The organism is uncultured Wocania sp., assembly GCF_964021735.1.
Classification (GTDB): domain Bacteria; phylum Bacteroidota; class Bacteroidia; order Flavobacteriales; family Flavobacteriaceae; genus Wocania_A.
The window spans coordinates 1-40,538 of record NZ_CAXIBN010000007.1; the positions used below are offsets into that span (position 1 = coordinate 1).

The 40,538-nt window shown below is 32.4% G+C and carries 30 protein-coding genes and 1 tRNA gene; 23 read left to right on the top strand and 8 right to left on the bottom strand.

What is annotated here, in order from left to right; genetic code table 11:
- From rpmF to AADI82_RS01455, 7 genes are all read left to right on the top strand, one after another.
- Nucleotides 1-181 (top strand): 50S ribosomal protein L32 (gene rpmF, locus AADI82_RS01425; protein ID WP_341214685.1); only part of this gene is annotated, 181 nt, incomplete at its 5' end.
- 181 nt (nucleotides 182-362) lie between these two features.
- Nucleotides 363-1,358 carry a beta-ketoacyl-ACP synthase III gene (locus AADI82_RS01430; protein ID WP_341214686.1) on the top strand — a complete coding sequence of 332 codons (996 nt, stop codon included), beginning with the start codon at nucleotides 363-365 and terminating at the stop codon, nucleotides 1,356-1,358.
- 28 nt (nucleotides 1,359-1,386) lie between these two features.
- Entirely contained in the window at nucleotides 1,387-1,866 is a 480-nt protein-coding gene (gene accB, locus AADI82_RS01435; protein ID WP_341214687.1) for an acetyl-CoA carboxylase biotin carboxyl carrier protein, read from the top strand.
- 75 nt (nucleotides 1,867-1,941) lie between these two features.
- Nucleotides 1,942-3,294 (top strand): acetyl-CoA carboxylase biotin carboxylase subunit, encoded by a 1,353-nt coding sequence (gene accC, locus AADI82_RS01440; protein WP_341214688.1) that lies wholly within the window; start codon nucleotides 1,942-1,944, stop codon nucleotides 3,292-3,294.
- 77 nt (nucleotides 3,295-3,371) lie between these two features.
- Nucleotides 3,372-4,889 carry an arylsulfatase gene (locus AADI82_RS01445; RefSeq protein ID WP_341214689.1) on the top strand — a complete coding sequence of 506 codons (1,518 nt, stop codon included), beginning with the start codon at nucleotides 3,372-3,374 and terminating at the stop codon, nucleotides 4,887-4,889.
- A 15-nt stretch (nucleotides 4,890-4,904) separates the two neighbouring features.
- Nucleotides 4,905-6,017 carry an FAD-dependent oxidoreductase gene (locus tag AADI82_RS01450; RefSeq protein ID WP_341214690.1) on the top strand — a complete coding sequence of 371 codons (1,113 nt, stop codon included), beginning with the start codon at nucleotides 4,905-4,907 and terminating at the stop codon, nucleotides 6,015-6,017.
- A 141-nt stretch (nucleotides 6,018-6,158) separates the two neighbouring features.
- Entirely contained in the window at nucleotides 6,159-6,608 is a 450-nt protein-coding gene (locus tag AADI82_RS01455; RefSeq protein WP_341214691.1) for a 3-oxoacyl-ACP synthase, read from the top strand.
- On the opposite strand, the gene AADI82_RS01460 is transcribed toward AADI82_RS01455, so the two are convergent.
- Nucleotides 6,603-7,514, bottom strand: coding sequence for an ABC transporter ATP-binding protein (locus tag AADI82_RS01460; RefSeq protein WP_341214692.1), 912 nt, complete (start codon nucleotides 7,512-7,514; stop codon nucleotides 6,603-6,605). The two genes, AADI82_RS01455 and AADI82_RS01460, sit on opposite strands and share 6 nt — an antisense overlap.
- A 98-nt stretch (nucleotides 7,515-7,612) precedes the next feature.
- Nucleotides 7,613-9,772, bottom strand: a complete 2,160-nt coding sequence (locus tag AADI82_RS01465; RefSeq protein WP_341214693.1) for a prolyl oligopeptidase family serine peptidase — start codon at nucleotides 9,770-9,772, stop codon at nucleotides 7,613-7,615.
- Nucleotides 9,773-9,953: 181 nt separating this feature from the next.
- On the opposite strand from AADI82_RS01465, the gene AADI82_RS01470 reads away from it, so the two are divergent.
- Nucleotides 9,954-10,910, top strand: coding sequence for a M20/M25/M40 family metallo-hydrolase (locus AADI82_RS01470; protein WP_341214694.1), 957 nt, complete (start codon nucleotides 9,954-9,956; stop codon nucleotides 10,908-10,910).
- A gap of 50 nt (nucleotides 10,911-10,960) precedes the next feature.
- On the opposite strand, the gene AADI82_RS01475 is transcribed toward AADI82_RS01470, so the two are convergent.
- Nucleotides 10,961-11,034 (bottom strand) — tRNA-Ile (locus tag AADI82_RS01475).
- A 49-nt stretch (nucleotides 11,035-11,083) separates the two neighbouring features.
- Nucleotides 11,084-11,488, bottom strand: a complete 405-nt coding sequence (gene mce / locus AADI82_RS01480) for a methylmalonyl-CoA epimerase (RefSeq protein WP_341214695.1) — start codon at nucleotides 11,486-11,488, stop codon at nucleotides 11,084-11,086.
- Nucleotides 11,489-11,687: 199 nt separating this feature from the next.
- Here mce and rbfA point away from each other — a divergent pair, with 199 nt between their 5' ends.
- Nucleotides 11,688-12,086 (top strand): 30S ribosome-binding factor RbfA, encoded by a 399-nt coding sequence (gene rbfA, locus AADI82_RS01485; protein ID WP_341214696.1) that lies wholly within the window; start codon nucleotides 11,688-11,690, stop codon nucleotides 12,084-12,086.
- A 60-nt stretch (nucleotides 12,087-12,146) separates the two neighbouring features.
- Nucleotides 12,147-13,349, top strand: a complete 1,203-nt coding sequence (locus AADI82_RS01490; protein WP_341214697.1) for an ABC transporter permease — start codon at nucleotides 12,147-12,149, stop codon at nucleotides 13,347-13,349.
- A gap of 45 nt (nucleotides 13,350-13,394) precedes the next feature.
- On the opposite strand, the gene dusB is transcribed toward AADI82_RS01490, so the two are convergent.
- Entirely contained in the window at nucleotides 13,395-14,390 is a 996-nt protein-coding gene (dusB, locus tag AADI82_RS01495; protein ID WP_341214698.1) for a tRNA dihydrouridine synthase DusB, read from the bottom strand.
- A 137-nt stretch (nucleotides 14,391-14,527) separates the two neighbouring features.
- Here dusB and lepA point away from each other — a divergent pair, with 137 nt between their 5' ends.
- From lepA to AADI82_RS01520, 5 genes are all read left to right on the top strand, one after another.
- Entirely contained in the window at nucleotides 14,528-16,324 is a 1,797-nt protein-coding gene (lepA, locus tag AADI82_RS01500) for a translation elongation factor 4 (protein WP_034042465.1), read from the top strand.
- Nucleotides 16,325-16,522: 198 nt separating this feature from the next.
- On the top strand, nucleotides 16,523-17,929 hold the full coding sequence (locus AADI82_RS01505; RefSeq protein WP_341214699.1) for a glycogen/starch synthase: 1,407 nt from the start codon (nucleotides 16,523-16,525) through the stop codon (nucleotides 17,927-17,929).
- A gap of 6 nt (nucleotides 17,930-17,935) precedes the next feature.
- Nucleotides 17,936-19,198 carry a glucose-1-phosphate adenylyltransferase gene (locus tag AADI82_RS01510; protein WP_341214700.1) on the top strand — a complete coding sequence of 421 codons (1,263 nt, stop codon included), beginning with the start codon at nucleotides 17,936-17,938 and terminating at the stop codon, nucleotides 19,196-19,198.
- Nucleotides 19,199-19,201: 3 nt separating this feature from the next.
- Entirely contained in the window at nucleotides 19,202-21,109 is a 1,908-nt protein-coding gene (gene glgB / locus AADI82_RS01515; protein WP_341214701.1) for a 1,4-alpha-glucan branching protein GlgB, read from the top strand.
- Nucleotides 21,110-21,249: 140 nt separating this feature from the next.
- On the top strand, nucleotides 21,250-23,649 hold the full coding sequence (locus tag AADI82_RS01520; RefSeq protein ID WP_341214702.1) for a glycoside hydrolase family 31 protein: 2,400 nt from the start codon (nucleotides 21,250-21,252) through the stop codon (nucleotides 23,647-23,649).
- 58 nt (nucleotides 23,650-23,707) lie between these two features.
- Here the strand turns inward: AADI82_RS01520 and AADI82_RS01525 are convergent, their stop codons facing one another.
- Nucleotides 23,708-25,543: a sodium:proton antiporter gene (locus tag AADI82_RS01525; protein WP_341214703.1), complete on the bottom strand. Its 1,836-nt coding sequence runs from the start codon at nucleotides 25,541-25,543 to the stop codon at nucleotides 23,708-23,710.
- A gap of 96 nt (nucleotides 25,544-25,639) precedes the next feature.
- Here AADI82_RS01525 and AADI82_RS01530 point away from each other — a divergent pair, with 96 nt between their 5' ends.
- The 6 genes from AADI82_RS01530 (at nucleotide 25,640) to AADI82_RS01555 (ending at nucleotide 35,141) form a co-directional block, all read left to right on the top strand.
- The gene (locus AADI82_RS01530) at nucleotides 25,640-26,488 is read left to right on the top strand and encodes a universal stress protein (protein WP_341214704.1); all 849 of its coding nucleotides are present in this window, start codon (nucleotides 25,640-25,642) and stop codon (nucleotides 26,486-26,488) included.
- Nucleotides 26,485-28,686 (top strand): SulP family inorganic anion transporter, encoded by a 2,202-nt coding sequence (locus AADI82_RS01535; RefSeq protein WP_341214705.1) that lies wholly within the window; start codon nucleotides 26,485-26,487, stop codon nucleotides 28,684-28,686. Before AADI82_RS01530 ends, AADI82_RS01535 begins: the two co-directional genes overlap by 4 nt.
- A gap of 111 nt (nucleotides 28,687-28,797) precedes the next feature.
- On the top strand, nucleotides 28,798-29,658 hold the full coding sequence (locus AADI82_RS01540) for an MBL fold metallo-hydrolase (protein ID WP_341214706.1): 861 nt from the start codon (nucleotides 28,798-28,800) through the stop codon (nucleotides 29,656-29,658).
- Nucleotides 29,659-29,675: 17 nt separating this feature from the next.
- A complete protein-coding gene (locus AADI82_RS01545; protein ID WP_341214707.1) occupies nucleotides 29,676-31,283 on the top strand; it encodes a S8 family peptidase in 1,608 nt (535 codons plus the stop codon).
- A 90-nt stretch (nucleotides 31,284-31,373) separates the two neighbouring features.
- Nucleotides 31,374-33,188 (top strand): M1 family metallopeptidase, encoded by a 1,815-nt coding sequence (locus tag AADI82_RS01550; protein ID WP_341214708.1) that lies wholly within the window; start codon nucleotides 31,374-31,376, stop codon nucleotides 33,186-33,188.
- A gap of 237 nt (nucleotides 33,189-33,425) precedes the next feature.
- Nucleotides 33,426-35,141: a right-handed parallel beta-helix repeat-containing protein gene (locus AADI82_RS01555; RefSeq protein ID WP_341214709.1), complete on the top strand. Its 1,716-nt coding sequence runs from the start codon at nucleotides 33,426-33,428 to the stop codon at nucleotides 35,139-35,141.
- A gap of 153 nt (nucleotides 35,142-35,294) precedes the next feature.
- On the opposite strand, the gene AADI82_RS01560 is transcribed toward AADI82_RS01555, so the two are convergent.
- Nucleotides 35,295-36,488, bottom strand: a complete 1,194-nt coding sequence (locus AADI82_RS01560; protein WP_341214710.1) for a succinylglutamate desuccinylase/aspartoacylase family protein — start codon at nucleotides 36,486-36,488, stop codon at nucleotides 35,295-35,297.
- Complete coding sequence (locus tag AADI82_RS01565; RefSeq protein ID WP_341214711.1) at nucleotides 36,485-38,341, bottom strand: CBS domain-containing protein; 1,857 nt, start codon at nucleotides 38,339-38,341, stop codon at nucleotides 36,485-36,487. Before AADI82_RS01565 ends, AADI82_RS01560 begins: the two co-directional genes overlap by 4 nt.
- A gap of 141 nt (nucleotides 38,342-38,482) precedes the next feature.
- Here AADI82_RS01565 and rnpA point away from each other — a divergent pair, with 141 nt between their 5' ends.
- On the top strand, nucleotides 38,483-38,857 hold the full coding sequence (rnpA, locus tag AADI82_RS01570; RefSeq protein WP_341214712.1) for a ribonuclease P protein component: 375 nt from the start codon (nucleotides 38,483-38,485) through the stop codon (nucleotides 38,855-38,857).
- Nucleotides 38,858-38,871: 14 nt separating this feature from the next.
- On the top strand, nucleotides 38,872-40,506 hold the full coding sequence (locus AADI82_RS01575; protein ID WP_341214713.1) for a S41 family peptidase: 1,635 nt from the start codon (nucleotides 38,872-38,874) through the stop codon (nucleotides 40,504-40,506).
- The last annotated feature ends 32 nt before the right edge of the window (nucleotides 40,507-40,538 follow it).

Consider the following 40,538-nt stretch of genomic DNA (forward strand, 5'->3'; position numbering starts at 1 on the left):
CTCGAAAACAAGAAGAGATAAAAGAAGAACACATTACAAAGCAACTGCGCCACAGATTGCTACATGCCCAACAACAGGTGAAGCTCATTTATATCACAGAGCGCATTGGCACGAAGGAAAATTATACTACAGAGGTCAAGTTTTAATTGACAACTCAGAAGAAGTAGAAAACGTAGCATAAAAACTATGTACGCATATTATAAAACGCTCACATGTGAGCGTTTTTTTTATGATATGTATTTTCTTAAAGACAAAAACAAATTATTTGTGTGTTATTTAGCTAAAATTTAGTAGTTTTCACGAAATTTTGAACGTTTTTGTCCAATTTTTAATGTTTTTTTGGTCGAATTAACTATAAAGTTATGAGTAAAACCTCAGCGGCAATTACAGCTGTAGGCGCATATGTGCCGGAATACGTATTAACCAATCAAATTCTTGAGACTATGGTTGATACTAATGATGAATGGATAACTACCAGAACAGGAATAAAAGAACGTCGCATTCTTAAAGGCGAAGGCAAAGGGACCTCTTTTTTAGCTATTAATGCAGCTAGAGACCTTATTAAAAAGAGAGGTATAGACCCTAAAGATATAGAACTTGTTATTGTAGCCACTGCAACTCCAGATATGAAAGCAGCTTCAACTGCAGCTTTTACAGCTTCAGAAATTGGAGCAACTAATGCATTTACATTTGATATGGATGCTGCATGTTCAAGTTTCTTATTTGGAATGTCTGTAGCTGCCAGTTATATAGAATCTGGCCGATATAAAAATGTTTTACTTATTGGAGCAGATAAAATGTCTTCTATCATTAATTATAAAGATAGAGCAACCTGTATTATATTTGGAGATGGAGCAGGAGCAGTTTTGTTTGAACCAACACAAGAAAACCTTGGGTTACAAGATGAATATTTAAGAAGCGATGGTACAGGACGAGAATTTTTGCAGGCCACTTATGGCGGCTCATCGTACCCAATAACACCTGAAGTTTTAGAAAACGGTGGGCATTGTGCTTTTCAAGAAGGAAGAACTGTATTTAAAAATGCGGTATTTAATATGGCAGATGCTACTGTAAAAATTTTAGAACGAAATAATTTAAGTAAAGATGATGTTGACTGGTTAGTAGCGCACCAAGCTAATAAACGTATTATTGATGCTACTGCCAATAGAATAGAATTGGAACAAGAAAAGGTAATGATGAATATACATAAGTACGGTAATACAACATCAGCGACATTACCTTTACTTTTAAACGATTACGAATCGCAACTAAGAAAAGGAGATAATTTAATATTTGCCGCTTTTGGAGGCGGATTTAATTGGGGCTCAATTTATTTAAAATGGGCATATAATTCATAAAACTAACCACTAACTAATAAGCAAAATTATGGATATTAAAGAAATTCAAAATTTAATTAAGTTTGTAGCCAAGTCTGGTGCTAGCGAGGTTAAATTAGAAATGGATGATATAAAAATCACCATCAAAACAGGATCAGAATCAGAGACTACCATTGTGCATCAAGCACCTGCTGTTCAAATCCCACAAGCAGCAGCTCCAGCAGTAACAGAAGCAAGTACTCCAGCAGCTTCTCAACCATCCGTATCAGCAGCTTCAGAAGACTCAAAATATATCACTATAAAATCACCAATAATAGGAACATTTTATAGAAAACCATCACCAGATAAACCTTTATTTGTTGAAGTTGGACAAACCATAGCCGAAGGAGATGTATTGTGCGTTATTGAAGCTATGAAACTTTTCAATGAAATTGAATCTGAAGTTTCAGGAAAAATAGTTAAGGTATTAGTTGATGATTCTTCACCTGTAGAATTCGATCAACCTTTATTTTTAGTAGATCCGTCATAACCAAATTTAAAATTCCAAGAAACAAATCCCAATTTGTTGGAATTTGGAATTTGATATTTTAAATATTTAAAAGTTATGTTTAAAAAAATACTGATTGCCAATAGAGGAGAAATAGCATTACGTGTTATTAGAACCTGTAAAGAAATGGGCATTAAAACCGTAGCGGTATATTCTACTGCTGATGCTGAGAGTTTACATGTAAAATTTGCTGATGAAGCGGTTTGCATTGGTCCACCAGCTAGTAGCGAGTCTTATTTAAAAATGTCTAATATAATAGCTGCAGCAGAAATTACTAATGCTGATGCCATTCACCCAGGATACGGATTTTTATCAGAAAATGCTAAGTTTTCAAAAATTTGTGAAGAGCACGATATTAAATTTATTGGTGCTTCGCCAGAAATGATTGATAGAATGGGAGACAAAGCCAACGCAAAAGCAACTATGTTGGCTGCAGGCGTACCTTGCGTACCAGGAAGCGAAGGGGTTATAAAAGATTTTGAAGACTGTAAAAAAGTAGCTAAAGAAACGGGCTACCCAGTTATGCTTAAGGCATCTGCTGGCGGTGGCGGAAAAGGCATGCGTGCTGTTTGGAAACCAGAAGACCTTCAAAATGCATGGGAATCTGCTCGAACAGAATCTAAAGCAGCCTTTGGAAATGACGATATGTACATGGAAAAGCTTATAGAAGAGCCAAGACATATTGAAATTCAAGTAGTTGGAGATTCAACAGGAAGAGCATGTCATTTATCTGAAAGAGATTGTTCAATTCAGCGTCGTCATCAAAAATTAACAGAAGAAGTTCCATCACCATTCATGACGACTGCGCTTCGTAAAAAAATGGGAGAAGCAGCTGTAAAAGCTTCAGAATATATTAAATACGAAGGTGCAGGAACCGTAGAGTTTTTGGTCGATAAGCACCGTAATTTCTACTTTATGGAAATGAATACACGTATTCAGGTAGAACACCCAATTACAGAACAAGTAATTGATTTCGATTTAATACGAGAACAAATTCTTGTAGCCGCAAAAGTGCCAATTTCGGGTAAAAATTATACACCAAAATTACACTCTATAGAATGTAGAATAAACGCCGAAGATCCTTTTAACGATTTTAGACCATCACCAGGACGCATTACTACTTTACATGCTCCAGGAGGTCACGGTATACGTTTAGATACGCATGTTTATGCAGGCTATTCTATTCCCCCAAACTACGATTCTATGATTGCAAAGTTAATAACTACGGCGCAAACCAGAGAAGAAGCCATTAATAAAATGAAGCGTGCTTTAGATGAGTTTGTAATAGAAGGGATTAAAACCACCATTCCATTCCACAGACAACTTATGGATCATCCAGATTATTTAGCAGGAAATTATACCACTAAGTTTATGGAAGATTTCGTAATGGAAAAGCAAATAGAAGAATAAAAAGTAAAACTCCGGAAGTAATTTCGGAGTTTTTTTATCTTTGATTTTAATCAAAAACTTACAAAATTTAATGTATTATGAAGATATACAGTTATATTTTAAGCTTGTTTTTTTTAATTATTTCTGTAAGTTGTAAAAAAGAGGCGAAAGAATCTATAGTAAACAAAAAACAAGACCATCCAAATATTGTTATCATTTACGCAGACGATTTAGGTTTCGGAGATGTAAGTTCTTATGGTTCTACAGAGTTACTAACCCCAAATATTGACCGAATAGCAAATGAAGGCATCCGGTTTACAAACGGATATGCAACTTCACCTACTTGCACACCAAGCAGATACTCGTTATTATCTGGCACATATCCTTTTAGAACAAAAAAAGCGCAAGTTTTACCAGGAAATGCACCTTTACTTTTCGAATTAGGAAAACAAACCTTGCCTTCAATGTTACAACAAGCGGGCTATAAAACAGGAGTTGTAGGGAAATGGCATTTAGGATTAGGAGATGCTAATATGGATTGGAATAAAAAGATTGCACCAGGTCCATTAGAAATTGGCTTTGACTATGCATATATTATGGCATCTACTAATGATAGAGTGCCGAGTGTATATGTAGAAAACCATAAGGTTGTTGGTTTAACTGCCGAGGACCCTATTTATGTAAGTTATCAAAAGAACTTTGAAGGAGAGCCTACTGGAAAAGAACACCCAGAATTATTAAAAGTACATCCAAGTCATGGTCACGATATGAGTATTCATAATGGTATATCAAGAATTGGTTATATGAAAGGCGGAAAGTCAGCATTATTTATTGATGAAAATATGGGCGATGATTTTTTAAAAGAATCTATTAAATACATTAATAAAAACAAAAACAACCCCTTTTTCTTGTTCTATTCACTGCACCAACCACATGTACCTAGAGTACCCAACCCTCGTTTTGTTGGAGCTTCTGGGTTAGGACCAAGAGGTGATGTAATTATTGAGGCAGATTGGGCTGTTGGTCAATTTTTAGACGAATTAGATAAATTAGGGCTTTCTGAAAACACAATCGTTATATTTTCAAGCGATAATGGTCCTGTTTTAGACGATGGTTATAAAGACGATGCTGTTACTAAAATAGGAAAACATACTCCAAGAGGAGGACTTCGAGGGGGGAAATACAGTCTTTTTGATGCCGGAACCCATGTGCCATTTATGATTAGATGGAAAGGCACAATAAAACCAGGAGTATCAGATGCATTAGTTTCGCAGATGGATTTTACAGCATCATTTGCAGCCTTAACAGGACAAAATAATACAACACCAGACAGTAAAAATATAATAGATGCATTTTTAGGAAAATCTTCAAAAGGCAGGCAAGATATTATTTTAGGACAGGCAGATATAAAAGCATATAGAAATGAAGATTGGGTTTTAATACCACCGCATAAAGGCACAAAGTATTATAGTTGGGTAGATATTGAAACAGGTAGAGATAATCTTTATCAATTATATAATTTAAAAGAAGACAGAGCGCAACAGCATAATTTAGCACATTTGTATCCTAAAAAAGTTAAAGCATTAAAACTTGCTTTAGAACAAGAGATGCAATAATAAACATAAAACCTAGTGAATTTATCTTATTGGGAAATTAAATCATGGCTTACCAATATAGACTATACTATTGTTGGTAGCGGTATTGTAGGATTAAGTTGTGCGTTACAACTAAAGCAGCGTTTTCCAAAAGCCAATATTCTTGTTTTAGAGAAAGGCATATTACCTCAAGGAGCCAGTACAAAAAATGCAGGATTCACTTGTTTTGGAAGTTTAAGTGAAATTATAGACGATTTAAATACACACTCTGAGCAAGAAGTAATAGACCTTGTAAAAAAACGAGTTAGTGGTTTAAAGCTTTTGCGACACACTCTAGGTGATACAAATATTAATTATCAGCAATTTGGTGGTTATGAGTTGTTTACAGAAGCAGATTCTAAATTATTTCAAGACTGTATTTCAAAAAAAAAAGCGATAAATAAGTTATTAAAACCCGTTTTTAATAATGATGTTTTTAGTTTAAAACAGAATGTTTTCAATTTTAAAAACATAAAAGAGCAATATATTTTCAATCAATTTGAAGGTCAGATAGATACTGGTAAAATGATGGAATCGTTGCTTCAAAAGGCATTGTTAAAAGGTATTAAAATATTAAACAATATTACAGTTAAAGAATATTCAGAAGACACGAATTCAGTAAAAATAAAAACGAATCTATTTGAATTTTCAACATCTAAATTACTAATTGCAACAAACGGTTTTGCTTCGCAGCTTTTAGATGAACATGTAAAACCGGCACGAGCACAAGTATTAATAACAAAACCAATAAAAAATTTACAGATTAAAGGCACATTTCATTTAGATAAAGGCTATTATTATTTTAGAAATATTGATGATAGAATTTTATTTGGAGGCGGGCGAAACCTTGATTTTAAAGCAGAAGAAACCACAGAATTAAAACAAACCGAACTGATTCAAAATAAATTAGAAGCACTATTAAAAACCACAATTTTACCAGAAATATCTTTTGAGGTTGATTATAGATGGAGCGGCATTATGGGTGTTGGTAATCAAAAAAAAGCTATTGTAAAACAACTTAGCAATCATATGTTTTGTGGCGTAAGACTTGGCGGTATGGGTGTAGCTATTGGTAGTTTAATTGGAAAAGAATTAGCGGATTTAATTTAATCTAAAGAATTCCTCGTCAACTTGCTACGGGGTCATTCATTGTCATTACGAGAGTGAAACGACGTGGTAATCTTTTAAATACGACTTAAAATATAAGATTGCCACGACTTAAAAAAGTCTCGCAATGAACTAAAAATAATTATGACTATCAAACAACAATTATACAATCAGTGTTTTGAGTTTGTAGAAAACAGATTTTTGATTGTCCAAAAAACTATAAACGAAATACAAGAATCTTTACTTTCTGAAACAAAAAGTACCGCAGGTGACAAGCACGAAATAGGACGCGCTATGTTGCAATTAGAAAGAGAAAAAGCAGGAAATCAACTCTCTGAAATTGTAAAGGTTAAAGAAGCACTTTCAAAAATTGATACTTCAAAATCTTTAAAAAGTATTGGTTTAGGAAGCGTGGTTTACACAAGACAAGCTAATTATTATATTGCCGTAAGCGCAGGACAATTAAAAGTTGAAAATAATTTATTTTATGCTATTTCTGCAAGCACACCAATTGGACAATTATTAATAGGAAAAACTGCTGGAGATACAATTATTTTTAGAGAAAGCAGTTTTAAGATAATAGAGGTTTTATAATACTTTCTCCAGAAATACTTCTTTATTTTTATCATATAGAGATTCACTTTCAAAAAACACTTTTTCTCCATCCAAATCGGTTTCAATTAAATAATGATGACCTTTAAAATAACTTTGTTTTACGGTAGCTTTTAAATGAGATTTATCAACTACTTTGAGTTGATTCGCATAAATGATTTCACCATCAATCATATTGAATTCCCCAAAAAAAGAAGCAATTAATTTATTTTGAGGATTTTTGTATAAATGCTGAGGTGTATTGTTAGCAATAATTTTAGTCTCATGTAAAACAATCATACGGTCTGAAAAAGGTAATACATCATCTTTGTCATGAGTTGCTACTATGCATGCTATGTTTCGTTCTTTTAGATATCTAAACAAACTTCTGCGTAACGATTGTTTTTTAAAATTGTCGATATGGCTAAATGGCTCATCCAACAAAATGATTTCTGGTTGCTTTGCAATAGCTCTTGCCAAAGCTACGCGCTGTTTTTGTCCGCCACTTAATTCTTTAACCTTGGTGTTTTTAAAATGGGATAGTTCTACAACTTCTAAAAGTTCATCAATGCGATTTTGCTTTTCTTCAGGATAAAAATTGGATAGGAAAGCACCAATATTTTCAGCAACGGTAATAAAAGGCATTAAATCGAATTCTTGTGCGACATATTTCATGTATTCCGGACCAATAACAAGATTGTGTTTTGGTCCGAGAATTTCTTCGTCCTTCCAAAATATTTGACCATCGTTTAAATCATAAGTGCCGTATAATAACTTTAAGAGTGTACTTTTTCCAGAGCCACTTTCTCCTATTATTGAAACATGTTCGCTTTGATTTACTTTAAAAGAAATATCTTTTAAAACCGATGTTTTTTTATATGAAAATGATATATTTTTAACTTGAAGCATAGAGCAAAAATAATAAAAACCATTCCTCTTTTTAGAAGAACGGTTTTTTGATTTACTTTATAATGAGACACTTCGACTGCGCTCAGTGTAACACAAAGCTATCCTTTTATCTTTTCTTTAGTTTTACTTGGTAACACATCAAACCCCATATTGTAAAGCGTGAAGCCAAAAATATCTGCATACTGTTCAATGGTTTTACTAACAGGTGTTCCTGCACCATGGCCAGCATCAGTTTCAATACGTATTAGCGTTGGGTTTGTTCCTGCTTGTTTGCTTTGTAATTCGGCTACAAATTTAAAGCTATGTGCTGGCACCACTCTATCATCATGATCACCAGTAGTTACTAAAGTTGCTGGATATTCAACACCTTCTTTTACATTATGTACAGGAGAATATCCTTTAAGATATTCAAACATATCTATACTTTGTTCGGCAGTACCATAATCGTAAGCCCAACCTGCTCCAGCGGTAAATGTATGGTAACGCAACATATCTAAAACACCAACTGCTGGTAATGCTACTTTTGCTAAATCTGGACGTTGAGTCATTACAGCCCCAACTAATAAACCACCATTTGATCCACCGCGGATAGCTAGAAAATCTGAAGATGTATATTTATTTTTAATTAAATATTCGCCAGCGGCTATAAAATCGTCAAATACATTTTGCTTTTTCATTTGTGTTCCTGCATCATGCCAAATTTTACCATATTCGCCACCGCCACGTAAATTAGGCACAGCAAGTATGCCTCCTTGTTCCATCCAAACAGCATTAGTTATACTAAACGTAGGGGTTAAGCTAATATTAAATCCACCATAACCATATAAAATAGTTGGGTTTTTGCCATCAATAATTAGGTTTTTATGATGTGTAATCATCATTGGTATTTTAGTGCCATCTTTTGATGTGTAAAATACTTGATTGGATACATAATCGCTACTATCAAACTCAATAGATGGTTTCCAATAAGATTCAGATTCACCAGTTTCTGGGTTGAATTTATATATACTCGAAGGTGTATTGTAATTAGTAAATGAAAAATATAAAACAGTATCTTTCTTTTTACCACCAAAACCACCCACAGTACCTAAACCTGGTAGTTCAATATCTTTTACCAATGCACCAGTATAATCATATTGTTTTACTTTAGAGATAGCATCAACCATATATTTAGCAAAGAAAAATCCGCCGCCAGTTGAAGGGCTTAAAACATTTTCGGTTTCTGGAATAAAATCTTTCCAATGTTCTGGTGTTGGATTTGAAGCATCAACAGTTACTATTTTTTTGTTTGGCGCATTTAGATTTGTAACTAAAAATAGTTTGCTACCTTCGTTTTCAATAATATAGGTGTCGCTATCTGTGTGGTCTAAAATAGTTACAAGTTTACTGTTAGGATTAGATAAATCTTTTATAAAAAGCTTGTTACCAGATGTAGATACACGTGGTGTAATAACTAGATATTTATCATCTTCTGTTACAGTGCCATATATATAACGGTGTTTTTCTTCTGGTATTCCACCAAAAATTAAAACATCTTCTTTTTGAGGTGTACCTAATTTATGATAATATACTTTGTGCTGATCGGTTTTAGCAGAAAGTTCACTGCCTTTAGGTTTATCATAACTTGAATAATAAAACCCTTCATTTTTATACCAAGAAATACCACTAAATTTCACATCTATAAGCGTGTCTTCAACAATTTCTCGTGTTTCAGGATTCATTACAATAATTTTTCTCCAGTCACTTCCACCTTCAGAAATAGAATATGCCAACATTTTGCTATCTTTAGAGAAACTTAATCCACTACCTAAAGAAACAGTGCCGTCTTTAGAAAATGTATTCGGATCTAAAAACACTTCAGCTTTACTATCGCCTTTCTTTCTATAATATACATTTTGGTTTTGCAGACCGTCATTTTTTGAAAAATATGTGTATTCACCTTCAATAAAAGGTGCGCCTACTTTTTCGTAATTCCATAGTTTAGATAGACGATCTTTTAACTCATCTCTAAACGGGATATTATCTAAATACGCATAAGTACTTTTGTTTTGAGATTTTACCCAAGCTTCGGTTTCTTCACTTCTATCATCCTCTAACCAACGATATGGATCTTTAACTTCTACATCAAAATACGTGTCTACGGTATCTACCTTTTTTGTTTCAGGATAATTCACAACTACAACATTTTTTTCTTCCTTATCATTTTTACAAGCCAGAATAATGGTTAGAACTAAAAGATTAAGCATTATTTTTTTCATTTGTTATCTGATTTTAATTCATTTGTAAAATGTAATTCGCATAGTAAAACGATTTTAATTTTTAAAGTTTTAGTTACACTCATTTCATGATCGATAAATTTATTCCTCAAAAATAAACAAAACGGATGAAAGTTGCAGGTAACATATTATATATTTGAGATTCTAAAAAAAAGAATAGTTTATGAATAAGGTCTTTTTATTTTTATTGTTAGCTAGTATTAACTTTAATGTGTTTTCTCAATCTGAAATCACAGAAAATGAACTAAAAGAACACCTTTTGTTTTTAACTTCAGAAAAAAATGCAGGTCGATATCCTGGAGGAAAAGCAAACAAACGTGTTGTTAAATATTTAAAAAAGGAATTTAAAAAGATAGGCGTTATACCTTTTGATTTAGGATATAAACAAAACTTTAAAGCGACATTAAGAGTTGTAAAAGGAGTTGATAAAAAACCTGTTGTAAAAACTTGTAATGTTTTAGGTTTTATTGAAGGCAATGATGCTAATCTTAAAAATGAATATATCGTTTTAGGTGCGCATTACGATCATTTAGGTTTGGGAGGGCCATCATCAAAATCTGACAAAAAGAATACCATTCATTACGGAGCCGATGATAATGCTAGCGGAACAGCAGCGTTATTAGAAATAGCCGAAAAAATAGAAAGTCAAAAACATTTATTAAAACGCAGTATTATTTTTATCGCTTTTGGTGCCGAAGAACAAGGGTTATTAGGAAGCAAATATTTTGTTGAAAACCCTCTAGTACCATTATCTCAAATAAAATTAATGATTAATATGGATATGGTTGGAAGAATGAATAAGGATAAGCATGTGTACATGGGAGGAGCAGGCACATTTCCTGATGGCGTAAATTTTATGCAAGCTTTAGGCGAATCGTTAAACTTAACACCAATTGTGCATGCTGGTTCTGTTGGCGGATCGGATCATGTATCGTTTTACAAAAAAGACATTTCGGTTTTAGGGATGCATACAGGCGGACATCCGCAATACCATACACCAGAAGATACGGTTGATTTAATAAATATTAATGGACAAAAACAGGTGTGCGAATATATTTTTAAAACGATTATGAAGCTAGCTTCAACGGATTATAAAATGACGTTTATCAAGCAAGATTAAACTCATAAAAAAAGCCTCACATTTCTGCAAGGCTTTACAATTTCTAAAAGTGGTCCCACATGGACTCGAACCATGGACCACCTGATTATGAGTCAGGTGCTCTAACCAACTGAGCTATAGGACCGAAATTGGAGTGCAATATTACTACTTATTTTAATTGTTAGCAAGAAAAATTATTTCTTTATCTCTTGGCACAACTCGATTAAAACACCGTTTGTAGATTTTGGGTGCAAAAAAACCACCAACTTATTATCGGCTCCTTTTTTTGGCAGTTCATTTAAAACTTTAAAACCCTCATTTTTAAGCCTTTTAATTTCAGTATTAATATCATCCACATCAAAAGCAATATGATGCATGCCTTCTCCTTTTTTTGCAATAAATTTTGCAATGGGACTGTCATCATTTGTTCCTTCTAACAATTCAATCTTGCTTTCACCCACTTTAAAAAAAGATGTATTCACACCTTCGCTAGCTACTTCCTCCATTTTGTAATACGTTTCTCCAAATAATTTGGCGAACAACTCATTAGAATCATCAATATTTTTTACAGCTATACCAATATGTTCAATCTTATTCATAAAATTTTTGTTCTTTTATTTTACTCTAGATGTAAATCTACATTATTCGATTACAATTTAACCTAATTATACAAATTTCGTAAATAAAAAAGTAAGATAATCTTTAAATAACTGTTATTTTTGCAGCAGAACATCTTTTTAGATGTTTTTTATAACACAGTCATTTATAAATAGATAAATGACTTATAAAATTAATTAATTGGAAGAAGAAAGTCAAAGACAAAAAAAAATAGGATCTGTTTTACAACGTGATTTAGTTGATGTTTTACAACGTGCTGCAACGCAAGGCGGTATGCAGGGTATTTTAATTTCGGTATCTAAAGTAAAAGTAACCGTCGATTTATCGGTTGCTAAAGTGTATTTAAGTATTTTTCCGAATAATAAAGCCAAAGAACTTATTGAAGGCATAAAATCTAACGCACCATTAATTAAGCACGAATTAGCCCAACGCACCAAACATCAATTAAGACGCATGCCAAAATTGGAGTTTTTTATTGATGATTCTTTAGAGTATATCGATCAAATCGACAAATCCTTAAAAGGAGAAGAAAACCCAATAAAGGATCCTTCTTTTCTCGACAAACGAAAAAAATCGTAATCATTTTTATAACCCTTAAAAGCAAAATGCTTTAATAAAACTTATATTTATATTTAAAGCATGAATGTTTCACTTTATATCGCACAACGTTATCTACGCTCAAAAAGCAGTAACAATGCTATTAATATTATTAGTAAAATAGCTGTTTTGGGTATTGTTTTGGGTGCAGCATCTTTATTTATAGTACTTTCTGGTTTTGCAGGTTTAAAAGATTTTACATTACAGTTTTCTACTATGGTTGACCCCGATTTAAAAGCTGAAACTGCTGTTGGAAAATCATTTTTTATTACTAACGAAGACCTAAATAAATTAAACGATTTAGATGCTATTGCAGTATTCTCTAAAATTATTGAAGAACGTGTTATTATAGCCTCAAACGACAAAAATTATTTAGCAACCATAAAGGGTGTAGATGTTAATTTTAAGAACGTAGTTACGATAGATTCTGTAATCTCGCAAGGTAGTTGGCTCGATCAAAAAACGAACCAAATTGTGGTTGGTTGGGGCATTTCTAACAACTTATCTTTTGGCGTTTTAAATTATGCTAAACCCATAAGCTTATATGTCCCCAAACCAGGAAAAGGACAAATTACTTCTATTGAAAATGCCTTTAACGCTGTTAACGCCGTTAATGTTGGTATTTTTGATATTAACGAAAATTTAAACGATACCTATGTTTTTGCTTCTATCGATTTAGCACAAAATCTTTTAAATTATAAGCCCAATCAAGTATCATCTTTAGAATTTAAACTAAAAAATGGTACAGACGAGCTTAAAGCAAAGGAAAGTATTCAAGCCATTTTAGGCGATAAAGTGGTTATAAAAAACCGAGCGCAACTTAACGATGCACTGTATAAAATGCTTAATAGCGAAAACCTATTGGTTTATTTACTACTAACCTTGGTTTCTGGGTTATTAATTTTTAATGTTATGGGCTCCATAATAATGATGATATTAGAAAAAAAGCAATCTTTAAAAACACTTTTTAATTTAGGTTTTACCATAAAAAAAATCCGAAATATCTTCTTTATTCATGGCTCGATCATGACCATTATTGGTTCTATAATTGGTTTATTAATCGCGCTATTAGTTGTCGTAATCCAAAAAACATTCGGTCTCGTACCCATCACCCCATCTTTGGCTTACCCCATGAGCATCTTGCTAGAAAATTTTATGATTGTGTTTTTTACAATTACCGTTTTAGGTATTATCGCCTCAAAAGTAGCATCAAATCGAGTTACAAAAAAACTAATACAATTGTAGTTATTTGGGCGAGTTGCTATTTATATGTGAAATTTGTATATAAAACTACTCCGTAAACTCATAATCCGAAAACTTCTCTAAAACCTCATTAAAAGCAGCAAACACATCTTTGGAGTCATCGCTAGTTACCATTTTCATACGGTATTCTTTAAAGTGCGGAATCCCTTTAAAATAGTTGGTATAATGACGACGGGTTTCAAAAACACCTAAAATTTCACCTTTCCAATCAATCGCCATTTGTAAATGCCTACGAGCCGCTTCAATACGCTCTTCTAAACTAATCGGTGCTAAATGTTCACCAGTTTTAAAAAAGTGCTTTACTTGTTTAAAAAACCACGGGTTACCAATACTTGCACGCCCAATCATAGCGCCATCTAATCCGTAACTATCACGCATTTCCATCGCTCTTTCTGGCGACGTAATATCGCCATTTCCAAACACAGGAATGTGCATTCTTGGATTGTTTTTTACGGCGGCAATGGGTTTCCAATCGGCATCGCCTTTATACATTTGCGCGCGAGTACGCCCATGAATAGCAATGGCTTTACAACCCACATCTTGCAAACGTTCGGCAACCTCAACAATTTTTATAGAGTTGTGGTCCCAACCCAAACGTGTTTTTACGGTTATTGGAATGTTGGTGCGCTTAACCATTTCGGCAGTAAGCTGCTCCATTAAACAGATATCCTTTAAAATACCTGCGCCTGCGCCTTTGCTCACTACCTTTTTTACTGGGCAACCAAAATTTATATCGATTATATCGGGTTTGGATGCTGAAACTATATCAATAGTTTGCAACATACTATCAAGATTCGCTCCAAATATTTGAATCCCTACAGGACGCTCTTTTTCATAAATATCAAGTTTCATAACGCTTTTTGCTGCGTTACGAATTAAGCCTTCACTCGATACAAACTCGGTATAAACAACATCAGCACCTTGCTCTTTGCAAAGCGCACGAAATGGCGGATCACTAACATCTTCCATGGGTGCTAAAAGCAATGGAAAATCAGGTAGTTCTATGTTATCTATTTTTACCACTATTATATTTTGGATTGCAAAAGTATTGAAAATGAATTAAATATTTATGAAAACGCCTATCTATACACTAAAAACAATAAATATATCCAGATAAAAACATCTATATTTGCAAAATCTTTTTATGAAGATTATTGACTATGAAGAACATCAGAAATTTTTGCATCATTGCACACATAGATCACGGTAAAAGTACCCTTGCAGACCGTTTATTAGATTTTACGGGTTCAGTAACCGCAAGAGAACAACAAGCTCAGTTATTGGATAGCATGGATTTGGAGCGTGAACGAGGTATTACTATAAAATCGCACGCCATACAAATGGATTATGAACTTAATGGTGAAAAATACGTTTTAAACTTAATTGACACACCAGGTCACGTCGATTTCTCTTATGAGGTTTCTCGATCTATCGCTGCTTGCGAAGGCGCTTTACTTATTGTAGATGCCGCACAAAGCATACAGGCACAAACCATTTCTAACTTATATTTAGCACTAGAAAACGATTTGGAAATTATTCCAGTTCTTAATAAAGTCGATTTACCAAGCGCCAATCCTGAAGAGGTTACTGATGATATTGTAGATTTATTAGGTTGCGATCCAGAAGAGGTAATTCACGCCAGTGGAAAAACAGGTTTTGGTGTCGAAAATATTTTAGCAGCTATAATCGATCGTGTTCCTGCTCCTAAAGGCGATCCAAATGCACCACTTCAAGCTTTAATTTTTGACTCGGTTTACAATACGTTTAGAGGTATTGAAACCTATTTTAGAGTATTTAATGGTGAAATTAAAAAAGGCCAAAAAATTAAATTTGTTGCCACCGATAAAGAGTACTATGCTGATGAAGTTGGAACTTTAAAATTAACTCAAGTAGCGAAACAAAGTGTGAAAACGGGTGATGTTGGTTATTTAATAACTGGTATTAAAACAGCTAAAGAAGTAAAAGTTGGTGATACTATCACAGATTTTGCTAACCCAACCACTAATATTGTTGAAGGTTTTGAAGATGTAAAACCTATGGTTTTTGCAGGCATTTACCCTGTAGATACTGAAGATTACGAAGAGCTTAGAAACTCGATGGAAAAACTACAACTTAACGATGCGTCGTTAGTATTTGCTCCAGAAAGTTCTGCGGCTTTAGGTTTTGGTTTTCGTTGTGGATTCTTAGGTATGCTTCACATGGAAATTATTCAAGAACGTTTAGAGCGCGAGTTTGACATGACTGTAATTACTACAGTCCCCAATGTGTCATACCATGCGTTTACCAATAAAAATCCTGATGAAGCTTTTATAGTTAATAATCCATCAGATTTACCAGACCCTTCTACCGTTAATAGAGTAGAAGAACCTTATATTAAAGCTACTATCATTACTAAAGCAGATTTTGTTGGTAATGTGATGTCGCTTTGTATCGAAAAACGAGGAATTGTTTTAAATCAAACCTATTTAACAACAGAGCGTGTTGAATTGACTTTTGAAATGCCATTGGCAGAAATTGTATTCGATTTTTACGATCGCTTAAAAACAGTTTCTAAAGGCTATGCATCTTTTGATTATCACCCAATAGGTATGAAGACCTCTAAGTTGGTTCGTTTAGACATTTTATTAAACGCACTACCCGTTGATGCGCTTTCGGCTTTAATACATGCCGATAACGCTCAGAACATTGGGAAAAAAATGTGTGAGAAATTGAAAGAACTTATTCCACGTCAGCAATTCGATATTCCTATTCAAGCGGCTATTGGTGCTAAAATTATTTCGAGAGAAACGATAAAAGCACTTCGTAAAGATGTAACAGCAAAATGTTATGGTGGTGATATTTCACGTAAACGTAAACTTCTTGAAAAACAGAAAAAAGGAAAAAAACGTATGCGTCAAGTGGGTAATGTAGAAATACCTCAGCAGGCATTTATGGCCGTTTTGAAGTTGAATGATTAATCTTTGGTCAATAAATAAAAAACTAACATTTTTTTATTATAAATTTACGATTAATGCATGTATTTTATTGTTAACACCAAAAATTTACAGATATTAATAGTTAATTACTTAAAAACCCCTATTTTCCTCAAAAATTCAGCTTAGGCAAAGAAAGTTTGTAATAATTTTGTATGTTTATAAACACACAAAATTTATTAAATGAATATTATTCATGTAAGCGCAGAATGCTACCCGATTGCCAAAGTTGGTGGACTTGCAGATGTTGTTGGTGCGTTACCAAAGTATCAAAACAATCCTAAAGTTTCTTCTCAGGTTATTATGCCGTTTTATGATGTAAAATTTACTAAAGAAAACACTTTTACTTCTGTTTTCAAATCTAAATTAAGCTTAGGAGATGCTACTTATAAATTCAATATTTTAAAGCTAGAAAAGGATGTTTTAAATTTTGATGTTTTTTTTGTTGATGTACCAGACTTATTATTTAAAGATTATGTGTATTCCTCTAACGATACGAATAGGTTTTTAGCTTTTCAAATAGCAACTTTAGACTGGATGCTAACTTGGAAAACATTGCCAGATATAATTCATTGCCACGACCACCATACAGGACTTATTCCTTTTATGCTTCAAGAAAGTTATAAATATGAACCTTTTAGAAAAACACCTAATATTTTAACCATTCATAATGCTCAATACCAAGGTTGGTTTTCGCATGATAACGTAAATTTAATACCTGCTTTTAATTTTGATCATGTTGGCTTATTAGATTGGGGCGGCACAATTAACCCACTAGCAGCAGCTATAAAATGTGCTTGGAGAGTTACTACTGTATCGCCTAGTTATATGGAAGAATTAAAAATAGCGGCAAATGGTTTAGAAAGTTTATTAAGCGATGAAAGCGCAAAATGCTCTGGTATTTTAAACGGTATAGATTGGAACGTTTGGAATCCGGAAACCGATGATTATATTGTTAGAAACTATAACCAAAAAACTATTGTAGCAGGTAAAAAAGCGAATAAAAAAGAATTGTGCGATCGATTTAATTTTGATATTAATAAACCGCTATTTGCTTTTATTGGTAGATTGGTAGGAGAAAAAGGCTCTGATTTATTTCCTGAAACTTTTAAAATAGCTTTAAAAAATCCTAATATTTCTATACTCCTTTTAGGCTCAGGCAATAAGGATGTTGAAAATCAATTAGAAACCCTTAAAGAAGAATATAAAGGGCAGTATAATGCTTTTATTGGTTACGATGAAAAACTATCTCACATTATTTATGCTGGAGCAGATTTCCTCCTAATGCCTTCGCGAGTCGAACCTTGCGGATTAAACCAAATGTATGCTTTACGTTACGGTACTATTCCTATTGTACGCAGTATTGGGGGTTTAAAAGACACCGTTACAGATATTTCTGAAGAAAACGGTTTTGGTATTTGTCATGATAACGTTACGGTTTTAGAAATGACTAATGCTATTGAAAGAGGTGTAGCACTTTATAAAAATCAAACCAAATTCAGAAAAACTAGAATACAAATTATGAAGATAGACCATTCTTGGGATGCTTCAGCGAAAGAATACATCAATTTATATAACTCTATAAACTAATTAACTATGATTAACAACGACGTATTAGCTATAATATTAGGAGGCGGTCAAGGCTCAAGATTATATCCACTAACAGAGAAAAGATCAAAACCAGCAGTTCCAATTGCAGGAAAGTATAGATTGGTCGATATTCCTATTTCAAATTGTATTAATGCAGATATAAAACGCATGTTTGTATTAACACAGTTTAATTCAGCGTCGTTAAATAGGCATATAAAAAACACATATCACTTTAGTTTTTTTAGTTCGGCTTTTGTTGATGTACTTGCTGCGGAACAAACACCTGATAACAAAGGGTGGTTTCAAGGTACTGCTGATGCCGTTCGCCAAAGCATGCATCACTTTTTAAGACATGATTTTAAATATGCATTAATTCTTTCTGGTGATCAATTATACCAAATGGATTACGACAAAATGATTAAAGCCCACGAGGAGAGTGGTGCTAAAATATCTATAGCTACCATACCAGTAAACGCAAAAGACGCCACCTCTTTTGGAATATTAAAATCTGATGAGAACAATGTTATTACTTCGTTTATAGAAAAACCTGATGCTAGTTTATTGCCAGATTGGACCTCAGATGTAAGTGATGATATGAAATCTCAAAACAGAAATTACTTAGCTTCAATGGGAATTTATATTTTTAATAGAGACTTATTAATGGAGTTAATGGACGATGATTCTACTATAGATTTTGGTAAAGAAATTATTCCTCAAAACATAGATAAACACAAAACATTAAGTTATCAATATGAAGGTTATTGGACAGATATTGGAAACATTGACTCTTTCTTTGAAGCTAATATTGGATTAACTAAGAGCATTCCAGATTTCGATTTATATGATAAAGCTAAGCGTATATATACCAGAGCAAGAATGTTACCAACTACAAAAATTGCAGGAACTATATTGGACGAAACCGTAATTGCCGAAGGGTGTATAATTAATGCGGGGAAAATTGAAAAATCTGTAATAGGTATACGTTCTAGAATTGGTAATGAATCTACAGTAATTAATACTTATATGATGGGTAATGACTATTATCAACCATTAAGTGATGTAGAAGACCCAAAAATAAACACACTTGGTATTGGTGCGAGATGCTTTATAAAAAACACCATATTAGATAAGAATTGTTGCATTGGTAATGATGTGAGAATAAATGGAGGAAAGCATTTAGAAGACACCGAAACAAGCACATATGCTGTAAAAGAAGGCATAGTTGTGATAAAAAAAGGTGCAATAATTCCTAATGGTACAGTAATATAATATATGTCTAACACAATACATCATAGTCTTTTTACCGACTTCGATATAAATCTTTTCAAAGCTGGTAAACACTACCGCTTATACGAAAAATTCGGGTCGCACACCTTAACACTTAATGGTATAGAAGGTACTTATTTTGCAGTTTGGGCACCAAGTGCAAAACAAGTTTCTGTAATTGGAGACTTTAATTATTGGAATGGCGAAAACCACAACCTAAATGTACGCTGGGACTCCTCTGGAATTTGGGAAGGTTTTATACCTCATGTTGGTAAAGGCAATTTATATAAATATAAAATTTACTCAAGCCAAAACGATTATATTTCTGAAAAGGCAGATCCTTATGCAAGACGTTGCGAGCATCCACCTAAAACAGCATCAATAGTTTGGGACGATTCCTATAAATGGAAAGATACTAAATGGATGAAAAAACGTAAAAAGCATAATGCTTTAGATGCGCCTTATTCAGTTTACGAAGTTCATTTGGGTTCATGGAAAAAACAAATTGAAGAAGATAGATTTTTATCATATTTCGAACTTGCAGATGATTTGGTGAATTATGTAAAAGACATGAACTTTACACATGTAGAATTGATGCCTATTATGGAATATCCTTATGACCCTTCTTGGGGTTATCAATTAACAGGGTACTTTGCACCATCATCCCGATTTGGCTATCCAGAAGAATTCAAATACCTAGTTGATAAATTACATCAAAACGATATTGGAATTATTCTCGATTGGGTACCGTCTCATTTCCCTGAAGATGCTCACGGATTAGGTTTCTTTGATGGTTCATGCTTATATGAGCACCCAGATATAAGAAAAGGTTATCACCAAGATTGGAAAAGCTTAATTTTTAATTATGGCAGAAACGAAGTAAAATCGTTTTTAATAAGCAATGCTGTATTTTGGTTAGAACAATATCATGCAGATGGCTTACGAGTAGATGCAGTAGCGTCTATGTTGTTTTTAGACTATTCGCGTAAAGATGGCGAATGGGAGCCTAATGAATTTGGTGGAAGAGAAAACCTTGACGCCATTGCTTTTCTAAAAGAATTAAATGAAGAAGTCTATAAATCCTTCCCAGATGTACAAACTATAGCCGAAGAATCTACCGCATTTCCAGGGGTTTCAAAACCTGTATTTTTAGGTGGCTTAGGTTTTGGAATGAAATGGATGATGGGGTGGATGCACGATACTTTAGAATATTTTGGTAAAGACCCTATTTATAGAAAATACCATCAAAATGATATTACGTTTAGTTTAGCCTATGCATTTACAGAGAATTTTATGCTACCGCTGTCTCATGATGAAGTCGTTTATGGTAAAAAATCCATTCTAGGAAGAATGCCTGGTGATGAGTGGCAACGCTTTGCTAATCTTCGTCTTTTATATGGCTATATGTTTACACATCCTGGAACAAAATTACTGTTTATGGGTGGCGAGTTTGGACAACAATCCGAATGGGATTTTCAAGGTAGTTTAGATTGGAATTTATTAGAGTACGACTCACATAAAAACTTTCAAAATTTCTATAAAACACTAAATAAACTATACAAAAACACGCCAGCTTTATTTGAAAAAGGATTTAGTAACGAAGGGTTTGAATGGATTAGTTATGATGACCATGAAAACTGTGTATTATCTTTTATTAGAAAAGGAGAAAATTCAGAAAACGATGTTGTTGTAGTCTGTAATTTAACACCTGCTGTAAAAGAAAAATATCGTATTGGTGTAACCAAAAAAGGAAAACTTGCTGAAATTTTTAATAGTGACTCGAAAGAATTTGGAGGCAGTGACATTTTAAATAAAAAAGAAATAACAGTTAAAAAACAATCTTGGAACGGAAAAGATTATTCGGCAGAAATTACCTTATCTCCTCTTGCAATAACTATATTTAAGTTCAAATAACCGTTTGATTACATAAAGTATAATTAAACACCTCGTTAGTTGTATTTTATGTAATTAAATTGGCCTTTTTTTAATAAATAAAATTAACCGAAAATTAATTGTTTTAGTATTTTCGTCAATTAATAAATTGCTCATTATTTATGATTTTAAATACAGAATTAGAATATAAAGGAAACTTGTTTCCTGCTAATATAACAGATTATAAAAAAGATGTAGACGTTCTACATTTTTCAACCTCAAATAACGTTATTCTTCAACTTACAGTTTTAAGAGATAGTGTGTTAAGGTTTAGGTATACAACCGTTGGGAAATTTGAAAATGATTTTTCTTACGCTATCGATGTTAACGCAAGCAGAGGATATAACCATTTAGAAATTACTAGTGACGACCATAAATATATTATTACCACCTCAAAATTAATCTGCCATATATATAAATCAGATTTAAGAAAATCAATCTTTGATGCTAAAAATAATAGTGTTATTTGCGAAGATGAATTAGGTTTTCATTGGGAGGAAAGTTACGAGTTAGGTGGCGACATTGTTAAAATGAGTAAAGTTGCTCAGAACGGTGAAAGTTATTATGGATTAGGAGACAAACCCAATGATTTAAATTTAAAAGGAAAACGATTTGAAAACTGGGCAACAGATTCTTATGCCTTTGGAAAAAACACCGACCCTATTTATAAAGCAATTCCTTTCTACACAGGTTTACATAATGGAAAATCTTACGGTGTATTTTTTGATAACACCTTTAAAACCTATTTCGATTTTTGTCATGAAAGAAGAAATGTAACTAGCTTTTGGGCGCAAGGAGGTGAAATGAATTATTACTTCATTTACGGCCCTAAAATGCAAGATGTTGTTAGTAGTTACACAGATTTAACAGGAACTCCAGAATTACCACCATTATGGGCTTTAGGTTACCACCAGTGTAAATGGAGTTATTATCCAGAATCAAATGTAAAAGAAGTAACGGCAAAATTTAGAGCATTAAAAATTCCTTGTGATGCTATTTATTTAGATATCGATTACATGGAAGGATTTCGCTGTTTTACATGGAGCAAAGATTACTTCCCAGACCCAAAACGCATGGTTAAAGAACTTGCAGACGATGGGTTTAAAACGGTAGTTATTATCGACCCAGGAATTAAAATTGATAATGAATACAGTGTTTTTAAAGAAGCTTTAGATAAAGATTATTTCTGTAAACGTGCAGATGGCCCTTACATGAAAGGTAAGGTTTGGCCTGGGGAATGTTATTTTCCAGACTTTACAAGACCTGAAGTACGAAAATGGTGGGCAGGATTATTTAAAGAACTTATTGAAGATATTGGTGTTAAAGGCGTTTGGAACGACATGAACGAACCTGCAGTAATGGACGTTCCTGGAAAAACCTTTCCAAATGATGTGAGGCACGATTACGACGGAAATCCATGCAGTCACCGTAAAGCACATAATATTTATGGAATGCAAATGGCACGTGCCACTTACCATGGTTTAAAAAAGTTTAATTACCCTAAACGGCCATTTGTAATTACACGATCTGCATATTCTGGTACGCAACGTTATACCTCAACTTGGATGGGAGATAATGTAGCTTCATGGGAGCATTTACAAATAGCCAATATTCAAGCGCAGCGCTTAGCATTGTCTGGATTCTCTTTTGCAGGATCAGATATTGGCGGGTTTGCAGAACAACCTAATGGCGAATTATATGCACGCTGGATTCAACTAGGTGCTTTTCATCCGTTTTGTAGAACGCACTCTTCTGGCGATCATGGTGACCAAGAACCTTGGGCTTTTGATGATGAAATAACGAATATAGTCCGTAAGTTTATTGAAATTAGATACCAGTTATTGCCATATTTATATACTTCATTTTATCAATATTCGCAAAATAATATGCCAATGCTAAAATCGTTAGTATTGTTCGATCAAGACGATGCTCAAACGCATTATAGGATTGATGAATTTATTTGTGGTAACCAACTTTTAATTTGCCCAATTAATGAACCAAACGCGAAAGGAAGGCGCATGTATATTCCTAGAGGTGAATGGTATAATTTCTGGACAAACAATATGATTTCTGGCGGAAAAGAAACTTGGGTAGATGCCGATATAGATAGCATGCCAATTTTTGTAAAAGCAGGTGCTATTATACCTAAATATCCAATACAACAATATGTTGGAGAAAAAGTAATTGAAGAATTAACTCTTGATGTTTATTATAAACATGGTAAAGAAGATTCAGAATTATTTGAAGACGCTAATGATGGATACGATTACACTAAAGGGCGTTACAGCTTGAGAAAATTTAATCTGTCTGGAAATGATAACAAATTAATTATCAGAATTCATAAAACTGGGCAATTTGTAACATCTTACAATTCTTTTAAAATTAATTTAATAGGATTACCGTTTAAGGTAAAATCTATAAAAGTTGATAATGAATATATTGATTTAAAGGATGTTAAATTTAATGGTGATAACTCGCTTGTTATCTCTAAAGAATTTACAAACCTGCAAATTAAAGGATAATAAATTCTTGAAATTTTAATTAAAAAGCTCTTTTCAAATTATCTTGAAAGGGCTTTTTTTATACCTTTTCAACATCAAAAGGTTTTCCTAAATACACCAACTGAAACCCTTCTTCAATCGTATCAACCTCTAAATTGTAAGATGAAATAATATGTAATTCACCTTCATTATCTTTTATAAATAATGGAATAATATCTTTATCAGCATTAGTTATTTTAATTAGACTTTCATAATGCGTTTTATCCTCTAAATCAATCTCTTGTATGGACGGGTGTTTTCTTGTTAATTCAGTTAAAGCATTAAAGTCATCAGTATGAGAAAACAAACCCTCTTTAGGGGTATTATTTTCATCCAACATTTCACTTGTAGTCACCAACCTAAAAGAGCCATTTTCACCAAATTGCTTAGTGAATTTATTGATAGCATATTTATTAATATCAGAATTTCCTGTTAAAGCCATTAAATAACCCACATCGCTTAATTCTATATTATCCATTAAAGTGTCCGAATAGATATTGGTAGTCATCGCCTCTAATCCTAATTCTTTCGCTTTTTCTATATTTTTTTCATTACTATCAATAAGCACTACATGCCTCCCATTTGTTTCAAGATAATGACCCAATAATCGAGAAACTTTTGATGCTCCAATTATTAAAATACCTTCAGATTTTGTTAAAAACACACCTACCACTTTAGCAAATAAACGCGCAGTGGTTGCGTTTAATAAAACGGTTCCTAGAACAATCATAAACACCAAAGGCGTAATATATTCAGCACCTTCAACACCTTCTTTTAGTAATTTACTACCAAATAATGATGCAATTCCAGCTGCAACAATTCCTCGTGGTCCAACCCAACTAATAAATAGTTTTTCGTTAATTTTTAAATTAGACCCAAGTGTGCTTAAAAATACTGCTAGTGGTCTTATTACAAATACTATAATAGCAAAAAGAATAACTGTTTTCCATGTGTAAAGCAGCATTAAATCTTCAATATTAATGTTTGCCGCCAACAGAATGAATAAAATAGAAATTAATAAAACACTTAAAGATTCTTTAAAATAAAGGAGTTCTTTTAAGTTTTCTAATTTACTATTTCCTAAAACCATGCCCATAACTACAACAGCTAAAAGTCCTGATTCGTGAGCAAAAATTTCAGATTCAACAAAAACCAATAGTACTGTTGAGAGCGATACAACATTCAATAAATAATGAGGAATTAGCTTTTTATTAACCGCAAAAGCTAGGGCGTGTGCAAAAGTAAAGCCAAAGGTTGTACCAAAAAGAATAATTTTACCAAACTCCATTAAGGCCGTTTTAGTAAAACCACTGTCACCACCAACGCTAATAAATTCAAATACCAAAACCGCTACTAAAGCTCCTATAGGGTCAATTAAAATACCTTCCCATTTTAATACCGCTGAAATATCTTTTTTTAACGGAATATTTCTCAAAATTGGTGTGATTACAGTTGGTCCTGTAACAATAATAAGTCCAGAAAATAAAAAGGAAAGCTCCCAACTTAAATTAAAAATAAAATGAGCTAATAGGCCTGCTCCAAAAAATGTAATAGCAGAACCTAAAGTAATTAGTTTAGTAATTACTGGACCTACATTTTTTATTTCTGAACGCTTTAAGGTTAAACCGCCTTCAAAAAGAATAATACTTATAGCAAGTGATACAAAATAATACAATCCTTCACCAGGGAAAAGCCCCTTTTCGCCATTCCAAATAGGCTCAATCCATTTACTGCCGTCTTCACTTAAATATTCAGCAGCTATTGGACCAACCAATAATCCTATTAAAATTAAAGGTAAAATGGCAGGGATTTTAAGTTTCCATGCCACCCATTGTGCTAATATTCCTAAGATAATAATACCTGCTAATTCTAACATAAATTTTTTTTAAAGCACTAATTTAAGTAAAACCGATGATTTAAAGTTTTTAAAAAATGTTATCTTTCAGCTTTGACTAAAAAATAATATTTAACCGTGTCTTTAAAACCATTTAAAAGTATTGGTATTGGTGTAGCTTACTCGCCTAATTTAAAAGCAAACCTCTTTGAGGCTGCTAGATTATCTGTGTTTTTTGGCTCGAAATTATTTTTAATTCATGTTGGCGAAAATTCAGAGGATAAAATAGCAATGCTTAAAGTTGTTCTTAAAAGTTTTGAAAAAGATAATTTAGATTACGAGGTGGTTTTTAAAACAGGCAATCCTGTTGATGTGATTTTATCGACTACAGAAGAAAAAAAAATAGATCTTTTAATTCTTGGCGCCCTACAGCGTGAACGATTTTTAAAATACTATGTAGGCTCAATTGCTAGAAAAATTACACGTGAAGCAAAATGCTCTGTTTTACTATTGATTAAACCTTCGGTAGAGCGAGTGCCTTGTGAACATATTGTGGTTAATGGTTTAAAAGACCCAAAAACAGAGCAAACTATAAAAGTGGCTTTTTATGTAGCAAAAAAGTTAAGTTCTGAAAAAATAACAATTGTTGAAGAAATTAAACAAGATCAAATTTCTTTAAAAGTAGATGATGATAAATCTTTAAGGCGTGCTAACATCATTAAAGAACGTATTAAACTAAGAGAAAACTCTAGAATTAAAGAAATTATTAGTCATATTCCTGAAACTTATACTAAAAATAAGATTATAAAATTGCAGCCTATTTTTGGTAAAAAAGGGTATTCCATTGGGCATTATGCACAAATATCTCGTGCCGATTTATTAGTAATGAATGCACCATTAAAAATGACGTTTTGGGACCGGTTATTTCCACATGATATTGAACATATTTTAACCGAATTACCAACCGATGTTTTAATCCTGCAATGAGTCCGAAAAAAAACAACATAAAAGATTTTTTTAAAGCCTTACCTAAAAATATATTTTCTGGTTTTGTGGTAAGTCTTATAGCATTACCGTTAGGTTTGGGGCTTGCTATGGCTAGCGATGCGCCTCCAATTGCAGGTATAATAGCCGCCATAGTTGGGGGTATTATGGTATCTATTTTGGGCGGAAGCCATGTTACTATTGCTGGCCCAGGAAATGGTTTAGTTGGTGTACTTTTAGTAGCGATTTCTACTTTAGGGTTAGAAAATGCCTACGTTGCTATTATTTTTTCTGGAGTACTTTTAATGAGCCTTGGCTTTTTTAGAATGGGGACACTTGCCGATTTTTTTCCGTCGTCTGCCATTCAAGGTATGCTTGCCGCAATTGGGCTTATTATTTTAGGAAAGCAATTTCATATTATGCTTGCGCATAAAATAAAAAGAGAGGATACGGTTGATTATCTTTTTGAGATTCCTTTTTCAATTAACGATGCCATTCATTACGAAAACAAAGGATTAATTTATGCGGCTTTGGCAGGTGTTTTAAGTTTAGCTATTATGTTGTTTTATTCAAAAATTAGAAATAAATATTTACAACTTATTCCAGCTCCTATGTGGATTGTTATTTTATCCATTGGGTTTAGTTATTATTTTGAGTTGGGTTTACACGAACCAAACCCCATAGCAAAGGAATACATGATTTCTGGCATTCCATCCATTCAAAATATAATTGCCGATATACCAACTCCTAATTTTAGTAATATTTGGTCGTTTTCCTTTTGGGGAAGCGTTTTAGCATTAACACTTATTTCTGGTATAGAATCACTTTTAAGTATTAAAGCCGTTGATAAATTAGACCCAGAAAAAAGGCGTTCTAATGTTAATAAAGATCTTAAAGCTTTGGGTTTAGCAACTGTTGGTAGTGGGTTTTTAGGTGGGTTAAATGTAGTAACGGTTATTGCACGTAGTTCTGTAAATGTAAATAATGGTGCTAGTAATAGGTCGTCAAACTTTTTTCATGCTGTTTTTTTAGTGCTATTTATTGTTTTGTTTAGTACGCAACTTACCAGAATTCCGTTACCTGCATTAATGGCAATTTTAGTGTATACAGGTTATAAATTGGCATCGCCTAGTGTTATTACAAAAATATTCTCAATAGGTAAAGAACAGTTAATCATCTTTTTTGTCACTTTAATTGTGACACTAAAAATAGGGTTAATTACTGGTATTATTGCTGGAGTAATAACCACTTTAATTATTCATTTTGTTATCAATAAAAGTGTTGGATTGTTTTTTAGGAACGTTTTAAAACCTAATGTTTTAATGTTTAAAGAAGCTAATGATGAAAACAATTTTTACGTAAGCGTTAAACATTTTTGTAGTTTTTTAAATTATTACAGGCTTAAAAAACAATTAGATGCTGTACCAGAAAACGAAGATGTTATTATCGATTTTTCTATGTGCGAATTTGTAGACCATACTGTTATGGAAAACATGCATAGTTATCAAGAATTATTTAATAAACGTGGCGGTCATTTTGATGTTATTGGTTTAGACATGCACGACACAGATTCAAAACACCCGTTTGCATTAAGGCGTATGCTTCCTGTACCAAAAATTATTAAAAATAATTTAACAAGACGCCAAACCAATATGGAAATTTTAGCTAAAGATTACAACTTTAATTATAGCTCTAAAAAAGAAAAAGAGGTGTCGGTTTTAAATAACTTTCGGTTTTTTGGCACTAAACATATCAATCATATTTATAACAAATTATCACATAAAGATGGTGCTATTTACTTATTTGATATTGAGTTTTCTGAAGGCGAATTTATCGCCAAAGAAGTCATTCGCTCAACCATGCTTCACATAGAATTAAACCATAATATTCCAGAATTCACTTTAGATAGAGAGGGCTTTTTAGAAAAAGTGTCGGCATTTGCTGGCTTTAAAGATATTGATATTGAAAACCACGACGATTTCTCTGATCGCTTTTATTTACAAGGTGATAATGAAATGGAAATTAGTAAATTCTTTAATGATGATGTGACTCATTTTTTCGAAAGCAACCCATACTATCATGTAGAATCTAAAGGTAATACTTTGCTTATTTTTGGAAAAGAACGATTAGCAAGCTTAAAAGAAATTAAAGCCTTATTCGATTTTGGAAAACGCCTTAAAGAAGTTATTGTGCCTAAATAATTTTATTTCATCAAACTTAACTTTCACTTACCAAATACCTGCTATGGGTTTTCTTAATATATTCTTAACCTTCTCAATGATTTGCAATAGATTGCTTAATTTTACATCCCTATGAAATTATATCCCATAAATGCTGGAAATTTTAAATTAGATGGCGGTGCCATGTTTGGTGTTGTACCAAAATCGTTATGGCAACGTACTAACCCTGCCAACGCCAATAATATGATAGATATTGCCGCACGTTGTTTGCTTATTGAGGATGGAAATCGCCTTATTTTAATAGATAATGGTATGGGCGATAAACAGTCTAGCAAATTTTTTGGTTATTACCACCCTTGGGGAAACCACACTTTAGAAAACTCGCTTAAACAACACGGTTTTCATAAAGATGATATTACCGATGTGTTTATGACGCACCTTCATTTTGACCATTGCGGAGGAAGCATTACATGGAACAACGACAAAACAGGTTATGAAACCGCTTTTAAAAATGCCCACTTTTGGAGTAATAAAAACCATTGGCAATGGGCAACTCAACCCAACAGGCGCGAAAAAGCATCCTTTTTAAAAGAAAATATTTTGCCTATGGAAGAAAGCGGCCAATTAAAATTTACGGCACTTCCTGAAACCGATTTACTAAAAAATTCCGCACTTGGGTTCGATATTTTTTTTGCCAACGGACACACCGAAAAGCAAATGATTCCTATGATTAATTACAAAGGAAAAACCATTTGTTTTATGGCAGATTTGCTACCCACAGTTGGTCATTTACCTATTCCTTATGTAATGGGTTACGATACCAGACCACTTTTAACTTTAGATGAGAAAGAAAAATTTCTTAACCTTGCAGCTGATAATAATTATTACTTGTTCTTAGAACATGATGCTCATAACGAAATTATTACTGTAAAGCATACTGACAAAGGAGTGCGATTAGCAAGTATTTTATCAACAAATGATATATTTAATTAACATAATTTAGAAAAAAAATGAACTTAACAAAATCATTAATACTATCAGCCTTTACAGCTTCAATACTATATAGCTGTGGCAGTACTGCAAGTATCATATCAACTCCGGTTGAAAACATAGACACTGTTCCTTTAAAAGTTTCAGAGTTAACAGAAGCTGAAAAACAAAATTGGGGACACTTAGATTTGATAAAAGATACCATTCCTGGAATGAGTGTAGATAAAGCTTATGCTGAAATTATTAAGAATAAAAAAGGTAAATCTGTAATTGTAGCTGTAATCGATTCTGGAATTGATATTGACCATGAAGACTTAGACGATGTTATTTGGACTAATAGAAAAGAAATTCCTAACAACGGAAAAGATGATGATAAAAACGGATATGTTGATGATATTCATGGGTGGAATTTTTTAGGAGACGCTTACGATGAGCAATTAGAATATGTGCGTTTAGTCGCAAGTGGAAACACAAGTGATGCTAGATATGCTGAAGCTAAAGCAGAACTGGATAAAGAATATCAAAAATACTTAGGTTATAAAACAAACTACGAGCAAACACTACAACAAGTAAAAGCTGCTGATGAAGGACTTAAAAAATATTTAAAAAAAACAGACTACACAAAAGCAGATGTTAATGCTATTAAAACTGAAGACAAAACACTCCAACAATATGTTTCTATTGCAAAATATGCATATAGCTTAGACATGGAATCTGTTGCAGATTTTGTAAAAGAGTTAGATAATGGCTTAGTAGGTATAAATGAACGATTAAATTTTCATTTTAACAAAGACTTTAAAGGACGTAAAACGGGAGATGACCCAGACGATATAAACGACAAACCAGGTTACGGAAATGGTAATGTAAAGCCCGTTAAAAAAACGGAAAGCCACGGCACACATGTCGCTGGTATTATTGCTGCAGAAAGAAATAACGGCAAAGGCGCAAACGGTGTAGCAAACAACGTAAAAATTATGAGTATTCGTGCGGTACCTAATGGGGATGAATACGATAAAGATATTGCTTTAGCAATTCGTTATGCTGTTGATAATGGTGCATCAATAATTAACGGAAGCTTTGGTAAATACTATTCACCTCATAGCGATTGGGTGCGCGATGCTATTGCTTATGCTGGTAAAAATGATGTGTTATTTGTTAATGCAGCTGGAAATGAAGGTTTAAATTTAGATAATAAAAATGTATATCCTAATGATGCTGTTGGTATAGGTCCAGAAGTTTCAGATACTTTTATAACGGTTGGTGCTTTAGAACCTAAATATGGTTCTGGAATGATAGCCGGATTTTCTAACTACGGAAAAATAAATGTTGATGTATTTGCGCCTGGAGCAAAAATATATTCTACTACACCAAAAAATGAATACGATACTAAAGGAGGCACATCTATGGCTGCTCCTGGAGTTGCAGGAGTTGCGGCTTTAATTCGTTCGTATTATCCAAAATTAAGTGCCGCACAAGTAAAACAAATTCTTATGGATTCTGGTCTTGCTGTTAAAACTAAAGTTATTGTTGGTGGAGACACTAATAATATAAAACCTTTTTCAGATTTAGTAAAATCTTCAAAGATGGTTAACGCTTACAATGCATTAATTATGGCATCAAAAATGTAAGCATTAATAAAAAAGAGACTCATTAATAGTCTCTTTTTTATTAATATTTACTTCAAATTAAAAATGTTATTCAGCTAAAATAATATATTCATGAAAAGATTAATGATTCCTTTTTTAAGTTTTCTACTAATACTCTCTTGTAATAGCCAAAAAGATATTGTTATTGCTCGAACACCAACTACACCTGCGTCTCCATCAACTCAACAACCTGGATATTGGCAACAACATGTAGACTACAAAATGGAAATTGATATGGATGTAAACACCTATCAATATAAAGGAAAACAACAACTGGTATATACTAATAATTCACCCGATGTATTAAATCGTGTGTATTATCATTTATATTTTAATGCCTTTCAACCTGGTAGCGAAATGGATGTGAGGTCTAGAACTATTGCAGATCCAGATTCTAGAGTTGGTGATAGAATTAGTAAGTTAAAGTCTAACGAAATTGGCTATATAAAAGTCAATTCTTTAAAACAAAATGGTGTTACTATAAAACATGAAACTGTTGGTACAGTATTAGAAGTAGATTTAGCAAAACCTATTCAACCAGGAGAGCGTGTAACATTTGATATGCTTTTTGATGCTCAAGTTCCTGTTCAAATTCGTCGTTCTGGTAGAAATAATAAGGAAGGTGTAGCTCTTTCGATGGTACAATGGTACCCAAAATTAGCAGAATATGATTTTGAAGGTTGGCATGCCGACCCTTACATAGGGAGAGAGTTTCATGGTGTTTGGGGAGATTTTGATGTAAAGCTAAATATTGATGTAAATTATGTAGTTGGTGGTACAGGATACCTTCAAAATAAAAATGCTACTGTTTCAGGAGGTAAAAAAATGTGGCATTTTAATGCACCTAACGTTCATGATTTTGCTTGGGCAGCAGATCCTGATTATATTCACGATACCATGCAAGTTCCAAATGGTCCAATACTCAATTTTTACTACAAGAGTACTTTAAGTAACGAGCAAAAAGAAAGCTGGAAAAAGCTACAACCAAAAACGGTAGAGCTTATGCAATACTTTAGCGAACATATTGGTAAATACCCTTACAAACAATACTCTGTAATTCAAGGTGGAGATGGTGGTATGGAGTATGCTATGAGTACTTTAATAACAGGAAAAAGAAGTTTTGGAAGTTTAGTAGGCGTTACAGCACACGAACTAGCACATACTTGGTTTCAGTTTTTATTAGCAACAAACGAAGCTAAACACGAATGGATGGACGAAGGTTTTACTACATACATTAGTAACCATGCTATGGATTATATTTTAAATCAAGGTAAAAGAAATCCTCTCAAAAATGCCTATACAAGCTATATACGTTTAGCTAAATCTGGCTTAGAACAACCTCTTACCACTCATGCAGATAGGTATCAATTAAATAGCGTATACGGAACTTTAGCCTATAGCAAAGGTGCTGTGTTTTTAGCTCAATTAGGCTACGTAATTGGTGAAGAAAACTTAAGAGAAACCATTAAAAAATATTTTAGCGATTTTGCTTTTAATCATCCTAAACCACTGGATATTATAAGAACAGCTGAAAAAATAACTGGTTTAGAACTCGATTGGTATTTAATCGATTTTGCTCAAACTACAAACACTATTGATTATGGTATTAAATCTATTGAAGAAAGTACTATTACTTTAGAGCGTATTGGTTTAATGCCAATGCCTATAGATTTAACAGTAACATATACTGATGGTAGTACAGAGGATTTTTACATTCCACTACAAATGATGCGTGGTGAAAAACCAACTAACGCAACTATAATAAAAGATTGGGCTTGGGCATATCCTACTTATACTTTTAAAACCTCAAAAGCGATAAAATCTGTTCAAATAGATCCTCAAGAAAAGATGGCAGATATTGATAAAAGCAATAATAATAATAGGTAAGTTTATTATACTTTAAATTACTAAACCACTTTATAAAAATAGACTGGTTTTTTTGTAGCTACAAATAATACAATACTTAATTTTGTGAGAAAAATTGTCGAACTTCGTTTAACATTAGATATAAAATATTAAAACGATTTCATATCAAGTCGTTGTAAGTAATTTGAACAAAACAAGAAACTATTTAGTTTACTACAAATGATTAAAAATAAATAATACAAATTTAAAACAAAAACTATGAAAAAAATATTACCCTTACTTTTGTTATTATTCTCTATTATTAGCTATGCTTCAGAAATAAATGGAAGTGCATTTTTAGACAATAGTTCTGACCACAGCGGTATTTTGATAAAATTCAATCCGGTTTCACCAACTGCGGTCTATGTAGAAGGTACTTCTGATTCGAATGGATTATATAGCATAACTGTAATTAATGGTGTTTATAACATAAGCTATGAAAAAACAGGTTATCAAACTTATACATTAACTGACCAATTAATTAGTGCTGATATTACTTTAACTAATGTCACTTTAAATTTAGGAACAGTTGTTAATGTATCTGGAAATGTTTCAGGAAATTGGACAAATACTAATACTTATATTGTAAATGGAGATATAACCATACCAACAGGGCAAACTCTTAATATAGAAAAAGGGACTCAAATAAAATTTGACGGATACTATTCTTTAATTGTTAATGGTACTCTAAAGGCTATTGGTGATGAAAACAATATCATTAACTTCTCTTCAAACAAAACAAACCCAACAAATAAGGATTGGAATCAAATACGCATAAACTCTTCTTCTATTTCATCGGAAATAAATTATTGTCTCATAGATTATGGACATAAAGCAGACTATGGTGATACTGGCTTAATAAATATAGGTGGAGAAGTCGTTATTTTAAATTCTAAGATAAGAAACTCTGAAGGAACTGGAATAAAAATAGCTCTTAGCTATGCTGGAGATGTTTTAATTGATAATTGTGAGATTAGTAATTGTGACTATGGCATATATAATAGTGGAATCGGAAATATACTTATAACAAATAATAAAATTTTTGATTTGAGTCTTATTGGTATTTATGAAAATATTTATGACTCTCAAACTATTATTAAAAATAACATTGTACATAACTGCTCTTATAGTGGTGTAACTTCTCATACAGAGATTAAAATTGAAAGAAATATTTTATATAATAATGGCTATAATAATCCTCATGGCGCTGGTATTTTTGTGGGTGGTGGAACTCCAATCATATCAAACAACACTGTGTTTTCTAACCGAAATGGTATTGGTATATATGATAACGATTTTCATAACCCAGAACCAATTATAAATTCAAATATCATTATAAATAATAGTGAATACGGGATTTATTCTCAAGGATTGCCTAAACCATCTTTAGTAGCTTACAACCTTATTTATAATAATACTAATGGAGTTGGAAACAATTTACCTTCAGGTGTTGGAACCGTTATTACAACCAATTCAAATGGAACTGGCTCTGATGCCTATTACAATATATTCTCTTCTCCTGAATTAATTTCAACTAACCCTAGTAATTCAAGTTTTTGTGAATTAAACTCTAATTCTGATGCTATAAATGCAGGAGACCCAAATCTTACAAATAATTATAACTCTACAATAATTGATATAGGAGCAAAAGAAAGTTCGGTAACATTATCTATAAATAAATTTTCAAATAATGATTTTACAATCTTTCCTAACCCAGTAATAAATCAAGTTAAAATTCAAGCGAAAGACAATCAATCATTTAATAAAATCTTGATTTATAACATAAATGGACAACTTCTAAAAGAATATAAATTAGAAAATTCAAGTAACAACTATACGATAGAAAATTTGAACGATTTAACCTCTGGAATTTATATTATGAAAATTTTTAATAATCTTAAAAAAAATCAAAAAATGAAATTATTGAAAAAATAAAAACTACTTACAACAATGTATAAGAATAATTGTGGTTAAGTGCATAATCAAAGGTAGTTGCGTATTTACTATGTATGATTTTCATGCGGAAAATCCTCGCATATAAACCCACAACTATTCTTATACGTAATCGTTAAACGAACAATTCAAAACTCACCTATACCACACTTCTTTTCTATAAGTACTCGTTTTTGCTTCTTTTTCTCGACTAAACAATCTTAAATGCGTTGCATCTACTTGTTTGTTTCTATAACCCAATAAATGGAATATAGGTTTTGCTAAATATTTAGCTGTTTTAAGATTAACTATTAAAGCACCTTTGGTATTATTTATCCAAGAAACTCCAGGGAGAAAAACTAAGAGTTCATCAAAATGAATGCGTCGTAATAATGCTGATAATTTTAGATAAAAAGGGTTTATCGTTTTTATAATAAAAAAACCATCATCTCCTTTAGATTGGTATAAAGGCATAAAAATTTTAGCGTTATACTTTGATGTAATTTCTTTGTTATTGCTATATGCTATGGGTATTCCTTTTTTTATATTCTGAAAACTTTTAAATCCGTTAAGCATTTTAAAATCTTCATTAGTTTTAATTTTATATTGATACACAACCTCAAAAACATCTTTTATTTGTTCTGCTTCATTTTTTAAAGTATTATAATGTTGTTCAAAATTTAAAACAGTTTCTTTATTTAAAACACCTGTATAAGTTAGTGTTAAAAAAGCAAATGCAATACAATTGGTTATAGATGTTTCCATATCGTGTTGTCCTGCTTCAAAACCTAAGGATACGTATCCTAACTGATTAATATAGCTTAGCAATGGGCCTTCTAAAAATTCTTCAATACCTAAAACAATAGGAACAGGAAATAGCTTTGAAAATTTTCGATTAATTAAAGCATCGTTTATAGTTATAAAAGGCAATGAAATACTTGAGGTGGTGTGAAAATCTATAAAATAAAATGGTCCGTTTTCTCTTTTTAAAATATCTTGCAACACATTAAATAGCTGTAAAGCTTCCTGCTCTTCGTTATTCAATATAACTTTGTTGCCAATAGTTTGAATTTGAGAGGATGTCCAAAGCCGATTTAAATCTTCATCTATAAAACGTTGGTGTGTTTTAAGTGCATTTATATTTCCAGAAATACCATAAACTGCTCCTTTTACATTTTTGGCTTTAATATGTTTTAAAACATGCCGTAAAGCATTTACTCCTGCTTTTTCGTTACCGTGTATTCCAGCAAAAAGCACAACAGTTGCTCCTTTAGTATCGCCTTTAATTTTACCAATTATTCTATCGATAGCCGCAGGGTTTTCAAGTATTTTACTATCATTTTCAATCATTTATCAAAATCATTTCGTGTAATTAAACCATTTAGTTTGCCATATCTAATAACAGGTAAACAACTTATTTTATGCTTTTCTATTAATTTTTTTGCAACTTTAACAGATTCATTTTCAGTAATTGTTATCATGTTTGTATTCATTATTTTTTTTACTGAATCGTGTTGTTCTTCTATGTTATCTATATAGTTTTTAACGTCTGCCCATGAAATGAGTCCGATAATTTCTCTATCTCTATTAATTACTGGCATATGATGAATGTTTTTCCATTTCATAATATTAAAAACCAACTCTACGCTATCATCTTTATCAACCGAAAAAATATCAGTACTCATAATATGTTTAACGGTTCTATGGTCAATAAATAACGATTGGTTATCTGCTTTTATCATACCCCAAGTAGACACCGGATACCCTTTTTCTTGTTTCTCGTACAATTTTGCAGTTAACATTTGCATAGACTCAAACCTGTTATGTTTAGTCTTTAAACACCTATAATTTCTTGTTAACCATTCTGCACCATTATGGCTTTGAATTCTGTTTTCAATAATATTCAAATAATACTCAACATCCTTTGGAGAGATACCCATGCTATAAAGCCCTTTGTATGCCATTGGTAATAAATGGTTTGTAATTAAATCGAAACTAGAAATGTACTTACCATTCCAATAAAATTGAGCTGCCATTCCGTAGCGAGCCGCATTAAAAAAGTTTGTTTTTACATCTTTAAAATCCCATTTTTTATGAATATCTTTATACTGCTTAGCTTGTCCAAGCATGACTCCTACCCAAAACACCATATTAGCGATTTCGTCTCTTGTAGTTGGTCCAGAAGGGATGTAACGGTTTTCAATACGTAAATGTGGTTTACCGTTATTGGTGCCATAGCATACCCTATTCCATGGGTAAACCGTACCGTTATGTAGCCTTAAGGCACTTAATTTTGGGGTTTCGTTGTTCTCTACCATTTCTACACTATCTCGCATAAATTTAGTGGTAATAAAACTTCTGAAGCGCGAAATATTATCTCTAAAAATATCGGTTATAGATCCTGTTTGCCAATCGTTACCAAAACTAACTCGTGATTGTTTTTCGTTTAACAAAAAGGAATTTGCGCGTGTATCTACACTTTGTGTAAAAAGTGCTATTCTAGTTTCGCTCCATAATTCTTTACCAAATAATAGAGGTGAATTAGCACATACACTTAAAATAGGTCCAGATATAGCTTGAGCCCAATTGTAGGTTTCTATAAAAGTGTTTGGATTCACTTGTAAATGCATTTGAAAGCTGGTATTACAACCTTCTAACATGACTGAATCGTGTAGTAGGTTTAGCTCGTCTGTTCCTTTTATATGGATACTAAAATCTTGTTTTCTTGTTTCTTTTACGGCATCATTTAATACGGCATAACGCTTAATAGGCGTCATTTTATCTTCAGTAATACTATCTAAAGTAAAGGATGGCAAAATACCGGTTAAAACAATTTTGGTGTTTTTTTTATCAGTTACATCTTTAGCTTTTTTAAGTAAATTATTAAGTTGTTTGTGTAGTTCAGAAAAGCATGCTCCTTTAAGTTCTAAAGGATCTAAATTTAATTCGAGGTTGTAATTACCTATTTCGGTAGTAAAATGGTCGTCATTAATGGTTTTTAAAACATCTAAGGCATTGTTATTGGGTAAAAAGTATTTGTTTACTAAACAAAACTCCTGTTCTGCCCCAATACGAATAGGAGACTCTTCAATCATGCCTTTATCAATCATCATTTCAAGAGCTTCTATATCGTTTATTAAATGATGAATGTAATGCGCTTTCTCTTTTTTGTTTTTTAATTTTTTAATATTCAAATCTCCCATGACCTTTAAATTAATTAAAACAAATTGAAAGGATTAAATTACGGTACACCACTTTAATAAAGAATGATTTTTATCATGTGAGGAAATCACAACCAACGTGTTAATTCTTATTCTTATTTTTGCAAGTATATTGGTAAATTTATGGCAGCCTCATATCCGAAAAAAGAAAAACTTAAAAGCAAAAAATTGATAGACCAAATGTTTACAGAAGGACAATCGATTTCTGCATTTCCATTACGACTGGTATATTTTCAAACTACTTTTGATAATAATGTTGTTGCTAAAACTGGTGTTTCGGTAAGTAAACGCAATTTTAAAACAGCTGTTGACAGAAACCGGATAAAGCGTTTATTAAGAGAATCTTACAGACTTAATAAAGCTGATTTTTTTAACAATTTAACAACACAACATGCGTTTATGATTTTGTACATTGGCAAAGATAAACCCAAATTTGCCCAAGTTGAAACCAAAATGAAACACTTATTTGAAAAGTTTTTGGATAAGATTTCTGAATAAAAAAAGCCCACAAAATGAAAAATCTCCTAAAAAAGAAAATACTAATTCCTGTTTTAGCACTTACCATTCTTTTTACTGGTTCTGCTTTTAAAAATGATTTTTTCGAAATAGCCAAGCAAATTGAAATCTTTACCACCTTGTTTAAAGAACTCAACATGAATTATGTTGATGAAACCAATCCAGGTGATTTAATGGATACCGCCATAAAAAGCATGCTAGCAGATTTAGATCCATACACTAACTTTTTAAACGAACAAGATGTTGAAGCAGCTAGAATTAATAACACAGGTGATTACATTGGCATTGGTGCAAAAGTTAGAACACTAAAAGATAAACTGGTAATTGTTGAACCTTATAAAAATTATCCTGCCGATAAAGCGGGATTAAAAGCCGGAGACGAAATTATAAAAGTTGGAAATACTAGTGTTAAAAACTATAACGATGATGCTGGTAATTTACTAAAAGGAGCTCCAGGAACTTCTGTTGAAGTGACTTACAAACGCCAAAATCAAACAAAAACTGCAACCATAAAAAGAGCGGAAGTTGAAATTGATGCAGTGCCACATTTTTCTATGGTTAACGATAAAACAGGTTATATAGTTTTGTCGCAGTTTAATAATAAAGCAGCATCTCAAACAAACTATGCGCTTAGAGATTTAAAAGCTCAAGGTGCTAAACGTATTATTTTAGATTTACGCGGAAACCCTGGTGGTTTGCTTAACGAAGCCATTAAAATTGTAAATTTATTTGTACCAAAAGGGCAATTGGTAGTGACTACAAAATCTAAAGTAAAAAAATATAACCGAACGTATTACACGCAAAAAGAACCTATTGATATCGAAATTCCGTTAGTGGTTTTAATAGATGGAGGTAGTGCTTCGGCTAGCGAAATTGTTTCTGGTGCGTTGCAAGATTTAGATCGTGCAGTTATTGTGGGTTCCAGAAGCTTTGGAAAAGGCTTAGTACAACGCCCTAAACTACTAACTTATGGTACTCAGGTAAAAATAACTATTTCAAGATATTACACACCTTCTGGTAGATGTATTCAATCTTTAGATTATTGGAATAGAGATGAAAAAGGAGAAGCAGTTAAAGTAAAACAAGAAAATTATAACGAATATAAAACTAAAAACGGACGTCAAGTTTTTGATGGCGGAGGCGTTTTACCTGATGAAAATTTAGGAGCTTCAAAAAACTCTGCAGTTATAAACGCTATAGCAAACGATAATTTAATATTTAATTTTGCTACCGATTTTTATTATAACAATCAAATTACAGATATTGTTAATTTTAAATTATCTGCCCGAGATTTTTCTAACTTTAAAAACTACTTAAAAGCTAATAATTTTTCTTTTGAAACTAATACTGAAAAAGCCCTTGCAAAAGCTTTTGAGGCTGCTAAAAAAGAAGAACTGAGTGATGATATTAATAATGATTATAATACGCTAATCTCTAACTTAAATATTTCAAAAACAAAAGCTATAGATGAAAATAAAGAGTATTTATTAACGCTTTTAACCGAAGAAATAGTTAAAAGATATGTTTATAGAGAAGGTTTGTATGACTATTATAAAATTAACGACCCTAAAATAAAGAAAGCTACAGAAATACTAAATAGTCCATCAGCTTATTTAAATTACTTAAGATAAAACTTATTTTAAGCATTAGATTCTCTTTTTTA

Coding starts and splice junctions, on each gene's coding strand:
- glgB (WP_341214701.1), top strand. CDS start 19,202: ATGTCTAACACAATACATCATAGTCTTTTTACCGACTTCGATATAAAT.
- mce (WP_341214695.1), bottom strand. CDS start 11,488: ATGAATAAGATTGAACATATTGGTATAGCTGTAAAAAATATTGATGAT.
- AADI82_RS01555 (WP_341214709.1), top strand. CDS start 33,426: ATGAAAAAAATATTACCCTTACTTTTGTTATTATTCTCTATTATTAGC.
- accC (WP_341214688.1), top strand. CDS start 1,942: ATGTTTAAAAAAATACTGATTGCCAATAGAGGAGAAATAGCATTACGT.
- AADI82_RS01470 (WP_341214694.1), top strand. CDS start 9,954: ATGAATAAGGTCTTTTTATTTTTATTGTTAGCTAGTATTAACTTTAAT.
- AADI82_RS01525 (WP_341214703.1), bottom strand. CDS start 25,543: ATGTTAGAATTAGCAGGTATTATTATCTTAGGAATATTAGCACAATGG.
- AADI82_RS01510 (WP_341214700.1), top strand. CDS start 17,936: ATGATTAACAACGACGTATTAGCTATAATATTAGGAGGCGGTCAAGGC.
- AADI82_RS01535 (WP_341214705.1), top strand. CDS start 26,485: ATGAGTCCGAAAAAAAACAACATAAAAGATTTTTTTAAAGCCTTACCT.
- AADI82_RS01490 (WP_341214697.1), top strand. CDS start 12,147: ATGAATGTTTCACTTTATATCGCACAACGTTATCTACGCTCAAAAAGC.
- AADI82_RS01445 (WP_341214689.1), top strand. CDS start 3,372: ATGAAGATATACAGTTATATTTTAAGCTTGTTTTTTTTAATTATTTCT.
- lepA (WP_034042465.1), top strand. CDS start 14,528: ATGAAGAACATCAGAAATTTTTGCATCATTGCACACATAGATCACGGT.
- rnpA (WP_341214712.1), top strand. CDS start 38,483: ATGGCAGCCTCATATCCGAAAAAAGAAAAACTTAAAAGCAAAAAATTG.
- AADI82_RS01550 (WP_341214708.1), top strand. CDS start 31,374: ATGAAAAGATTAATGATTCCTTTTTTAAGTTTTCTACTAATACTCTCT.
- accB (WP_341214687.1), top strand. CDS start 1,387: ATGGATATTAAAGAAATTCAAAATTTAATTAAGTTTGTAGCCAAGTCT.
- AADI82_RS01565 (WP_341214711.1), bottom strand. CDS start 38,341: ATGGGAGATTTGAATATTAAAAAATTAAAAAACAAAAAAGAGAAAGCG.
- AADI82_RS01560 (WP_341214710.1), bottom strand. CDS start 36,488: ATGATTGAAAATGATAGTAAAATACTTGAAAACCCTGCGGCTATCGAT.
- AADI82_RS01540 (WP_341214706.1), top strand. CDS start 28,798: ATGAAATTATATCCCATAAATGCTGGAAATTTTAAATTAGATGGCGGT.
- AADI82_RS01575 (WP_341214713.1), top strand. CDS start 38,872: ATGAAAAATCTCCTAAAAAAGAAAATACTAATTCCTGTTTTAGCACTT.
- AADI82_RS01430 (WP_341214686.1), top strand. CDS start 363: ATGAGTAAAACCTCAGCGGCAATTACAGCTGTAGGCGCATATGTGCCG.
- AADI82_RS01465 (WP_341214693.1), bottom strand. CDS start 9,772: ATGAAAAAAATAATGCTTAATCTTTTAGTTCTAACCATTATTCTGGCT.
- AADI82_RS01455 (WP_341214691.1), top strand. CDS start 6,159: ATGACTATCAAACAACAATTATACAATCAGTGTTTTGAGTTTGTAGAA.
- AADI82_RS01520 (WP_341214702.1), top strand. CDS start 21,250: ATGATTTTAAATACAGAATTAGAATATAAAGGAAACTTGTTTCCTGCT.
- AADI82_RS01460 (WP_341214692.1), bottom strand. CDS start 7,514: ATGCTTCAAGTTAAAAATATATCATTTTCATATAAAAAAACATCGGTT.
- AADI82_RS01545 (WP_341214707.1), top strand. CDS start 29,676: ATGAACTTAACAAAATCATTAATACTATCAGCCTTTACAGCTTCAATA.
- AADI82_RS01505 (WP_341214699.1), top strand. CDS start 16,523: ATGAATATTATTCATGTAAGCGCAGAATGCTACCCGATTGCCAAAGTT.